The organism is Candidatus Poribacteria bacterium (assembly GCA_028820845.1).
GTDB lineage: Bacteria > Poribacteria > WGA-4E > WGA-4E > WGA-3G > WGA-3G.
Map to the genome: position 1 here is coordinate 57,672 of JAPPII010000015.1, position 57,671 is coordinate 115,342.

At 47.5% G+C, this 57,671-nt stretch carries 50 protein-coding genes (1 of these 50 only partly in view); 27 read left to right on the forward strand and 23 right to left on the reverse strand.

Translation table 11 applies throughout. The annotated features are described in order from the left end of the window. The first annotated feature begins 38 nt into the window (after positions 1 to 38). The 11 genes from OXN25_04095 (at position 39) to OXN25_04145 (ending at position 11,259) form a co-directional block, all read left to right on the forward strand. The gene (locus OXN25_04095; GenBank protein MDE0424036.1) at positions 39 to 497 is read left to right on the forward strand and encodes a hypothetical protein; all 459 of its coding nucleotides are present in this window, start codon (positions 39 to 41) and stop codon (positions 495 to 497) included. A gap of 130 nt (positions 498 to 627) precedes the next feature. Then, positions 628 to 915 (forward strand): transposase, encoded by a 288-nt coding sequence (locus OXN25_04100; GenBank protein MDE0424037.1) that lies wholly within the window; start codon positions 628 to 630, stop codon positions 913 to 915. 300 nt (positions 916 to 1,215) lie between these two features. Further along, complete coding sequence (locus OXN25_04105) at positions 1,216 to 1,821, forward strand: hypothetical protein (protein ID MDE0424038.1); 606 nt, start codon at positions 1,216 to 1,218, stop codon at positions 1,819 to 1,821. 20 nt (positions 1,822 to 1,841) lie between these two features. Next, positions 1,842 to 2,447 (forward strand): hypothetical protein, encoded by a 606-nt coding sequence (locus tag OXN25_04110; GenBank protein ID MDE0424039.1) that lies wholly within the window; start codon positions 1,842 to 1,844, stop codon positions 2,445 to 2,447. Between the two features lie 22 nt (positions 2,448 to 2,469). Further along, positions 2,470 to 3,075: a hypothetical protein gene (locus OXN25_04115; GenBank protein MDE0424040.1), complete on the forward strand. Its 606-nt coding sequence runs from the start codon at positions 2,470 to 2,472 to the stop codon at positions 3,073 to 3,075. 21 nt (positions 3,076 to 3,096) lie between these two features. Beyond that, positions 3,097 to 3,705 (forward strand): hypothetical protein, encoded by a 609-nt coding sequence (locus OXN25_04120; protein ID MDE0424041.1) that lies wholly within the window; start codon positions 3,097 to 3,099, stop codon positions 3,703 to 3,705. Between the two features lie 270 nt (positions 3,706 to 3,975). Continuing rightward, positions 3,976 to 4,524 (forward strand): bifunctional pyr operon transcriptional regulator/uracil phosphoribosyltransferase PyrR, encoded by a 549-nt coding sequence (gene pyrR, locus OXN25_04125; GenBank protein MDE0424042.1) that lies wholly within the window; start codon positions 3,976 to 3,978, stop codon positions 4,522 to 4,524. Next, entirely contained in the window at positions 4,521 to 5,804 is a 1,284-nt protein-coding gene (locus tag OXN25_04130) for a dihydroorotase (GenBank protein MDE0424043.1), read from the forward strand. Before pyrR ends, OXN25_04130 begins: the two co-directional genes overlap by 4 nt. A gap of 111 nt (positions 5,805 to 5,915) precedes the next feature. Then, positions 5,916 to 7,004 (forward strand): glutamine-hydrolyzing carbamoyl-phosphate synthase small subunit, encoded by a 1,089-nt coding sequence (gene carA, locus OXN25_04135; protein MDE0424044.1) that lies wholly within the window; start codon positions 5,916 to 5,918, stop codon positions 7,002 to 7,004. A gap of 14 nt (positions 7,005 to 7,018) precedes the next feature. Then, a complete protein-coding gene (gene carB, locus OXN25_04140; protein ID MDE0424045.1) occupies positions 7,019 to 10,300 on the forward strand; it encodes a carbamoyl-phosphate synthase large subunit in 3,282 nt (1,093 codons plus the stop codon). A 176-nt stretch (positions 10,301 to 10,476) separates the two neighbouring features. Then, the gene (locus OXN25_04145) at positions 10,477 to 11,259 is read left to right on the forward strand and encodes a DNA helicase UvrBC (protein ID MDE0424046.1); all 783 of its coding nucleotides are present in this window, start codon (positions 10,477 to 10,479) and stop codon (positions 11,257 to 11,259) included. A gap of 65 nt (positions 11,260 to 11,324) precedes the next feature. On the opposite strand, the gene OXN25_04150 is transcribed toward OXN25_04145, so the two are convergent. Beyond that, the gene (locus OXN25_04150) at positions 11,325 to 11,966 is read right to left on the reverse strand and encodes a hypothetical protein (GenBank protein MDE0424047.1); all 642 of its coding nucleotides are present in this window, start codon (positions 11,964 to 11,966) and stop codon (positions 11,325 to 11,327) included. A 172-nt stretch (positions 11,967 to 12,138) separates the two neighbouring features. Between OXN25_04150 and OXN25_04155 the strand changes: the two genes are divergently transcribed. Beyond that, positions 12,139 to 13,575: a sigma-54 dependent transcriptional regulator gene (locus OXN25_04155; protein ID MDE0424048.1), complete on the forward strand. Its 1,437-nt coding sequence runs from the start codon at positions 12,139 to 12,141 to the stop codon at positions 13,573 to 13,575. Between the two features lie 11 nt (positions 13,576 to 13,586). Here the strand turns inward: OXN25_04155 and nagB are convergent, their stop codons facing one another. From nagB to OXN25_04175, 4 genes are all read right to left on the reverse strand, one after another. Then, a complete protein-coding gene (nagB, locus tag OXN25_04160; protein MDE0424049.1) occupies positions 13,587 to 14,375 on the reverse strand; it encodes a glucosamine-6-phosphate deaminase in 789 nt (262 codons plus the stop codon). A 44-nt stretch (positions 14,376 to 14,419) separates the two neighbouring features. Then, positions 14,420 to 15,208 (reverse strand): sugar phosphate isomerase/epimerase, encoded by a 789-nt coding sequence (locus OXN25_04165; GenBank protein MDE0424050.1) that lies wholly within the window; start codon positions 15,206 to 15,208, stop codon positions 14,420 to 14,422. A 30-nt stretch (positions 15,209 to 15,238) separates the two neighbouring features. Next, entirely contained in the window at positions 15,239 to 16,609 is a 1,371-nt protein-coding gene (locus OXN25_04170) for a tetratricopeptide repeat protein (protein ID MDE0424051.1), read from the reverse strand. A gap of 63 nt (positions 16,610 to 16,672) precedes the next feature. Continuing rightward, positions 16,673 to 17,458, reverse strand: coding sequence for a LamG domain-containing protein (locus OXN25_04175; protein MDE0424052.1), 786 nt, complete (start codon positions 17,456 to 17,458; stop codon positions 16,673 to 16,675). Positions 17,459 to 17,789: 331 nt separating this feature from the next. Here OXN25_04175 and OXN25_04180 point away from each other — a divergent pair, with 331 nt between their 5' ends. From OXN25_04180 to OXN25_04200, 5 genes are all read left to right on the forward strand, one after another. After that, positions 17,790 to 18,380, forward strand: coding sequence for an NAD(P)H-dependent oxidoreductase (locus OXN25_04180; GenBank protein MDE0424053.1), 591 nt, complete (start codon positions 17,790 to 17,792; stop codon positions 18,378 to 18,380). 227 nt (positions 18,381 to 18,607) lie between these two features. Continuing rightward, positions 18,608 to 19,720, forward strand: coding sequence for an RNA-guided endonuclease TnpB family protein (locus tag OXN25_04185; GenBank protein MDE0424054.1), 1,113 nt, complete (start codon positions 18,608 to 18,610; stop codon positions 19,718 to 19,720). Positions 19,721 to 19,814: 94 nt separating this feature from the next. Beyond that, positions 19,815 to 20,495: a ribonuclease HIII gene (gene rnhC, locus OXN25_04190; protein MDE0424055.1), complete on the forward strand. Its 681-nt coding sequence runs from the start codon at positions 19,815 to 19,817 to the stop codon at positions 20,493 to 20,495. A gap of 23 nt (positions 20,496 to 20,518) precedes the next feature. After that, positions 20,519 to 21,706, forward strand: coding sequence for a tRNA 4-thiouridine(8) synthase ThiI (gene thiI / locus OXN25_04195; GenBank protein MDE0424056.1), 1,188 nt, complete (start codon positions 20,519 to 20,521; stop codon positions 21,704 to 21,706). A gap of 121 nt (positions 21,707 to 21,827) precedes the next feature. After that, the gene (locus tag OXN25_04200) at positions 21,828 to 22,853 is read left to right on the forward strand and encodes a glycosyltransferase family 9 protein (GenBank protein ID MDE0424057.1); all 1,026 of its coding nucleotides are present in this window, start codon (positions 21,828 to 21,830) and stop codon (positions 22,851 to 22,853) included. Positions 22,854 to 22,872: 19 nt separating this feature from the next. On the opposite strand, the gene OXN25_04205 is transcribed toward OXN25_04200, so the two are convergent. From OXN25_04205 to OXN25_04215, 3 genes are read right to left on the reverse strand one after another with little or no spacing between them, the layout of a single operon-like run. Further along, positions 22,873 to 23,946 (reverse strand): dipeptidase, encoded by a 1,074-nt coding sequence (locus tag OXN25_04205; GenBank protein ID MDE0424058.1) that lies wholly within the window; start codon positions 23,944 to 23,946, stop codon positions 22,873 to 22,875. Positions 23,947 to 23,957: 11 nt separating this feature from the next. Further along, complete coding sequence (locus tag OXN25_04210; GenBank protein ID MDE0424059.1) at positions 23,958 to 25,022, reverse strand: iron-containing alcohol dehydrogenase; 1,065 nt, start codon at positions 25,020 to 25,022, stop codon at positions 23,958 to 23,960. 28 nt (positions 25,023 to 25,050) lie between these two features. Continuing rightward, the gene (locus OXN25_04215) at positions 25,051 to 26,208 is read right to left on the reverse strand and encodes a hypothetical protein (GenBank protein MDE0424060.1); all 1,158 of its coding nucleotides are present in this window, start codon (positions 26,206 to 26,208) and stop codon (positions 25,051 to 25,053) included. 229 nt (positions 26,209 to 26,437) lie between these two features. Here OXN25_04215 and OXN25_04220 point away from each other — a divergent pair, with 229 nt between their 5' ends. Continuing rightward, on the forward strand, positions 26,438 to 27,172 hold the full coding sequence (locus OXN25_04220; GenBank protein MDE0424061.1) for a Stp1/IreP family PP2C-type Ser/Thr phosphatase: 735 nt from the start codon (positions 26,438 to 26,440) through the stop codon (positions 27,170 to 27,172). Between the two features lie 32 nt (positions 27,173 to 27,204). On the opposite strand, the gene rsfS is transcribed toward OXN25_04220, so the two are convergent. The 5 genes from rsfS to OXN25_04245 all read right to left on the reverse strand — a co-directional run bounded on the left by rsfS (position 27,205) and on the right by OXN25_04245 (position 30,159). Further along, a complete protein-coding gene (rsfS, locus tag OXN25_04225; GenBank protein MDE0424062.1) occupies positions 27,205 to 27,672 on the reverse strand; it encodes a ribosome silencing factor in 468 nt (155 codons plus the stop codon). A 59-nt stretch (positions 27,673 to 27,731) separates the two neighbouring features. Continuing rightward, entirely contained in the window at positions 27,732 to 28,385 is a 654-nt protein-coding gene (yqeK, locus tag OXN25_04230) for a bis(5'-nucleosyl)-tetraphosphatase (symmetrical) YqeK (GenBank protein MDE0424063.1), read from the reverse strand. Positions 28,386 to 28,406: 21 nt separating this feature from the next. Then, positions 28,407 to 28,640 carry a DNA gyrase inhibitor YacG gene (yacG, locus tag OXN25_04235; protein ID MDE0424064.1) on the reverse strand — a complete coding sequence of 78 codons (234 nt, stop codon included), beginning with the start codon at positions 28,638 to 28,640 and terminating at the stop codon, positions 28,407 to 28,409. 43 nt (positions 28,641 to 28,683) lie between these two features. Then, positions 28,684 to 29,283: a nicotinate-nucleotide adenylyltransferase gene (nadD, locus tag OXN25_04240; protein ID MDE0424065.1), complete on the reverse strand. Its 600-nt coding sequence runs from the start codon at positions 29,281 to 29,283 to the stop codon at positions 28,684 to 28,686. A 108-nt stretch (positions 29,284 to 29,391) separates the two neighbouring features. Continuing rightward, a complete protein-coding gene (locus OXN25_04245) occupies positions 29,392 to 30,159 on the reverse strand; it encodes an SIS domain-containing protein (GenBank protein ID MDE0424066.1) in 768 nt (255 codons plus the stop codon). Positions 30,160 to 30,369: 210 nt separating this feature from the next. Between OXN25_04245 and OXN25_04250 the strand changes: the two genes are divergently transcribed. Continuing rightward, positions 30,370 to 31,980: a sulfatase-like hydrolase/transferase gene (locus OXN25_04250; protein MDE0424067.1), complete on the forward strand. Its 1,611-nt coding sequence runs from the start codon at positions 30,370 to 30,372 to the stop codon at positions 31,978 to 31,980. Between the two features lie 11 nt (positions 31,981 to 31,991). Continuing rightward, entirely contained in the window at positions 31,992 to 33,086 is a 1,095-nt protein-coding gene (locus OXN25_04255) for a lactonase family protein (GenBank protein MDE0424068.1), read from the forward strand. Positions 33,087 to 33,128: 42 nt separating this feature from the next. On the opposite strand, the gene OXN25_04260 is transcribed toward OXN25_04255, so the two are convergent. Then, positions 33,129 to 34,733, reverse strand: a complete 1,605-nt coding sequence (locus OXN25_04260) for an arylsulfatase (protein MDE0424069.1) — start codon at positions 34,731 to 34,733, stop codon at positions 33,129 to 33,131. A 146-nt stretch (positions 34,734 to 34,879) separates the two neighbouring features. On the opposite strand from OXN25_04260, the gene OXN25_04265 reads away from it, so the two are divergent. Continuing rightward, entirely contained in the window at positions 34,880 to 35,482 is a 603-nt protein-coding gene (locus OXN25_04265; protein MDE0424070.1) for a CDP-alcohol phosphatidyltransferase family protein, read from the forward strand. A gap of 23 nt (positions 35,483 to 35,505) precedes the next feature. Here the strand turns inward: OXN25_04265 and OXN25_04270 are convergent, their stop codons facing one another. Together OXN25_04270 and OXN25_04275 are read right to left on the reverse strand one after the other, a co-directional pair. Beyond that, a complete protein-coding gene (locus OXN25_04270; GenBank protein MDE0424071.1) occupies positions 35,506 to 38,319 on the reverse strand; it encodes a DUF3857 domain-containing protein in 2,814 nt (937 codons plus the stop codon). Positions 38,320 to 38,347: 28 nt separating this feature from the next. Next, entirely contained in the window at positions 38,348 to 38,692 is a 345-nt protein-coding gene (locus tag OXN25_04275; GenBank protein ID MDE0424072.1) for a nucleotide pyrophosphohydrolase, read from the reverse strand. Between the two features lie 320 nt (positions 38,693 to 39,012). Between OXN25_04275 and OXN25_04280 the strand changes: the two genes are divergently transcribed. The 5 genes from OXN25_04280 (at position 39,013) to OXN25_04300 (ending at position 42,958) form a co-directional block, all read left to right on the forward strand. Further along, positions 39,013 to 39,753, forward strand: coding sequence for a phytanoyl-CoA dioxygenase family protein (locus tag OXN25_04280; protein MDE0424073.1), 741 nt, complete (start codon positions 39,013 to 39,015; stop codon positions 39,751 to 39,753). A 99-nt stretch (positions 39,754 to 39,852) separates the two neighbouring features. Further along, positions 39,853 to 40,863, forward strand: coding sequence for a hypothetical protein (locus tag OXN25_04285; GenBank protein MDE0424074.1), 1,011 nt, complete (start codon positions 39,853 to 39,855; stop codon positions 40,861 to 40,863). A 9-nt stretch (positions 40,864 to 40,872) separates the two neighbouring features. Continuing rightward, a complete protein-coding gene (locus tag OXN25_04290; GenBank protein ID MDE0424075.1) occupies positions 40,873 to 41,892 on the forward strand; it encodes a methionine synthase in 1,020 nt (339 codons plus the stop codon). Between the two features lie 19 nt (positions 41,893 to 41,911). Beyond that, complete coding sequence (locus OXN25_04295) at positions 41,912 to 42,175, forward strand: hypothetical protein (protein ID MDE0424076.1); 264 nt, start codon at positions 41,912 to 41,914, stop codon at positions 42,173 to 42,175. A 12-nt stretch (positions 42,176 to 42,187) separates the two neighbouring features. After that, on the forward strand, positions 42,188 to 42,958 hold the full coding sequence (locus tag OXN25_04300; protein ID MDE0424077.1) for a sulfite exporter TauE/SafE family protein: 771 nt from the start codon (positions 42,188 to 42,190) through the stop codon (positions 42,956 to 42,958). On the opposite strand, the gene OXN25_04305 is transcribed toward OXN25_04300, so the two are convergent. The 5 genes from OXN25_04305 to OXN25_04325 all read right to left on the reverse strand — a co-directional run bounded on the left by OXN25_04305 (position 42,955) and on the right by OXN25_04325 (position 54,253). Next, positions 42,955 to 43,578 (reverse strand): CDP-alcohol phosphatidyltransferase family protein, encoded by a 624-nt coding sequence (locus tag OXN25_04305; protein MDE0424078.1) that lies wholly within the window; start codon positions 43,576 to 43,578, stop codon positions 42,955 to 42,957. The genes OXN25_04300 and OXN25_04305 overlap by 4 nt on opposite strands. An 11-nt stretch (positions 43,579 to 43,589) precedes the next feature. Continuing rightward, entirely contained in the window at positions 43,590 to 44,237 is a 648-nt protein-coding gene (locus OXN25_04310; GenBank protein MDE0424079.1) for a hypothetical protein, read from the reverse strand. A gap of 96 nt (positions 44,238 to 44,333) precedes the next feature. Beyond that, positions 44,334 to 45,197: a LysM peptidoglycan-binding domain-containing protein gene (locus OXN25_04315; GenBank protein MDE0424080.1), complete on the reverse strand. Its 864-nt coding sequence runs from the start codon at positions 45,195 to 45,197 to the stop codon at positions 44,334 to 44,336. Between the two features lie 12 nt (positions 45,198 to 45,209). Continuing rightward, entirely contained in the window at positions 45,210 to 46,082 is an 873-nt protein-coding gene (locus OXN25_04320) for a hypothetical protein (GenBank protein MDE0424081.1), read from the reverse strand. Between the two features lie 230 nt (positions 46,083 to 46,312). Further along, on the reverse strand, positions 46,313 to 54,253 hold the full coding sequence (locus OXN25_04325; GenBank protein MDE0424082.1) for an Ig-like domain-containing protein: 7,941 nt from the start codon (positions 54,251 to 54,253) through the stop codon (positions 46,313 to 46,315). 607 nt (positions 54,254 to 54,860) lie between these two features. Here OXN25_04325 and OXN25_04330 point away from each other — a divergent pair. Then, positions 54,861 to 55,601, forward strand: a complete 741-nt coding sequence (locus OXN25_04330; GenBank protein MDE0424083.1) for a phytanoyl-CoA dioxygenase family protein — start codon at positions 54,861 to 54,863, stop codon at positions 55,599 to 55,601. 40 nt (positions 55,602 to 55,641) lie between these two features. Here OXN25_04330 and OXN25_04335 read toward each other — a convergent pair whose 3' ends face one another. Further along, complete coding sequence (locus OXN25_04335) at positions 55,642 to 56,661, reverse strand: multiheme c-type cytochrome (GenBank protein ID MDE0424084.1); 1,020 nt, start codon at positions 56,659 to 56,661, stop codon at positions 55,642 to 55,644. A gap of 9 nt (positions 56,662 to 56,670) precedes the next feature. Beyond that, on the reverse strand, positions 56,671 to 57,671 hold the 3' portion of the coding sequence (gene hemG, locus OXN25_04340) for a protoporphyrinogen oxidase (protein MDE0424085.1). Its footprint extends 415 nt past the window's final position; the window shows 1,001 of its 1,416 coding nt (coding positions 416-1,416); its start codon lies beyond the right edge, outside the window; the stop codon is at positions 56,671 to 56,673.

The following is a 57,671-nucleotide window of genomic DNA, read 5'->3' on the forward strand; positions in this document are numbered from 1 at the left end:
ATCCATGGGGAGATCCCATCGCAGAAGGTGTCTAAAAAATGTTACTTGTTCAGGGGACTCTCGCGAAACTTCAGTTTTTATTTTTTCTATTTCTGTGTATCTTGATTTGTGGGTGTGAGACGAAAGAACTTCCACACGCTGACACCCCTGTAGGGGATTCAGAGGTTTCATTGGACGAAAAGAACCGTCTCGATCAGATCATCAAGCTGACTACGACTCTGAACGCCGAGATAGACATGCTTCGGGAAAGATCGGAAAAACATGATACGCAACTCAAGATGTGTCGGCAGGAGATACAACGCCTTCGCGAACACCTTGCCAGACAGACGGATGAAGGCAGAAAAGATTTGAAGGCACGTATCCAGATACTCAAAGATCTTGCCAATCAAGAAAAGAAAGCGAAAAAAAAAGTACGCCTCATGATTCAGGTCCATACCGACCGATCTAAAGCGTTGGCTGCCGATTTTGATGCCCTTTTTAAGGAGACTGCAGAGTGAAAAATCAATGCTATTCAGGGGACGGTATAGGGTAGGACGCGGATATATTGTACTGCCACCGGAAATTTAGACCACTCTCTCATATAAGATCGTGCTACAATGATAATCTGTATTTGAAAGGAGCATTCCGATGGTGAAACGAAGAAAACTCACGCCTAAGTTTAAAGCAGCAGTTGTGCTTGAGGCACTTCGCGGTGAAAGCTCCCAAGCGGAACTGTGTCGGCATCATAACCTCAGCGAAACCCAAGTCTCAACGTGGAAACGCCAACTTCTTGAAAATGCTGAAACCTTCTTTGAATCGGAAGATAGGTTTCCGTCAAGGGAGTCAGCGGAGCGAATCGCTCAACTTGAGCAACTCGTTGGACGGTTGACGCTGGCACTGGAAATCCAAAAAAAAGCATTGACTTTCTTGGATTGACACCTTCTCAACAGCTCTGTCTCGTTGAGGGGACACACTCGCAACCTCCCACTACATACCCATGACCACTATTGGTACGACTTTTGGTTTGAGGGTTAAATGCAAATCTATTCGAGCCCTGAATTCTTTGACAATTATCATACGAGTTTCCCTGCTATCGCGTCGTACACGATGAAGGGCATGAGTCCTCGGAGGTACTCTCAGAATCGTAACTGGAGCATTCACGTGCCCGAAAATAAAAAATTGGACATACCAGATCAGAGTCTATTGTTTTAATGCTTTGAAAGGAGGTTCTAACAAATGGCATACAGCAATTTTACATTAGAATCAGTTCGGAAGACATTTCAACTGGAAACTGATGAAGCCGCAGATATTTCTTCAAAAATAGAGCCTGTGACACCCAGTGAGTACCTCACCACCACCTTGGCACGCAACGTGCCCTTAGCACTTGCTATCGGCACAGAAAAGGCAAAGTCAGAAATGATCGTCACCAATGTACTACTCGAACTCCGCGAGCATTTCACGCAGCGGATTAGTCTCTTTTCAGGCATTGACTTCAGCGTTGATGCGGAAAAGGGTTTGACAGGGGTCTGTGATTTCTTGATAAGTCTTTCACCTACGCAATTTCATTTAGAGGCCCCTATTATCGTCCTCGTTGAGGCAAAGAGAGACGAACCGACGACTGGTTTCGGTCAATGTGTTGCAGAGATGCTTGCAGCGCAACATTTCAATGCTGAAAGAGGAAATGACCTTCCCTGTATTTATGGAACTGCCACTACGGGCACAATGTGGCACTTTCTCAAATTGGAAGCACAGCAGCTCCAGATTGATAGCGCAGTCTATTCCATTGGACAGTGTGATAAGATTCTCGGGATCCTCGCAAGTATGGTAGAGCAGAACGCGTAAGAAGTATGGAGGTTTTAGAAATGGCGTATAGCAATTGGACCTTAGAAGAAGTGCTAACAACGTTTCAATTGGAAGCGACTGAATCTATAGACATCTTTGCAAACATAGAACCCATAGAACCCAGTGCCGAACTCATGGTAGAGTTAAAAAAAAAGGTACCGGTAGCCGCAGCTGTAAATACAGAGAAAGCACGGTCAGAACTGATTGTCGCCAATATTCTCATTGAACTCCGTGAGAAATTCGAGCGTCGCATCAGCCTCTTTTCTGGCATCGATTTTAATGTTGATGCTGAAAATGGATTGACGGGGGTCTGCGACTTCTTAATCAGTTTATCGCCGATGCAATCTTTTTTACGGGCACCCGTTATTGTCCTTGTTGAGGCAAAGAAAGAAGACCCAGCACCTGGGTTAGGGCAGTGTGTTGCTGAGATGATCGCAGCACAACGTTTTAACGCTGAGAAAGGGAATGACCTTTCCCATGTTTATGGTGCCGCCACAACAGGGACAGAGTGGAAATTTCTCAAATTAAAAGGCAACCGTCTGTCTATTGATATAACAGTCTACCAAATCGCGCAGTGCGACAAAATCCTCGGTATCCTCGCAAGTATGGTAGAGCAGAACGCGTAAGAAAGTGTGGAGGTTCTAACAAATGGCTTACAGCAATTTTACATTAGAGACAGTGCGAAAAGAATTTCAGTTAGAAACAACTCAGGCCATAGGTATCTTTTCCAAGATAGAACCAATAAGTCCGAGTGAACTTCTCACAACAGTCTTGGCAAAAAAGGTACCAGTAGCCGCCGCAATAGGCACAGAAAAAGCACGATCAGAACTGATTGTCGCCGATGTCTTGTTTGAACTCCTTGAGCGTTTTAGGGAACATATCAGTCTCTTTTCCGGTATTGAATTCAATGTTGATACCGAAGCAGGGTTGACCGGTGTATGTGATTTCCTAATCAGTAGATCGCCAGACCAGCTGTCTTTAGAGGCACCTGTCATTATCCTTGTTGAAGCAAAGAAGGAAGACTTGACAGCAGGCCTCGGGCAGTGCATTGCTGAAATGATCGCCGCACAACGCTTTAATGCTGAAAAAGGAAATGATATACCTTGTGTTTATGGCGCCACCACTTCGGGAACAGATTGGCGATTTCTCAAATTGGAAGGACAGAAACTGCACATTGATATAACAGTCTACCAAATCGCGCAGTGCGACAAAATCCTCGGCATCCTCGCAAGTATGGTGGAACAAAAAGCGTAACGAAGGATAGGAAGTGTCTCAATGGCATATAGCAACTTTACCTTAAGCGAAGTAAAGAAGGCGTTTCAGATAGTAGAAACAGTTGAATCGGTAAACCTCTTTGCCCACGTAGAGCCAAAAACGCCAAGTTCGGTACTCACAGCCGTATTGGAACGAAATATGCAGGTAGCTCTCGCCGTCAACACGGAAAAGGCGAAATCCGAACTGATTATCGCTAATGTACTCATAGAACTTCGCGAGCAATTTGATAGACAGATCGGCGTTTTTTCCGGGATTGACTTTAACGTTGATGCCGAAAACGGATTGACAGGGGTCTGCGATTTTTTAATAAGTTTGTCTCCGGCACGGTTCGTTTTAGAGACACCTATCATCATTCTTGTTGAGGCAAAGAAGGATGACCTGACAGTAGGACTCGGTCAGTGCGTTGCCGAGATGATCGCCGCACAACGCTTTAACAAGGAAAATGGAAATGATATACCTTGCATCTACGGGGCGACCACTTCTGGAACAGAATGGCTCTTTCTCAAATTGGAAAGGCAAACTCTTTATATTGATACCGAATTCTACTCAATTCACGAGTGCGACAAAATCCTCGGCATCCTCGCAAGTATGGTAGAGCAGAAGGCATAGTATTTCTGGGATAGTATAATCTGACAAGCATACAAAAAATTTTGCAATTAAAATATAAATATGGTATAATATTAAGAACTGGAGCGTCGTTATCAAGGAACCCTTTTTAATCCAATCCAGAGAGGTTGAAAAAAGGATGCATGATTATATTTTGAATCGAAATTGTAAATCGGAATCGACTGGGATGTTGCCTTTCTCGTCACATTAGACGGGAGAGGTTTTTTATTTGTTAAAATAACGCTATAAACCGACACAGGAAAAGAAATAGAAATGCGCGAAAAAGCACAAGTCATGAACGCTGAAGAAATGCGTCGTGCCTTGCTCAGAATCGCTCACGAGATTTTAGAGCAGAATCATAAGCACATTGGAGATCTTGTACTCGTTGGTGTTAAAAGTCGAGGCGATATTATTGCCCACCGCATTGCCGCAAATTTGGAGTACATCGAAAATATTGAAGTGGATGTTGGCGCTATCGATGTCACACTCTATCGCGATGACCTCAATCTCTATGAAACCCAAATCCAAGTTAATAGCACTGAACTGCCATTTGACGTTACAGGCAAGCGGGTTATCTTGGTAGATGAGGTGCTCTATACAGGACGCACGGTTCGTGCCGCAATGGATGCCCTGATGGATTTTGGCAGACCTGCAGCAATCCAACTGGCAACCCTGATTGATAGAGGGCATCGTGAATTGCCGATTGCTGCTGACTACGTTGGCAAAAATGTTCCCACCTCCCAAAAAGAATTCATTCGGGTGCAGCTTGCCGAAGAGCATGGCACAGACGCAGCGACAATATACGAAAAAGAGGATGAATGAGCGACGCATTTATTACTAATGGGCATATCATTGATCCAACGAATAATATTGATGAAGTTGGTGATCTGCTTATCACTGATGGCAGAATCGTTCGAGTCGATGGTAAGGAAAAGATTTCCAAACCTACGACTACGGATGTTTACGACGCAACGGGTTTAATTGTTGCACCCGGCTTGATTGATATGCATGTCCATCTCCGTGAACCCGGATTTGAACATAAAGAGACGATCGCTACCGGGACAGCAGCTGCAGCAGCAGGTGGATTCACGTCAGTTGCTTGTATGGCGAATACATCACCGGTGATAGACACACCTAAAAAGATTGAGCAGATTTACGACATCGCAGAAGAAACCGCAGCAACCAACGTATTTCCTTTCGGTAGTATTACCAAGGACCTCGCCGGTAATGAACTCACTGATATGCGTGGGATGCGTTCCGCCGGTGCAGTTGGTTTCAGCGACGACGGCGTTACCGTTATGAATGCTGCACTTATGCGCGATGCACTCGCCTTGAGCGCAGAACTCGGTTTCCCAATTATGGTTCACTGTGAAGATCACAATCTCAATGCAGGCGCCGTCATGAATCTCGGAGAGACTTCCCGAAAGTTAGGTCTCACCGGCAGCCCAAATGCCGCGGAGGACATCATCGTAGCACGTGACATCATGTTAGCAGAGATGACAGGTGGACATCTCCACGTGCTTCATGTGAGCACAGCCGGTGCCGTCGAGTTAGTCCGCCAAGGCAAAGACCGTGGCGTTCATCTGACCGCCGAGGCCTGTCCACACCACTGGATCCTCACCGATGCAGAGGTGGAGAAACAGGGAACGAATGCAAGGATGCATCCACCCCTACGTACACAGACCGATATTGACGCAGTCCTCGAAGGTTTAGGGGACGGAACAATTGACGCAATCGCGACCGACCACGCGCCGCACGCGCCTTCGGAAAAAGCAGAAGGTATGCTCAATGCGCCTAACGGAATTATCGGCTTGGAAACGTCTCTACCCCTTGTGTTTACATATCTCGTCGAGCCAGGACATCTTACGTTGATGGAGGCAATTGCGAAAATAACCTCAACCCCGGCAAATATCCTCGGCATCGACCGCGGGACACTGTCCCCTGGCGCAGTCGGAGATGTCACCATCATCGATGTTGATTCGGTTAATCGGGTTGACGTAACAAAATCTCGTTCAAAAAGTCAAAACACACCTTTCGATGGATGGGAACTTAAAGGCTGGCAGGCGATGACACTCCGGGCAGGCAGCAGAATAGGAGTGTAACCCAAGTGATAATAAAAAAGCGTGTAGCCTGCAACAACGGCGCAGGCGGATATACGGAGAGGTTGTTCCTCACGCAACCCGCCTGAACGAACCGCAAGGAAAATTAGAAAAATGAAAGCAATTTTGGCATTAGCCGATGGAACAGTTTTTGAGGGCGAACAGTTTGGCGCGACGGGTGAAACCACTGGCGAGGTCGTCTTTAATACCAGTATGACGGGTTATCAGGAAGTTTTGACCGATCCTTCTTACAAAGGGCAAATCGTCACAATGACATACCCGTTGATTGGCAATTACGGATGCAACGAAGCAGATGTTGAATCCATCGGCCCACAAGTAGAGGGATTTGTCGTTCGCGAATACAGTGCTTACCACAGCAATTGGCGTTCAAAATGGAGTTTAGATACCTACCTTGCCGAACACGATATCATTGGTATTCAAGGGATAGACACCCGGGCACTCACCCGTCGTCTCCGGGTACACGGGGTCATGAACGGCTGCCTTTCCACAGAAGATATGAACCCTGAGTCTCTGGTATCAAAAGCCAAAGCGTGGCACGGTTTGGTCGGTTGGGACTTGGTGCAACGCGTGACATGCCCGAATCCCTACGCATGGCAGCATCAAGCGAATAACAACGTCGATCCAAAATACCGGGTTGTAGCTCTCGATTTCGGTATTAAATATAATATCTTGCGTCAACTGACAGAACACGGATGCGAAGTCCAAGTTGTGCCCGCAAAGACAACCGCTGAAGAGATTCTCGCCGCGGCACCAGATGGCGTGTTCTTATCAAACGGTCCGGGTGATCCAATGCCAGTCGACTATGCGATTGAGACAATACAAGGGTTGATGGGCAAAAAACCGCTGTTCGGCATCTGTTTGGGGCATCAACTTTTAGGGCTTGCCCTCGGCGGAAAAACGTTCAAACTCAAGTTTGGACATCGCGGCGCAAATCAACCCGTTAAGCATCTTGAGACCGATCGGGTTGAAATTACTTCACAAAACCACGGATTCTGCGTTGACATCGACTCACTGCCAAACAGCGTTGACATTACACATGTTAACCTAAATGACGACACACTGGAAGGGATACAACATCGGGAGTATCCCATTTTTTCCGTGCAGTATCATCCGGAGGCATCCCCCGGTCCGCACGATGCCAGTTATCTCTTCTCGCGTTTTACAAAAATGATGGATTCTTAACTACAAGTAAAAAAATGCCAAAACGAACAGATATAAAAAAGATCTTAATTATCGGATCCGGTGCGATTATCATTGGTCAAGCGTGCGAGTTTGACTATTCAGGAACGCAGGCATGCAAGGCACTCAAAGAGGAAGGGTATGAAATTACCCTTGTCAATAGTAATCCTGCGACTATCATGACCGACCCGGATTTTGCCGATCAGACCTACATTGAGCCGATTACAGCGGACACCGTGGAACTCGTCATTGCCAAAGAACGTCCACAGGCGTTGCTACCGACGCTTGGTGGACAAACGGCTCTGAACGTGTCTGTCGAACTTGCGGAAAATGGCGTATTAGATAAGTACGAGGTCGAACTTATCGGTGCCAAATTGCCAGCCATCCAAAAAGCAGAAGACCGCGCCCTCTTCAAAGAGGCAATGATAAAAATCGGATTGGATGTCCCTGAGAGCGGCATTGCGCATTCCGTGCAGAAAGCCCTTGATCTCGTTAAAAAGATCGGTTTTCCGGCAATCATCCGTCCTGCATTTACGCTTGGCGGCACAGGGGGCGGGATTGCTTACAATATCGAAGAATACGAAAAAATGGTCGCCGCGGGTCTCGCGCTCAGTCCAATCAGCGAACTGCTTATCGAAGAATCCGTTATAGGTTGGAAGGAATTCGAGTTGGAGGTCATGCGAGATGGCGCAGACAATGTCGTCATAATCTGTTCGATTGAAAATGTCGATCCGATGGGAATCCACACCGGTGATAGCATCACCGTTGCACCTATCCAAACCCTAACAGACAAAGAATATCAATTAATGCGAGATGCGGCGATTAAAATTATCCGCGAGATTGGTGTTGACACTGGCGGCTCGAATATCCAATTCGCTGTTGATCCGAAAACGGGTAAACAGGTGGTCATTGAGATGAACCCTCGCGTCTCTCGGAGCTCCGCGCTCGCCTCAAAAGCCACTGGATTTCCGATCGCTAAGATCGCTGCAAAATTGGCTGTCGGTTATAATTTGGACGAAATACCCAACGACATTACAGCTGAAACACCAGCCTGCTTTGAACCTACGATTGATTATGTCGTTGTTAAAATTCCGCGGTGGGCGTTTGAAAAATTCCAAGGCACCGATGAAACCCTCACGACACAAATGAAATCCGTTGGGGAGGCGATGGCGATCGGTGGGACCTTTAAAGAGGCACTACAGAAAGGATTGCGGTCGTTAGAGACCGGGTGGTCTGGATTGGACAACCATCCACTTGATGAACTTCCACTGTCCGAACTTCCGAGTAAACTCAGCATTCCGAACGTCAAGCGTATTTTTTATATCAAAGCTGCCCTTGCGCGCGGAATGAGTATTGAGGAAATTCATGCCTACACGCACATTGATCCGTTTTTCCTCTACAATTTGAAGGAAATCGTTGACTTTGAACAGACCTTGTCCCAACCGGGGACGCAGCAATACATAAAACAGCATTTACAAGATCCCGTGTTAAATCACACGCCACAAAACGGCGAACCTGATGAGATACACATAAAGAAACTCTTGCAGCAAGCAAAACAATTCGGATTTTCGGACCGACAATTAGCGGACATCTACGACGTATCCGAGGGCACCATTCGTGAATGTCGAGAAGGGCTCGGCATTGAAGCGACTTTCAAAACCGTTGACACCTGCGCCGCAGAATTTGAGGCAGAAACACCCTACTACTATTCTACCTCTTCCAGCGAAGACGAGGTACGTCCATCTGATAAACCGAAAATCATGATCCTTGGCGGCGGTCCAAACCGTATCGGACAAGGCATCGAATTCGACTACTGTTGTGTCCATGCTGCCCTTGCGCTGAAAGATGACGGTTATGAAACCATTATGGTGAACAGCAATCCCGAAACCGTCAGTACAGACTACGATACTTCGGATCGGCTCTACTTTGAACCGTTAACGCGTGAAGACGTTTTAAACATTTATCACAAAGAGAAACCTTTCGGTGTCATTGTTCAGTTTGGCGGACAAACCCCATTAAACCTTGCTATCGCGCTCAAGGATGCAGGCGTTCCGATAATCGGCACCAGCCCTGAAGATATTGCTCGCTCCGAGGACCGGAAACTCTTCAAAGCGGTATTAGATGAAATTGGATTGATGCAATCACCCAACGGTACGGCAACATCAAGCGAGGAAGCTGCGCCTATCGCTGCAGCGCTCGGCTATCCTGTTATTGTTCGTCCATCTTATGTTTTAGGTGGACGTGCGATGCAAATCGTTTACGACGAAGAACTCTTACATGAATATATGCATTCTGCCGTTCAAGCCTCGCCAGAGCACCCAATCCTTATCGACAAATACCTTGAAGAGGCGATCGAAGTAGACGTTGATGCAATCTCCGATGGAGAAAAGACGGTGATTGGTGGTATCATGGAACACATTGAGGAGGCGGGTATCCATTCTGGAGACAGCGACTGCGTTTTACCACCGTATACACTCGTAGATGAACAGATCGAAAACCTCAAAACTTTCACTTATGCTTTAGCAAAAGCACTCCGGGTGCGCGGTCTGATGAATGTCCAGTATGCAATAAAGAATGATGAAATCTACGTGCTTGAGGTAAATCCCCGTGCGTCTCGAACCATCCCGTTTGTTAGCAAAGCGATAGGCGTGCCACTAGCGAAACTTGCAGCGCGCGTAATGGCAGGAAAAACGCTCGCTGAACTTGGATTTACCCGTGAAATCGAACCTACGTATTTCAGTGTCAAGGCACCGGTTTTTCCGTTTAATCGCTTTCCAGGTTCCAATACTCGACTTGGACCCGAAATGAAATCTACTGGAGAGGTAATGGGGATTGATACAGATTTCTCTCGCGCCTTTGCGAAAGCACAAAAGGCTTGCGGTTACACGCTACCGTTGGGGGGTAAAGTCTTTATTAGCGTGAAAAACAAAGACAAGCGCGCGATTATTTTTATCGCCAAGAAACTCATAGATATGGGCTTTGAACTCATCGCCACGCACGGAACTGCGAAAGTGCTTCTTCGCAATGGAATGGAATCAGAACTCGTCTTCAGCATCGGAAAAGGCAGACCGACGATTCACGACTATATCAAAAATCACGCCGTTGCCCTGATTATCAATACGCCGACTGGAGACTTGCACCGTCCGAATGAACTCTTAATTCGGGAGATGGCGATAACACATAATATTCCGATTTTTTCAACTATTCCTGGCGCAGCCGCAGCTGTTAATGCTATTGATGCGCTGCAGCGTGGAGATATTACTGTCACGTCCCTCCAAGATTATTTTCGGACGCTTTAATAGTTATCGATTATTGATTAGCAGAGGCATCAGTTTTCAATATTCAGTTAAGAATCCATTGGGACCGAAGAAAATGTTTGTAGCAGCCGGACATCTTAATTGACAACTATTAACTGATAATTGATAACGCTCAAAATTGACAACTGATAACTGGCAACTATGAAAAGGATAGACAAATGGCAACCAACGACTCTATACAAAGAAACACCCGATGGGTTCAAACCTTCGACCGGATTCTCGAAATGCTGAATCTTGATATCGATCGTCCCGTGAGTGTCCTGAAAATTGAAGATGGTAGGGAGGTTGTCGTTGTACAGCCAAATGCTTTTACTATCTCGCGCATTTACGCGACGGGCCGTCCTGACGGTATGCGTCCACACGGCATGGATTCCTATTACGATTATTTTTTTGCAAAATTACGGACCTATGAAGAACAGCACGGGACTCGTGAAGGATTCCAATTAGAATCAGAGGAATGGCAAACGCTCTTTGAAGAATCTTTTCATCGCTATACACGCTACCTTTTGTTTGCGGGCATCAAGCGGTGGAAAGATGTGCAGCGTGATACCGCTACTAATATTGCCGTAACGAATCTGGCACGCCAATGTGCCCCATCAGATGTCGCTTGGCAGAGCTATCAATATAAGGGTTACATGCTTATGATGCACAGCATCGCCAGCGCAGAATTGAGTTTGCAAGAAGACGATGCAGCGGCAGCATTACAACATATAGACGCTGGAATCCGACAGATCGGTGAGTTTTGTGGTGAATGTTTGCGCGAGGCGCACGGGGAAGCAGAAAATATTACACGCGAACGGTACCTGAGCAATCTCATAGAATTTCGTTCTGATCTGGAAGCACTTGATACAGAAACCACAGCGGCAGAAAGCGATGAAGAGGACATCTTAGCAGAATTGGAAAGATTACTAAACGAAGACGAAGACGAAAATGAAGCGTAATTTCTACTTCTGTTAAATCCTTCGGTCCAAAGGTCGAAGATAGTAAAGTCCCAAGTCTTACTCGGCTATAGTTGTTCTTCCTCCGCGGGGGCTTGTAAGAGGATGCCACCAAGAAACAGAAAGGCAAGGCCTCGGGTGAGTATATGCAACTGTATATCCATGTTCAGGATAACACCCACTGGAAAAGCGATTATCGAAATAAAGAACAGATACATGCCAATCGAATTTCCCCAGGCACCAAGTGCCGAACCATAACAGATTGCCAATAGTGCACACAGAAAGGCACCGGTCATAAAGAGTGCCTCTCCCCATTCTACCCAGAGCGTATAAAGCGATTCTCCAATCGAAGCAGTAGAGGTTTCATTTGCTAACTTGGATAGTTCGTTCAACGGAGCAGTTTGCGAGCAGTGGGCTATTAACTCTATAATCAGCCACGATACGGCAAAAGTCGCGCCCAAAATGCTGCGTGTACCTGCTTCCGAAGAAAGCAAGCCATAACTGGCTAACAAAGTAGGAATCAGCAAAATAAGCGTTAGAACGCCTATACCGTGAAAAACCCCTATTCTCCCTATAAGTTCAAACTGTTTCTCTGATAGAATAGATGATAAACCAAAAATAAACCAAATACTTGACGCGAGCATGAGGAAACCGCTCAAGATACCAGTGAGCCCACCGAGCCTATACAGTGAACTGAGATTTCTATCCATTCATTCCTCCGAAAATTATGAATAAAATTTCTTATAGTGTTCGTTATTAAGTTTATAGTTTATCAAAATTCTCAACTTTAAACAATACTTTTTTGGCGCGATAAGGTATCATAGTCCTATAGATTAAGAAGTGTGATTAGAAATTTGAGATATTGGGAAGGGGCTTCCGACCATGGACACACAGAAAACCGTGCTTATTGTAGATGCTGATCGGACGGAACGCGAACTTGTCTGTGAAACGTTAGCAGGCAAAGGTCTCCGTCTCGTTGCTACAGGCAATATGTATCAGGCATTTTATCATATTGAACACCTGAAGGTAGATATCCTTATTGCACAATTGAAAGCAAGACGGATTGACGGATTAGCACTGTTAGAGGCGGCGATACAGCACCATCCAGATGTCGGCGTAATTTTTATCACAGAACCAAACATCTTAGAAACTGACATCGGTATCAGAGCGATGCTCGCTTACAAAGATACCTATTTTCTGCCAAAGCCAGCCAACCCAGTTCATCTGGCGGCACTGCTACACAGAACCCTCGAAAATCAACGTCTCGCGTTTGAAAATCGGCAGCTGCAATCACAAATAGATGAAAACGAAGGTCTACGTCGTTTGACGGGCAAGTCGCCTGAAATCACCAAAATCCGAGAAATGATTGCCCAAATCGCACCGACCAAAGCGACTGTAATGATTTACGGCGCACGTGGTACAGGAAAGGAATTAGTTGCTCGCGCGATTCACCACCGCAGTTTGCGACACGGTCCCCTGATCGCATTTAATTGTGCAACGCTGAACGAAAACCTTGCTGAGTCTGAACTCTTTGGACATGAACGCGGTGCGTTCAGTGGCGCCTATCATCAACGCAAAGGGAGATTTGAACTCGCGCACGGCGGCACCCTATTTCTCGATGAAATTTCGCAGCTGAGTTTATCCAATCAAGCACGCCTCTTGCGGGTGCTTGAGGAACGCGAATTTGAGCGCGTCGGTGGAGACAAAACGATACAAGTTGATGTCCGAATTGTATGTGCCACAAATCACGATTTAGAAAAGGCATCAAGGAAACGCGAATTTCTACCTGACCTCTACGACCGGCTTAATGTAGTCCCCATTCATCTTCCAACGCTTCAAGAACGCATCGAAGATATCCCACTCCTCGTTAAAGACTTTCTCGAAGAATTTTGTCTACAAAACAACAAATCTCTGGTAAGCCTTTCACCAGAGGCCATCAGAACGCTGATGAAATATAAGTGGCCCGGAAATGTTCGCGAATTGAAAAACTGTATTGAGGGTATCGTTGTGATGTCCACCCAATCCACAATCCAGCAGATTGACTTACCGGAACGAATTCTCAAAGCGACCGGAATAGAGTTTTCAAATTTACCCTCAGTTCCGGATGTCTGGGCATCAACTGCCGTGATCGAAGGGAAGCAGCCTTTAAACGTGGAAGTCGGTATGTCGCTTGATGAAATCAACCGTGAAGCACTCCGTGCTACCCTCGAATCTGTAGACAATAACAAAGCAAAAGCAGCAGAAATACTCAAGGTGAGTCGTCGTACGATTCAGCGAAAAGCAAAAGAGTACGGCTTGCGCCAAGAGCAGGACTCGTAAGCGAATATCCGCTAACTGCTACTCAAGAGTTTCTGCTTATTTGCGTAAACCTGCTTATAGTAATCTACGCGTTTCAATTGCGAAGCCGCCGTCTCGTCAATGACCACAATTGTTCGCGGATGCATCTGTAGCACCGATGCTGGCACTTCCGCTGTAATAGGGCCTTCCACAGCGTGTGCGATCGCCTCCGCTTTTGACTCCCCACTTGCCAATAGCAGACACTGTTTTGCTTCCATAATTGTGCCCACTCCCATTGTAATCGCCATTTTTGGCACCGCGTCAACAGTGCCACCGAAATGCGGCGCGTTCGCCTCCAAGGTACTCTGCGCAAGCGTTTTGATGCGCGTTCGAGAACCTAGGGAAGAACTCGGTTCGTTAAAACCGATATGTCCGTCCTTTCCGATACCGAGCACTTGGATATCAATGCCCCCAGCATTTACGATTGCGGCTTCGTATCTTTCGCAGAATTCCTCATGTGCAACCGCAGTGCTCTGTGGGATATGACAATTCTCTGGCGGAACATTAACAACACTAAAAAAGTGGGTTTCCATGAAAGTGTGGTAACTATACGGATGGCTCGGCGGGATTCCTACGTATTCATCCAAGTTAAAAGTCGTCACCTTCGAGAAATCGAGCCCTTCTGTCTTGTGCATCCGCGCCAAGGCTTCGTAAAGCCCAATAGGGGTGCTACCCGTAGCGAGTCCCAAAACGAGATTCGGCTTTTTTAAGAGGGCATCCCGAATGATCTCCGCTGAAACTGCTACAAGTTGGGCATAAGTAGGTTGAATGATAATTTCCATTGATTCTGTAGATACGCTTTCTAAGGGTGGTAGGCGTTTCTATTTTAGACATTCCCAGCGATAATTCTGTCCATATCATCACTGATGCCATGCACTGTTCCTTCCGGATTGTCTTTATCAACAGGTAGTTCCGCCGTTATATAGTCGTCATAACCGATCTCTTCAAGTGCCGCCATGACAGCGTTCCAATTAATTGTGCAGTCCTCAATGAGATAAGTGAATCTGCGTTCATCTGCGTTAAAACCTTTGACATGTACTTTAGAGATACGATCTCCGAGAGAACGGATCCAGTGTTGCGGATACCCGTATAGGACGATATTGCCGACATCGAAATAGGCAGTTATCGTATCACTCTCAAATTCATCAAGATACTGACAAAATTCTATTGGACTGAGCAGAAATTTATTCCAAACATTCTCAAGGGCAATCGCGATGCCTTTTTCTGCCGCTTCTGGAATTAACTTGTGAATTTCCGCCTGCGAACGCCCATACGCCTCTTCATAACTCGTTCCGTCATTTACAACAGCAGGAACAAGCAACACAGTATCTGCCCCGACAGCCGATGCGGTTGTTATTGAATCAAGCATACCCGCTCGCGATTCGGCGCGAACGCCATCATCTGGATCAGAAAGTGGACACGCCCAATGTTTACTATTCATCACACTGAACACTTCCAATTGGCATTGTGCTGCGATCTGTTTTCTTTCGTGTCGGTCGGCATCATTTTCAAGGGTGCCGATTTCAACACCGTCAAATCCGGCTTCCTTTGCAAGTCTGAAGCGCGCTTCCGTCGAATCACCCGGCAATGAACCGATACATATTCCTTTCTTCATTCCGCTTCCTTTCGATTATGTTTGTAAACTTTATTTTTTCTCATGCTTATTTGCGACTTGTGCTTCCTGAATTTTCAGTAGCAACTTGTTGTATTCATTTGCATCAGGTGCTAACGCGAGTGCCTGATTAATCACCGTTAAAGCTTTAGCATATTCAGCATTGCGATAATAGGTATACGCGAGTGTGTCGTAATGTTTCGCTGTCGGCATCAAAGTGACTGCGTGTTCGGCTAAGTCAATTGCTTGCTGCATCTCTTTACCGAGTCCAGCGTAGAGTCGTGCCAAGTTGTTATACGCTTCCGCTGCGGTGTTATCTGCCGCAATCGCTTGTTTGAATGCCAGAATTGCTGGTTCAAATTGGCGTTGGTTGATATAGATGACCCCCAACTTCCCCCACACTTGTGAATTATTGGGAGCAATTTTTGTAGCCTTCTGGTAGACCCCAATGGCTTCCTCAAGATTGCGCTGTTGAATAAATACCTCACCAAGGCTGAGATATGCTGGTAAGTAAGACGGGTGTACCTGTATTGCAGCTTCGTAGATTTGAGATGCCTCTGTTAAGTTGTCATAAGTTTCATGGAGTTCACCGAGTTTAATGTAGAGCATCGGCAAGTTCGGATTACTGTAGAGGGCTTCTCGGTACTGGTGCATCCTATCTTCGTAAGTTTTTAAGCGACGAAACTGCGTCATCGCCGTCTCAGCGTGTTCGCTATTCCCAAGTCGCCGGTGTGCAAGAGCACGCCGATAGTGCGCCTGGGATAGGTAGCGGTTCCGCGCGAGGGCAGCCTCGTAATACGCAAGAGCCTGTTCCAGTCGATTTTGCATTTCTGCCACTCTTCCCAATCCGTAATAGGATTCAGTCTGGTTCGGATTCAATCGAATGCCTGCATGATACGCTTTCTCAGCATCATCAAATCTACGTTGGCGCGCATAAACATCGCCAAGATGAGTGTGCGCTTCGGCAGTCTCAGCCAGGAGTCCAAGGGCTTGTTTGAGATGACTTTCAGCCAGCAATAACTCGCCTTGCACTTTGTAGACGATGCCTAAATGAAGGTAAGCACTTCCATGAACCTCTGGTTGTCCATCCAGTGCCAATGCAGCCTGATACGCCGTTATCGCCTCACTGAGACTATTGAGTTCCTGGTAGACAATACCGATATAGCATTGGGCGAAACTGCTAATACGCTCGGAGGTGGCGAATTCTTTTCGGATAGTTTGAAATTCAGCGAGTGCCAGATTGTACTGTTCCGTGTCAAGATAACGGATTCCACGTTCAATCCGGCTATTGAGTTCTGCTTCAGTATCGCACCACCCTTGCATCAATACAGGTGGAACGAGCAGAATAAAGGAGAGAAACAAGATTTTCACTGGAACGGACAGACGGGACTGATACGTAAACATTCATGGATGAAGAGATAGATGTGGGACGGAGAAACCCCGTCCCTACACTTTGTGGATGCGTTATTAGTCACGACGTGCTTTGAGCTGTCCCCATGTAGTAGAAAGTTTGTCCTCAGGTTCAACTGGGAGTAGCTTCCCATCCATAACACTGGTGACCTCATCAGCATCAAGTGCTCTATCGTAGACATAGAGGTCATCAATGTAGAATTTCGCAGCATTATAATTCGTTCTACCGATGTAAAGTTTCTCTGCCCCTTGCGCGTGATCCTTGGGAACAGTCTGTTCGTCAACCACTTTACCGTCAATGTAAAATAGGAAATCAGTACCCTCTTTGATCCCAGCAATGTGGTACCACTTATTTTCGTCAAATGTATCACCTTCTCCATCAGGCCCGACACAATGGCTTCCGGCGTTGCCGGGATTGAACCGATAGTGGATGTGCAAGGGGACACGGTTACAGGTCCAGATACCGGGTGAACGATCAGAGCCGGGTGCCTTTTTCGCGATGATTTGATCCCAGCCACCGGAGTTTGGATCCGTAAAGTTGAGCCAGAAGAGAAAGGAGTTGTCTGTATAATCTTCTAATTCCTTGAAGGAATCGACCGTCACACTGTCTGCACCTTTTGCGAATAACATTGAGCCGCCGTAGACACCTTCATTCTTGACGATCTTCGCACCATCAACGATTTCAGCATCATTTCCGCCCCCGGTTTCATCTACAAGTGTTCCACCTTTGGCTTCATCAAAACTAAAATAGAGGATTAACCCGTCGTCTTCGACCGCAGCATAAGTGGAGAGTGCGCTGCCTACTATTAGTGCAGCCGCGAGTACATACATAACTAAACGCATGAGTGAACCTCCTCATGTCTATTTGAAATATAGTTGTTAATGGACAGTGCCAGTCCGTTACACGGGGTTGTTCAATGTCCATAGTTGAGTTGATAAGGAAACTTGTCTTTTAAACCACAAGCGTATCGTACAAGAAACCCAAAAATATGTCAAGAAAAATCTACCTTCAGCCTTTAAGTTTCCATAGAAACCGATGATATCTGATTTTCAGATATGAAATAATTAAGATAGGCGCACGACTACCATCGGTGTTTCAAACCAATAAAATCTTTGACATCCCTTTACGCCTATGCTACGATATGATACAACTTAACAGAAAAGGATACGAAAAATGAAGGATACCGATAACCAGTCCATCTACGTTGTTGCCATCTGCGGGAGTCTGCGACAGGGGAGTACGACACACGCTGCACTCCAAATCGCGCTCTCTGCTGCAGAAGCGGCAGGTGCTAAAGTTGAATTGCTCGACCTGAGTGAATACGAACTCGTTTTTCAAGGCTCTGTTGCGAGCGAGAACGACTACCCACCCGGGGTATTCAAACTTCGGGAAAAGGTCCAACGCGCCGACGGCATACTTCTCGGTTCGCCGGAATACCACGGCAGCTTCAGCGGGGTCCTCAAAAGTGCACTCGATCTGATGGGGTTTGACGAATTCGAGAATAAAGTTATCGGGCTCATCGGTGTGTCCGGTGGACGGATGGGAGCCGTAAACGCTATTTCTATGTTACGAACGGTAGGAACTGCACTGCACGCTTGGGTTGTCCCGAATGACGCGTCAATTCCAAACTCGTCCGATGCGTTTGATACGGATGGCAATTTACGTGATGCTGAACTCAGTGAGCGAGTTAAAGCCGTAGGCAAACAAGTTACTGAATTCGCCGCGTCTCGGCATTTAACGGAAGCGCAGTATCAAGAAAAATAAGGCGAACAGAAAAAAATAAATTAGCATACATAATCTTCGGTGTCAAACCCCCGTCCTTTAGGGCGCGGATGTAGACACCGCCTATAGTTGTGTCAAAAAAACATTTGACTTTGGTGTAAAATTGTGGGATAATTAAGGTATCCGTTGGCAAGCAGAACAAGCGTCATCTCTCGGTGGCGTGCTTGCATCCCACTTGTTCGGGGATAAAGACAGATAACGGATATACTATGAGAATAGCCTACGGGTTCAAACTTCAGTCGCAAAAGAACGTCATCAAACTCGGCAACATGATTGACGATATGTGGGGCATCCATTTGCATATCATGTTGCTGGCACGCCGGTATCGTCGTATGTTTGGAAAAGATGTATCTGCATACAAACTCAAAAGACACGTCACCAAACTCAAAAAGCGGACAAAACCGCACTGGGCAGCCTTGCCGAGTCAAGTTGTTCAAGACGTTGTATTGCGGTATGGCAAATCCCAAGACGCATTTTTTCAGAACAAGAAAGACCGAAAAGCAGGTAAAACGAACCGCAAAGTCGGTAGACCAAAAATCAAGTCTCGCCACAAATACAACTCTATGACGTTCACACAAGCCGGCTATACACTCGAAGAAAATCGTATTAAAATCAACTGTATAGGCACATGGTTCTCTTTCCACAAACACCGTAAAATTGAAGGCATTATCAAGACGATCACCATCAAGCGAGATAGGTGTGGGGACTATTGGATATATTTTTCGTGCAAGAAAGTTGATGATTCTAAACTCAAATCCAAGACGGGTAAGAGCGCAGGATTTGATTACGGAAACAAAACATTTCTCACAAGCGACGCAGGCGATAAGATAGCATCTCCGCAATTTCTCAAGCAATCGCTGAAGACGTTGCGAACTCTGAACAAGGCACTTTCGCGTAAAGTCAAAGGTTCGGGTAACTGGTACCGTGCGGCTCGTGCTTTGGCAAGACTCCATAGAAAGATTACCCGACAAAGAGAAGATTGGCAATGGAAACTTGCGACCGAACTTTGCACCGAGTTTGACGTGCTTTGCTTTGAGACCCTGAATCTTGACGGCATGAAACGCCTCTGGGGACGTAAGGTCTCTGACCACGCCTTCTACCAGTTTCTGCAGATACTGGAACAGAAGTGTGCAAAGCACGGCAAAAAACTCAAGAAAATCAGTCAGTGGACAGCGACAACAAAGCCTTGCAGTGATTGCGGATACCATAATAAAGAACTCTCTCTTTCAGATAGACAGTGGACGTGTCCTGAATGTGATTCCCATCACGACCGAGACGTAAACGCGGCTATCAATATCAAACGGGCAGGCTTGGCTGCCTAAAGTGGAGCAGACATAAGACGACTTTTCTCTGAGAGAAAAACGCTGACTGCGAGGAAGCACAAGCCCTACGCTTTAGCGTGTGGGTACCTATGACATGGACACCATACACAATTGGGATGCCTGGATTGGCACAGATGAAGCCGGAAAAGGCGATTATTTTGGTCCGCTTGTTGTCGCAGCCGTTTATGTAGACGCAGCGTGTCGCGAAACCCTTTCGACTCTCGGTATCACTGATGGGAAAAAGCTATCGAACCGACGCATCCAACGCCTCGCTGAACTGATGCACAATGACTATGAGGCGTATATCGTTGTTGTTGAAAAAATGCCGACCGACTACAATACCCTTTATAACGATCTCCGTAGGCGTGGACAAAACTTAAATCACTTACTCGCCTCCCTTCATAGAGAAGCCATCGAGACATTGGCAACCCGGGTAGGGGCGAAACATGTACTTGTTGACAAATTCTCTAAAAATGACCTTATCAAACAACAAACAGATGATGAACGACACCGAAAAATAAAAATAATCCAGGAGCCAAAAGCGGAACGTGATATCGCTGTTGCTGCAGCCTCTATTATTGCTCGTGACACTTTTCTAAAGCGGATGGAAGTACTGTCTGAAAAATATGAGATACGTCTACCAAGAGGTGCATATCAAGTTATTGATGCGGGTAGAGAATTTATTCGATTGCATGGAAGCAATGCTCTGGGAGATGTCGCGAAACTTCATTTTAGTTTGACAGATGCTGTCCTTCGTAAACAAGTTTTCTTTTAAATTTTTTTCGCGCGAGACAAATTATGGAAGAATTATTTAGCGTTCACTACGCCGAAGTTGGGCTCAAAGGGAAAAACAGGATATTTTTTGAAAAACGACTGGTAAGTAATATCAAGATTGCCCTGCGCGGCACCGGCTATGCAAAGGTAGAACGACTTCACGATAGAATTCTCGTACGACTCGAAAAAAACGCCGATGTCGCTCAAATTAAGAAACGTCTACAACAGGTCATGGGGATCGCCTATTTTGAACTCGCGTGCGCTACGGAGAGAGATATGACGGCTATCAAAGAGACCGCCCTGCAGCAAATTCAGGGAAGAACTTACAAGTCTCTTAAGGTCGAAACAAGACGAACTGACAAAACTTTTCCGCTAACGTCGCCGCAAATTAGTGCTGAGGTTGGCGGACATCTCATTGAAAAGACCGGTGCGAAAGCAGATATGCATAACCCGGACCTCATCTGTTGGATTAAAATAACACAGAAAAATGCCTATATCTCTACAGAAAAGATCCAAGGTATTGGTGGACTGCCTGTTGGTGTGAGCGGTAAGGTGTTGGTAATGTTGTCTGGGGGGATTGATTCTCCTGTTGCTGCATGGCAAATGATAAAGCGCGGTGCGAAAGCCGTTTTTATTCACTTTTATAGCTACCCATATACCGATAAAGCGTCTCTGGAGAAAGTGATTGAACTCGCTCAGATTTTGGCAGTTTCAAACTATCGAAGTCTGGTTTATCTCGTTCCGTTTGCTGAACTCCAGCAGACTATTGTTACACAGACACCGGCACCGTTCCGCGTTTTGTTGTACCGGCGGATGATGACGCGCATCGCAGAACGAGTGGCGACTTTGGTAAACGCCGAGGCACTTGTTACAGGTGAGAGCCTCGCACAGGTCGCTTCGCAGACGCTAACGAATCTTCGGACCATCGAAGCGATTGCTGATATCCCGATTCTGCGACCCCTTATTGGCGAGGATAAGGCTGAAATTATTGAAAAGGCACAACAGATTGGTACTTTTGACATATCCACACGTCCACACCAAGATTGTTGTTCTCTCTTCGTGCCTAAACATCCAGCAACACGTGCTTCACTCGCTGAGTTAGCAGACGTAGAATCAAACTTAGATATAGACGCATTGGTCGAAACAGCATTGAATAATCTCGAAAAAATCGAGGTCTCCAACGAGGAAGCATCGCCCAGACATAATCACTAAAAAACTTCATAACCCAAAGGTGGTCGGACTTAACTGAAAACCCGGGGAATGCCATACGGCATTCATACCGTTGATTTCATGCCACACGGCATGAATACCGTTGATTCTGATTTGTGGAACGGTGACCAGATTTAATAGTTTAAAAACTCCAAAAATATTGCTCATCCGGCTCAGCTCCCTTGGCGACATTGTACTTACAACACCCGCTATCCGGGCTGTACGCGCCAACTTTCCTACTGCTCACATCGCTATGCTCGTAGCGAAACAATCCGCCGATATCCTTCGTGAAAATCCACATCTCAACGAAATAATTACCTTTGACCGCCTCGCCAAAGACAAAGATACTGGTGAGATGTGGCGGATTATTCGTCTTCTACGCGAACGTAAGTTCACCCTGGCTATTGATCTCCAACGGAAGTTTCGGACGGAGATATTCATGTACCTCAGTGGTGCTACCGAACGGGTCGGAAAAGGGAGGTTTTGCACCGTTCGTGTCTCTGAGCAAGGTAACAGACACGCCACAGAACACTACTTCGACCTGTTGCATGCGGCAGGTATTCCAGCAGCAGATCAGAAGTTAGAACTATTTCTCGCTGAATCTGAACGGAGGGACGCCGTGCAGCGGCTCAAGACTGCAGGCACCGCCGACGGTAGACTAAAAATAGGTCTCTTTCCGGGGGCTGGGTGGAAACTACGGGAATGGATGCCCGAACGTTTTGCTGCCATTGGGGATAGATTGGTAGAACATTTCAACGCGGACGTTCTGATTTTTGGCGGCCAGTACGAATCCGAACTTGTGCAGACTGTTGTGAATCTCATGGAGACGCGGGCAATTCCATTTGCAGGGAATCTTCAGATTAGGCAGTTAGCCGCTTGCATTGAACAGTGCGATCTTTTTGTCGCCAACGACACTGGTCCGATGCACATTGCAGCAGGAGTAGGTACCCGCACTGTATCACTGTTTGGTCCCGGCAATCATATCCGTTTTCAGCCCCTTGGAATCGGACACCAAATCATCCGCCATGCCGTGCCGTGCAGCCCTTGTAAGCAGTTCACAGATAAGTGCAAAGATAACATCTGTATGAAGGGCATTGGTGTAGACGAGGTATGGCATTCTATCTCTCGCGCGCTTATGGAAAATCCGTAAGTAGAACTGATTGAGTGTCCTATCCACACGCCGCCTCAAAAGCGCGCAGATGATTTTCGCCGAGCACTTTTCGGATATCCGCATCGGAATAGCCCCGCTCACTCAATCCTTCCGCGATTTTAATGAATTCGCCTGCATCTTTGAGTAAATCGCCACCGCCATCAAAATCAGATCCGATGCCAACATGGTCTATGCCTGCGATGTCAATTGCGTAGGCAAAATGATTAAGGAGTTGCGCTAACGGCGGCATTCTTGTCCAGCCGTCCAAGGTAATAAACCCCGGCACAAAGGTAATACCAATAACACCACCATTAGCTGCCAAGGCTTTTAACTGCTCGTTGGTTAAGTTCCGTGAGTGGCGACATAAGGTCTGACAATTGCTATGAGATGCGATGACAGGACGTTCAGAGATTTCCAGAACATCCCAAAACCCGCGTTCACTGATATGGGAAACATCCACAAGCATTCCCAATTCGTTCATCTCTTTGACCAATGCCATGCCGAATCGGGTCAAGCCGCCGCCGAGATCTTCCTCATCATTTCCTGTTGATGCCCACGTATTGGGATTATGGGTCAATCCGATTGAGCGAACTCCCAATAGATACAGGGAACGGAGGACATTTAGGCTTCGTTCTACGGCTTCGCTGTTTTCAATCGCAAGGATTGCGGCGAGTTTGCCCGCTGCTTTTGCTTTGCGAATATCTTTCGCCTGTCGCGCGATGCAGATATCGGCGGCATTAGCTGTTATCTCTGCATCGAACCACCCGAAAGCATCCATAGCATAAGCGAGGTGGTTTTTCCATGCGCGTGTCACGTCAACAGCAAAAAAAGCGGCATCAATCCCGCCCTTTCGCATTTTCGGGATGTTGAGTTGGATGCCAATCGCTTCTTCCGCTGGTGGGACTGGACCTCGTAAATAAGCAATAGTCCCTTGGGGTTGTGTGGGATTTTGGCAATGTTCGTCAGCAAGGCTGATATTACCGCGGCGGATATGTGCCACGATCGCATCATTGTGCGAATCAATTACGATGGATTGTTCGTGAAGTACCGAGATAGGGGTATCTGATCGTGTCTGACTGTTTTTCTGTTCCATAGTCCTCAGCTTTAATTCAATACAGTTTTTATAGTTCGTTCGGCGATATCAGGCGTAATTCGCAATGTCGTCGCAACGGTGTAGGGTAGTTGATGTTCACTGACATAGTTGGATAAACCAATAAGGGTCTCAGCAATCGCATCAGTAGAGAGACCAGGGAGTCGGTAGTTAATCTGTAAGCACTCCAACGCGTGACGGTACTGCGTCCAAGAGGGTTGAGATTGCAAGGCAGCCATCAACAAGATGCCGAGTCCTACGAGCTCCCCGTGTAAAACAGTCTCTTCATCTCCATGCGTACTTTCCACACTTATCTGTTTATCAGATGTTAGACGGTTCTCAATTGCATAGACAAAATGGTGTTCGCTTCCCTCTTCAACGCGGCTATGTCCGCACAGATAACAGAGTTGAACCTCCATACAAAGTAGGTCAAGCAGAAGTTTCAGACCCGCAGGTGTTCCGCGGCCAATCTCCCGTGCGTTATCCAGAAGCGTTTGAAGGAGGGTAGCACCTATGTCAATAGTTTGCGGTGTAATTTGCTGACCGGGTAGGTTCTCACCCATTTTTTCGGCTTCTTGCCAATCCCACATCGCCGTTGCAATTGAGAGGACATCCGCAGCACCACTCGCACGCATTGACGCAGGCGCGTTGCACAAAAGATCCATGTCTATAATAACAGTATCCGGTGCCTTTGAAGAGAGATAGCGAACACACCCATTTTCTCTAACACCTGTCGCATCAGTGAGAAAAGCATCCGTTGACAGGATAGTAGGAAGCGCAACTAAAGGAAGTTCGTTTGTCGATGCAACGTATTTAGCAGCGTCAATTGCCAGACCTCCGCCGATGCCGTAGATCACTTCGCCTTCACACGCTTCGGCGAGCGTAGCCATATACGCGCTTGTGTTCCCATCAACATAGATAAGTTGTTTCGGGCGTACGGCAATTCCATTGACAACTGCCCATGCGGGTTCCGTTGTCAAAACGACAGCATCGCGTTTTTCGTTAATATCAGCAAACGCGCATTTGACAATGCTCGGTAGCCGTCCAATTTTGTCATAAGAACAATCATCTTGCAACATCAGAATCCTCTAACGAGATTAGGCACCTTCACTCCAGTGACGAGAGATCGACCAGATAGATTTGCCGGGAGCCTTCGTGAACTGAATCAAAAGTAACAGTTGCACCATCAGGTGTCCAACGCGGGTGAAGATCACACCGAATATCTCCAACGAACTGTTCTTCATGATGAAACTCACCTAAAACAATCTTCCGATTTTCCGCAATGTTGTAGACCATTAGTTGTGCCAAACGTTGCGGGCCACTTGGATAACTATCACAAAGCAGCCACTCTCGGTCAGGTGAGTATGAAGCGTGTCCATCGCGTGGTAGGACCCCGCGCCCCAGTGGTGTGAAGTCCCGCAGCCCATCTGTAAATTCAACGAACCCCATCTCACCAGATATATCTGAAGAAACAAGAATCCGCGTCGGTGTCCGCCAATCGAAGTGTGAAACCTTATAGCCGAACGGGATTTGCATTTCTAAATCAGAGCCATCGGGGTTCACTGTCCAGAGTGAAGAATAAAACCGTGTTTCCTGACGGACTCGACAAAAAAACAGAAGTCGCGTGCCATCTGTATTAAACAAAACATGATTGAACCATGTCCGTTTTCCGAGCAAATGTTCGCCCTGACTTGCCCGGATGACATCGGCTATAGAAAGCACGAGTTTTGCGCTGCCATCTTGAAGGTTAAGCTGATACAAACCGTCATCCTCTGGCTGTGCCTCAACATCAGCAGATTTGGTGTGACTTGCATAACCGACAACAGCACGGCAGTGTGCCATTCGTCCATAGTTAAGCCCAATAGCGATTGGAGCCGTAGGGGACACAGCAGCAATTGCCCCACGAATTGTGCGAACAATGCCTGTAATTGGGTTCAAGGCACGTGATACCAGCCGGTCATTCTCCCAATCGTTAAACGTGAATTCCGCAGCGGTCCCATCACCTTCACCCACTTTGCTGCCATTTATCCAATGCATCATACTTCCCTGCTGGAGGTTAAAAGCGGCGGTTTTAGCGTGTGAAATAAATTTATGGGTGTCGCGGTGGATCAGTCCAACCGTGGCGACATCTTCTGGTATCGGGCGATGGGTATGAAAATCCGTTTCCAGCGCAAGGTGATACCTTCCACTACTATCCCATGGATTAATACCGTAATAGCCAAAAAAATGATGTTTTGGACCGGCAGACAGTCTCTTAATTTCCATGTTAACTTTCTTCACCAAACTCAGGAAACCTATGTATTTCACTGTTTTTACTGAAGCAACGCCACATCCTACTAAAATTTTGAAACCATATTCGTATTCTATCGTTTTTACTATCGACTTAAAAAAATAAATGGTTCTACTGAATGAATTGGGTACCTTCCTTGAACACGAAGCACGCGCGACAACCTTTTGTATTATCGATCACACTCCACGCGGACGATAGGAAAAAATGCAATTTGCAGCAAAAACGGACACAGGTAGACTTCGTGACAGAAACGAAGACCTATACTACTTTGATACGCAGCTCCAGTTGTTTGCTATCGCCGACGGTATGAGTGGTCACGAACGAGGTGACCTGGCAAGTAAGCTCGCGCTTGATGTTATCGAACAATGGGGACAAGCACAAGCATCTCCACATAGCGATTTTGGGCCAATGAAACGGCTTGGTGTCTTGAGCGAACTTGCTGAGGAAGCGAATCAACGCATTTATACTGCCGCCAAAAACGGTGGTACAGCCCGCGGTATGGGCACAACTCTCATCGCTGGCTTTGTTACCTTTAGTTACCTTGCTTATGTCCACGTCGGTGATAGTCGACTCTACGTTTTGCGCGATGGAAACCTCACACAGATAACGACAGACGACTCTTTCGTCCAAAAAATGGTCGAACAAGGCGAAATAACGCCCGAAGAGGGCCGCGTCCATGAGAAGCGAAACATTATTACACAGGCGATTGGACTCAGGCCAACAGTCACTGTCAACGCGGATGCCTATCCGCTCGTCCCTGGTGACATCGTTGTCGCTTGTACAGATGGTTTGCACGATTTAATTGTGGACGACCAAGAAATCGCTGACATTATCGTATCTGCCGCCAATCTCGAAGAAGCGTGCGATAACCTTGTCAATACAGCTCTCGACTACGGCGGCACCGACAACGTCACAGTACTTCTTGTAAGCATCGATTAACTTACGATCTGTTAATTGCTTTAAGAAGCGAACTATTCCTCAGACACCCCTTCCTCATGCCCCCCGAAGACCAATGCGCCATCCGGGTCTATACGCCCCTCCGATGCCTCATCTGATAGAGATTCCAAGTGTGCAGGCATCGCTAATTCCGGCAATTCAATTCGTCCTGCTTCAGCCCATAAGCGCTCAAGGTTATAGTAGGCGCGTCTCTCAGCGAGAAAAACATGGACGACGAAATCAACATAGTCCAATAGAATCCAATCCGCTTTACGCTCGCCCTCTTGGTGCCAAGGACGCTGTTCCCAATTCGTTTCAAGTTCTTCAAGAACAGCTTGCGAAATACCTTCGACCTGGATATCGGAAACGCCGCTGAAGATTGCAAAAAAGTCTGTGAAACAATCAAGCTCACGCAGGTCAAGGATAACACCATCTTGTGCACGTCGGCTCATCGCGGCAGAAGCCGCGGCTTTTACTATCTCTAATGTGTTGTGTTCTGCCATTTAATTTTCCTTACCGTTCTCAGCCGTTGTTGAACGAGACACGCGTATCGTCTTTGCCTCTAACTACTAACATTAGCAAACATTTTGTTATATGTCCGAAGCGTGTTCGGATGAATCATTCCTCCTTTTTGCAGGAGACGTTCAATCTGTGCACGCGCGACATGATGCACTGCCCGTTCTAAATTTATGTATGCAAATTTTCTAACAACATGCGCTGCCTTGTATGTGCGCATCGGTTCTGCAAAGTCTGCAACGTATAGCACTTGCGAAATAAGGCACATTGACGGGTTACCGGTTGTATGATTGCGAATCGCCTCAAGGACTTCACACTCGGTTACCTTAAACCTCTCTCTTGCCAGTTCCGCGCCAACAAGCGAATGCAAAAGGGATGGATTCAATTTCTCAATCGGATCAAGGCGAATTCCGTAACGTTCTACTTCCCTATATAACCTCTCGGGGTTCATCCACTTTGCACTGTCGTGTAGCAGTGCAGCAAGGTTGACGTGCCAGACATCCGCTTTGTGCGCCCGTGCTAAGTCAACCGCCATCTCTTGGACAGAGAGAACGTGCTGAAGGCGTTCCACACTCAGTTTTGCTGAGAGGTACTCTTGAATTTCAACCGACTTTGGGTGTGCTCGGAGCATTTCTAATGTAGAAGCTGCCCGATTATTTTGTAGATTTAGAATGTTGTTAGATGTTCCTTGCAAGTCCATATTACATAGACCTTTACCGTTTTAGCCGTCATCATCGTCGGGGTCCATTCCCAATTCGATAAGGAGTTCCCGCTCGGTATTCGACAATATCACACTCGGCAAGGGGGTACGAATGGTGTACTCTTCATTCAGCCATTTAGCCAGATCCGCTGCCTTGCACCGTGCGCTACAGAACGGAAAATTTTTCGGTAGAGGTGTCCCTTCTTTCCACACAAAATCGTAAACTGTTCCGCATATACTGCATGTGTGTTGCATATTCTTACATCCCTATCATCCAACGGGAAAGCGACGACTTCGGTTAATGATACAACTTATGGCGATAAATGTACGATCGAACTGTTTCGGGCACAAGATACCGAATTGAAAGCCGCTTTCTAATCCGTTCACGAATGACTGTGGCAGATATATCAACGCCAGTTACTGGAAAGGTTGTAACCCGATTGCGTATCTCAGACGGCACCCGATTCAGATCGTAACTCGGACGCGTTGTTGCAATCATAACGCATCGCGCCAATACTTCATCAAAGTTTTTCCAGATTTTATACTCAATAAGCGAATCAGCTCCAATAATCCATCCGAGTTCACGGGTGTTTCCGTAAAGTTTCTCAAGGACTTTCAAGGTTTCAATCGTGTATGACGGACCTTCCCGATCCAATTCAATGCGTGACACTTCAAAATTAGGGTTTTCTGCGATCGCCAGAAGCACCATCTGGTACCGGTGTTCGGGTGCGATAATATCAGCATCAGCCACCTTGTGAGGCGGTCTCGCAGAAGGGATAAACAGGATTTTATCGTAGCCCAGCCCTGTCCGAACCTGTTCAGCACTTAGCAGGTGCGCGTAATGGATTGGATTGAACGTTCCACCCATCACAGCAATTCTTTCGGTAGTATTCAGCATCAGAATGTCCTGCGGATCCCAACTCAATTCAGTAAACCCAGCATTCCTTCGTCCTGCTTAAAGTATACAAGTTTGCACGAGAGAAGTCAACGGAAAAATTGTGTAATGTCAACTTCTCTGGGCGCGTGCCTTGTAATCGTCATAAGCCCGTTCAATCTGTTTTGCTGATTCTTCAAGTCCGAGGAAATGCGCACCCGTCAGTACGACCGGTGGTTTCGCACGCGCCGTCAGCAGTTCAGCGACTTGACATTTCATAGCATTCACAATGGTCAGTGTACCGATGCTGGAGGTGGGACCGACAGGATACGCTAAATTTGGAATTTCCACGACAGCATCGCCCGGCGGATTGCAGTTGTCAATCGTCAGATCGGCAATCTCAAACAGACGTTTGCCAGAAGGGTGTTTCGAGGTCGATGAACGACTGTGCGCGATAGAACTGACTGCTATTACGGGCAGATCCTGCGCCTTAGCACCCACCGCCATTTCAATAGGGAGAATATTTGTTCCAGAATTGGAAAACACTATCATACAGTCGTGGGGACCGAAGGTGAAGTTCCGTAAGATTACTTCTGCGTACCCCGAAATGTTTTCCAAAAAGAGAGCCTGGCGTTGACCGTTGCATCCGACAACTTGATTGTGATATGTGACCGCTAATTCGACGATAGGAAAAAATCCGGGAAAACTTCCGTAGCGTGGGAACATCTCTTCAACAGCCATGCGGGAATGCCCAGAACCAAATAGGTAGACGAGCCCATCCGCTGCTATTGTCTCGGCGCACATCTCAGATACTTGTGCGATTGCCTCGGTTTGTGTAGCCTCAATCTGTTTCAGAACCTCTTGTGCAGTGTGTAGATAACGTAGATGAGAATTGCTCATAATATATGTGTTGTAGCCTCAATCGCTTGATTTTGGAATTAAATAAAACGTCATAAGAAATAACTTACAAACCTGTGTTACAGCGCGCGACGGCTATTTTACCACACTCTCAACACACTTGCAATGCTTTTCCAATAATCTGAAACTCAGAGAGTTATGTTGACTTAAATCGCTGCTTGAAGTACAATCATTCGTAAAAAAGGAGCTACAATGAATACATCAGATCGTCCAAATATCCTCTGGATCTCTATAGAGGACACAACGCCTCGCTTCGGTTGTTACGGGGACACACTTGCGCGTACGCCGAATATTGATCGACTCGCTGCGGGCGGATGCCGGTTCCCAAATGCGTTTTCGACTGCTGGAGTCTGCGCTCCGAGCCGTTCTGCAATTATTACGGGTATGTATCAAACCTCAATCGGTACACACCACATGCGAACAGCACATACAAACCAGCACACACCGAACATGCCGACTCCATATTCAGCAGTACCACCGCCTTACGTTAAAACCTTTACCGAATATCTCAGAGGGGCCGGTTACTATTGCACGAATAATAGCAAGACCGACTATCAGTTTACGCCACCAATCACAGCATGGGATGTGTGTGATAACACAGGTCACTGGCGAAATCGTGAAGCGGGACAACCGTTTTTTTCAGTTTTCAATCCGACTGTTACACACGAAAGCGGTATGTGGGAACGGGAAGATCGTCCGCTGACTACAACTACGAATCCTGATGATGTAGAGTTACCGCCGTACCTACCGGATACACCGAAAGCGCGACAGGCACTGGCGCGTCAATACGACAACCTTGCGACTGCCGATGCTCGCGTCGGTGAACTTTTAGATCAATTGGAAGAGGACGGACTTGCGGAGAATACTATCGTTTTCCTCTGGAGTGACCACGGTGAAGGACTCCCACGCGGAAAACGGTGGCCCTATGATGCGGGTATCCGCATACCCTTAATTGTGCGGTGGCCCGATACGCTCACTGCTGGCAGTGTCAGCGAACAATTGGTAAGTCTGATTGATCTCGGTCCAACAGTGCTCTCGCTCTGTGGTGTAGAAGCACCTGAACATCTACAGGGACAGCCCTTCCTTGGAGCAGAAAAGGTTGAACGCGAATACATCTTCGCCACGCGCGACCGGTACGACGAATCTTACGATATGGTGCGCGCTGTGCGTAACAAAGGGTATAAATATATCAGAAATTATTATCCTGAAAAACCGTATCTGCTCTGGATTCCCTATCGCAACCGGCATCCGGTCATGCAAGAGATGTGGCGGTTGTATGCAGCGGGTGAACTTGAAGGGGATCAGGCGGTTATGTTCCGTTACCCGCGCCCTGCTGAAGAGCTTTACAACGTTGAAAACGATCGGTATGAGTTGAACAATCTGGCGGCAGATCCTGAACATCATGCTGTGTTGGAACAGATGCGGGGTGCGCTGTCGCAATGGCAGTCTGATTTTGGCGATATGGGGGATATATCCGAAGAGCAGATGGTGGCGCAGTGGTATCCTGACGGCACACAACCGCAAACAGCGGCTCCTATTTTTATCCCGATTAATGCCGAACAACCCGGGACAACGGTAGCAAACGAGGATGGCGAGTGGTCGGCTCCGCTCGTTTTGCAACTTCACTGCTCTACTCATGGCGCATCAATTGCTTACACGACTGAGCAAGGTGAGGACGCACAGTGGCGATTGTATACCGAACCGCTACGTATACCGGAAGGCGAAACCACCGTGCGAGCGAAAGCAATCCGCATCGGCTACCTTGAAAGCGAAGAAAGAACGATTCATCTTAAAGTTTCATAAGGAGATTATCAATGGCGCAACAGAACAACCAAGACTATTTCGTTTATGTCGGCACTTATACGCATGGAGACAGCGAAGGGATTTACGTCTATCGCTTAGACGGTGCGACGGGTGACCTGGAATATAGCAGCAAACTCACAGGCGTTGAAAATCCGTCATTTTTGGAGATACATCCGAGCGGTCAGTATCTCTTTGCTGTCAATGAAGTCGGTGAGTTTGAGGGTAAGGATAGCGGTGCCGTTACAGCATTTTACATCCATCGAGAGACTGGCGAGATTAGTTACCTCAACCAACGCGCGACGGGGGGTGGCGCGCCTTGCCATTTGAGTGTAGATGCGACGGGCAAGTGTCTACTTGTGGCAAATTATGGCGGCGGAAGCGTCGCTGCTTTTCAGATAGAATCAGATGGACGGCTGAGCGAAGCCTCTGATTTTGTGCAGCACGAAGGGTCGAGTATCAACCCGCAGCGGCAGATGGAACCGCACGCCCACTCAATTATGATTGATGCCAGCAATCGTTATGCCTTCTCACCTGACCTCGGCATTGATAAAGTCCTTATTTACCAATTGGACGCAGAAAACGGCAAACTTACGCCTAATACCCAACCGTGGGCACGCGTGCATCCTGGGGCGGGACCGCGACATTTCGATTTCCATCCAAACGGAGAGTACGCTTATGTAATCAACGAACTGGATTCAACCTTCACCGCATTCCGATATGACGCGAGTGCTGGAACGCTCACGGAATTCCAGACGATCTCTACGCTGCCTGATAATTTTGATGGCAGAAGTCACTGCGCTGATGTGCACGTCCATCCTTCCGGGAAATTCCTGTATGGCTCAAACCGTGGACACGATAGCATAGCCATTTGCGCGATTGACGCAGAAACGGGCACCCTGAGTCCTATTGGTCACGAATCCACACAAGGTGAAACACCACGGAACTTTGGACTGAATCCGGAAGGGACATTCCTTTTTGCTGCGAATCAACAAACAGATACGGTTGTGACATTCGCAATCGACCAAGAAACAGGCGAATTAAATGCGACGGGACACGTAACAGAAGTGCCAACGCCTGTCTGTTTGAAGATGCTTCCCTGTGTTTAGTAGAGAATGGGCGGGTATCAGGTCCCGCCCAAACAAAATACGTTAACGTTGGTCGCGCTCCTGCCTGCGGCGTTCTTGGAGTCTATCCCATGGATAGATAAGACAGCGATCCGCCCAATCTCGGTAAAGTCCGACGAGCTCTTCCAACTTTTGTGGATGCTTAGCGGCAAGATCGTTAATCTCCGTCCGCTCGGCGGCGAGATCGTAGAGCTCCCAATCGCCGGGAAACTTGCAGACCAGTTTCCAATTATCTTGACGCACCGCACAATTGCCCTCGTGTTCCCAATAAAGCACATCCTTACCGTTGTCCTTCCCATCGAAAATCGGCACTAAACTCGTTCCCTCTAACGGCAAAATTGGCTTCCCATCGTGCTCTTCAGGATAGGTCGCACCTGAAACTTCGAGGCATGTCGCCATGATGTCCGGGAGTTGTCCGGGTTGATGGCGTAATTCGCCTGAGGATTCTATGGCATCCGGCCAATGTGCAATCAGTGGCGTAGCGATACCGCCTTCATGTACCCAGTGCTTGTATTCACGGAAAGGGGTATTGGACAGGTTTGCCCACGGAACGCCGTAACTCTGATAGGTGGTTTCGGGACCTGGCATGATGCTTGGGTCGTTGCCGCGATAGACGGGTTGTCCGTCGGAGGTCGTCCCGGTACTAATCAGTGAATTGCTATCACGTATCGCTGGAGGACCCCCGAGTTCTTCCGCACAGCCGCCGTTATCCGCTAAAAAGAGGATGAGCGTGTTGTCGAGTTGTCCTGTCCCCTCCAATGTGTCGATAATTCGCCCGATACCTGCATCCATGCGGGTGATTTGCGCTGCGTAGACTTCCATACGCCGTTGATTCCATTCTTTATATTCCGCTTCACGCCAAGGTAACTGTGAAGGGTCCCTTGCGGTAAGCTGCCACGCTTCATCTAAAATTTTCATTTCCCGCATCCGTGAGAGCCGTTCTTCTCGCAGCTCATCCCATCCGGCGGCGAAACGTCCATTGTAGCGTGCGATGTCTTCTTCGTGTGCGTGCAGGGGCCAGTGTGGTGCTGTGTAAGCGACATAAGTGAAGAATGGACGTTCCGGTGTCTTTTCAGTATGGTTCTGGATAAATGTCACCGCTTCATCGCTGATGGCATCTGTGAAAAAGTAGCCCTCAGGGAGTTCATCGTGTTCAATGCGGGTATTATTGCGCGTCAGGGTATTCGGCTTCCAGAAATTAGCGGCACCTGTGATAATCCCGTAGTATTCGTCAAACCCGCGTTGGCAGGGCCAGCTGTGCTTGGGACCATCTGCACCGGCATGCCGAGAGATATGCCATTTGCCGCTCATATATGTGCCGTAGCCTTCTGAACGGACTGCGTCGGCGATAGTGATACACCGGTCATTCAGATCACCGCGATACCCCTCAAGTCCGTCGTCGCCCATCATGTGTCCCACGCCGGTTTGATGCGGATGTAATCCAGTCAGCATGGATGCACGGGATGGACAGCACCGCGCCGTGTTATAGAATTGTGTAAAGCGCAGCCCACCTGTAGCGAGTCGGTCAAGGTTGGGTGTATGGACTTCGCCGCCGTAGCAGCCCAAGTCGGAAAAACCCATATCATCGTTCAGAATGAGGATAATGTTAGGTTTGTTATTTTGGTTCATAGAGTAAATTTCCTTTCATTCTTGAAATTAGCATTGCTTTTAGTAATTAGGTTACGTTACGATTAAAGAAGTAAAAAAAATAAAGAAAAACACTAAACCTAAATAGAACTGAGACACAGGGACCTCACCCAACAAAGGAGTAGAAAATGATTGCGAATCTGATTACACTTTTCCGACTAATCCTGGTATTCGTTGTTATCTCACTTTTCGGGCAGCATCTCTATTTAGACATTTTACTTGTCGCGCTGATTGGACTGATTCTATTTCTTGACGCGGTCGATGGTTACGTTGCGCGGAAACTCAACCAAACTTCAGACTTCGGGGCACTATTGGATATAGTCGGCGACCGTATTGTTGAATGCATTTTCTGGGTTTACTTCGCTGTTGTTGGACTGATTCCCATCTGGATTCCAGTTATTGTGATTGCGCGTGGTTTCTTTACAGATGGCTTGCGGAGTGCTGCTTTCGCACAAGGGAAAACAGCGTTCGGTGAGAATACGATGATGTCCTCAAAATGGACGCGCGCGCTAACGAGTTCACGTATGAGTCGAAGCATTTATGGCATTGCGAAAACGATTGCCTTTATCTATCTCGGCGGTCTCATAGCCTTCAAAAACTCTGGTGTCTACCCGGAACTGACTGTCGGTTTGGAATTAACAGGTGTAATTTTATCAACTATAACCGTTGCGATGTGCTTAATCCGCGGTCTCCCTGTCTTAATTGATGGCTGGAAATACGTCAAAAACTAACCACCAGAGGTTATCGGAAATTTTCAGAATTTGGTTGGAAGGTTGTAAGACTGGAAGCGTGGGTACCCCTCCTCCCATCCGAGCACCGTCCAGTCTTCCGATCTTCCAATCTCTGCTTCTGCTGACTGCTGCCCCTTATTTAGCAATAACCGACTCCCATCTTCACTTGCGAGCGACACAAAAAACGATTTCGCTGCCGGATAAGCGTCTGCTGGAAGTATCCGGTTTTTAAGAGTAAATACAAGCCGATAGGTGATAACATTTTCAACCTGTCTGTACTGCCGACGCAGTTCTGCTATCTCTATCGTGTGATGGATGTCTTCTGGCAAAACAGCCGTCCATCCATCTGGAATTTGGATGCTAATTATCTTCTCAATTTGCATTGGGTAGCCAAAATCCAGGGAATAGGTGCGATGTTCATTAGCGAAAGTTTCAGCATAAGCAGCGAATTCATCAATCGGCAAGCGGAGTAGCATGCTATTCCCCAAAGACTCAGCGTAATCCTTGACATGAAAACCGAGATTAATTTCTACTGGTACATCATTGAGGTCATCAGGGTCAGACATCCGCCACCACTCTATTTGAATTCCCGGAAATTGCTGACTGAGTTCAGTGGCTAAAGTGGGCTTCATAGCACTCGGATGGATCTGTTGATAGGTCCACCGCGTATTTAGACTGTATTGTCCAGTTGTCTGAATATGAAGCGTGCCTTGCACGTCGCCTTTACTGTCTAACGCCAATTCCGTCGTACTCACAAGTTGGTTGGTTTCTGGTGAAAAAATAGGTGTCTCCACAAAGACTCCCTGCGTATCAGAGATGAGGAATCCAGTGCGTCCCTGCGCGTTATACGGCAAGTCTCCATAACTACAAGTCGCCGCCGTTGTATCCAACCAGATATAGGTACCCGTGCCGGTAGGGACTACAGCAATTATATGGTTGAATTGGCTGAGAAATGGCAGCGTCGTATCAACTCGCGCGTATGGTGCCATGCTAATCAAGCAAGGATAGGCTTTAATGCCTGCGAGATCCAGCATTGAGATTAGGAGGGTTGTTTTGTCTTTGCAATCCCCGTATTGCACCTGAAAAACCTCGGTGGCATACGACGGTTGGTAAGCACTCTGTCCGAGCTCAATACCAACATACCGAATTTTTGAGGCGACGAAATTATAGATAGCGCGGATTTTTGCTTCATTCGTTTCGAGATTCTCGGTTAGAAGTTGGACTTTCCACTCAATGTCAGCATTGGGGATATATCTCCCTTTTGCGAGTTCCTTATACCACGTGTAGACAGCCTGCCAGTCTGCGATGGAGGAATAGTGCAGGCGTGGCACAATGTCATTAATATGTGGCATGCCATCCTCCGCTTCCACCGCCGGAGTCTCCCCATATCTCCATAAGTAGATAACCGTATCATTTTCCGTATAAGAGACCTGTGGCACTAAAGGCTTCGTTTGTGATGTTGTGTTAGCGATCTCCCACTGAAGGTGCCATGCCTTCGGCATCTGAAGGGCGTAACTCGTTTCAAGGGTCGCCTCTGTTGACTGAAAATTATACCCACCCGTAATCCAGGTTTCTCCGCCAGCAACTTTATCTTCAAGTGTTACTTTATACTCAATACAGACCCCCGGTGCAAGACCGACCATAGAGATAACCTTCCACATCGCGTCTGAGTAGAGATTGTAGGACAATAAACCGGGCGGCGTTACATCGTTGTACGCTTCATCAGGTGGTTGAAGCACTGTGCCATCTGCTGTAATTGTTCTTGCTATGTTAACGCCAATATTTTGCGATGCGGGTTGGTAAGGGATGGCGATATCTCCATATTTTTGGATGCCTCTTTCGGTGAGAATCTTAACGATTTGGTGCGTTGTATAACGAGATCGTCCTGTCGGTAACACATCATGACTGAAGTGATTGAACAAAACGAGCGTATCAGCATTGGGATAATCACTGGCATCTGGTGCGTTTGCGATTATCTGCTCAACGTCTGGGTCCAGAAGGGTAACAGGCGGCACATTAACTGCCCGCACTGGGTTGAGATTGAGTTGGGAAAGTGCTTGAAGGCGTGTAATAGCGAGCAGGTTGTCTGGTGCAATCTCTAAAAGTTGCTGGTATTGCAGCTGCGCCTCAAAATAACGTTGTTGATTTTCATAAAGTGCTGCGAGCTGCTGCCGTGCCCAGATATCGTTTGGAAACAACCGAATTGACTCCCGAAACTCCGCGATCGCCTCGCCGACTTTACCTTGCTCCAGATAAATAAGGCCCAAGTAGTTGTGTAAATTCTCGCATTCGGGACGCTCACACCTCGGATCAATCGATAACGCTTTGTGAAGGACGCTTATACCTTCATCGTAGCGTTGTAGTTGCTTATAAGCCAAACCGAGATGATTTAGCGCATATAGGTTATCAACTGAGATGTCCAAAACTCGTTCATAGTACTTCGCAGCAGCAACATAGTTGCTCAGCTTTTCAGAAATGTATCCGACATAATTCAAAGCCGTGATATTGTTCGGTTCCAGCCTCAGAAATACCAGAAATGCGTTTCTCGCGTTTTCATATTCCTCAAGTTGAAGATATATCTCCGCTATTTTGTATTGGACATCCCCGGAATTCGGACGGATTGCGATAGCGGCTTCATAGGCATTAAGGGCAGCTCGGAGGTTTCCACGCTTCAATTCATAATTGCCGGCTTCAATATGCTCGGTCCACTGGCGATTCCGCTCAACAAGCGGGTCAACTACGGACGGTGCGGTTGTTTTTTGCGGAAAGAGCGCGCATCCGCTAACGAGAAAAAGCAGACTTAACAGAAAAAGCACGTAGTTTTTAGGGAATGTCATTGTCGGTTTCCTTGGGGCAGGAGTGAGGCTACACTGTTTCTTTTAGAAGTTTTGGGTTACGCTTGTGTCGTTCTTTGTCTCGGTTCGTCTTCTTCTCCATCGACTTTTTGAATGCATCCTCAAGTTCAACGCCTGTCTGATTCGCAAGACATATAAGCACAAAGAGAATATCTGCCATCTCTTCACCGAGATCAAGATCATGTTCATTCTTCTTGAAACTCTGTTCGCCATATTGGCGCGCCATAATCCGCGCTAATTCTCCGACCTCCTCCATAAGGATCGCGGTATTGGTTAACTCAGAAAAATAGCGCACGCCAAAGGTCCGTATCCAGTCATCTACAAGTTTTTGGCAATTTTCGAGCGTATAGTCCATGTTAATTGCTAACTCCGTTCCGTGGCGTTCTTTACGACTGACAAAGCACAGCAAACCAGCATTATGTTTTCTCAACGTTCTGGTGGATAAATCTCAACTCACTTATATTTTAGCAAGGGTCAGCCGGAAAGTAAACATTTTTCTAAGGTGATGCGTTTAATGGAACAGTTCCACGAAAATCTTTTGATTTTTCCGAAGGTTTGATATATACTTAATTGTATCATTACTTAGGAGGCAAAACCGGTACTATTTAGTTTTAGACATCAAGTTCACGACCAGAAACGAGGCTGATTAGGCTAAATAGGCTAAGGAAAAATCAGATGGGACTTACAAATAAAGAACTGGAATTTTACCAAACAAACGGCTATTTTCTGAAAAAAGGACTTGTTTCTTCAGAAGATATTGCGCGAATCTGTGACGAGATCGAAGATATCCACAATCGTATGGCGGCGCAACCAGCAGAGGGTATTGGAATCTCTTGGGAAGTCTACGATTCAGAGGATCATCCACCGCGTATTAAGCAGTTGATGCACAGTGAGTTGGTGAGTCCGACACTCAATCGTCTGCTTCGTTCTAATGATGTACTGGATATCTTAGAAGCAATGATGGGTGAAAACATTTCACTGTATCACAGTAAATTGCTTCCAAAAGCCGGTGGCGACGGAACAGCGATCCCGTGGCATCAGGATTACGCCTATTGGAAAAATGACAACAATAAGCCGGTGATGATTAATTGCCAATTGGCGATAAGCGCGGCAAATCTTGAGAACGGGTGTATTCAGTTCGTGCCTGGAAGCCATAATTGGGGATTACAGGAGCATGAACGGAAACAGCAAACATTTGGTGTATTTTTACCCGGGCACTATCAAGAACGCGAAGATGCTGTTGCCGTAGAAATGGAACCCGGGGACGGTGTATTCTTCAATGCCCTCATTATCCATGGCTCTGCTCCGAATAACTCGGAAAATGATCGACTGATGAACACTTTTGCCTACAACGTGACAGGTAACGGCGAGACCCAATGCCGAGAAGTCTTACGTGGTATACCCCTTGAGGCATAAGAAGTAAACGTATTGCTTGACCAAAGGTACTTCCCAACGAACCTGCCACCGAAATTTATGGGTATTGTGTGGAAAAGGTTGTATGTGGGAGAAAATGTGATGAAAGTGAAAAACATAACTAACGCTTGGAAGATTCTCTATGTTTTGCTTATTGGTGTTGTAATTGGCTGCGGAGAGGGTGACTTGGATAGCACAAACCTCGCACCGAGCATTCTTATCTTTGAAGCCGAATCAGATATAGTCGCGCCCGGGGCAGCGGTACAGATCCGTTTGAAAGCCACTGACCTCGAAAACGACGTTTTATCATACACCTGGTCCGCCACGGACGGTGAATTAACAGAAACCGACTCGGGGGCAGTCTGGAACGCACCGGAAACTGAACGGAAGTACCAGATTGAGGTTGCAGTCAGCGACGGCGTCCGAATCACAACCAGCACGCTTGACATCCAAGTATGGCGGACCCGACCGGGAGATTATTATCCACTGGCAGTCGGGAACACCTGGCACTACCGAGATCCCAATGGGGACGAAATTACATTTGAAATTGTGGATACCATCCAGATTCAACGAGCAGGTGGAGAAACCATTGAGAGCTTCGTCCTTCAGAAATCCAGTAAGGCTGAAGGCTTGGAAAACATAGTAAACTACTCCTATCTCGGCACAAGCGTTGACGAAGAAGGCGAAGTTGCAGCCATCCTACAACATGCGCAGAACACAACATCTGGTACAAGCGATACAATTCTGTTTGTACCCTATCTACCTCTATATCAATTCCCGCTCATTCCCGGTAATAAATGGGAAACTAAGTTTCAGGCACAATTAGTTCCCGAACTTTTTCCGATTGGTGAAGGGCTTGATGAATTTGAAGTGCTTTCGGAAGAGACTGTGACCGTACCTGCTGGGACTTTTAAACATGTCTTTCAGGTTCAGGAATCATTTCGGTGGGGATTCGACATAGAGAACCAGAATTTTCCACTCGATATTACTGTCGTGAAAAAATGGGTCGCTCCAGATGTTGGCATCATCAAATTCACACAGGCGCAAACCCGCGGGAACGTCACAGTTGAAACCGTTTTTGAACTCGAATCCTTTGAATTGGTACAAAATTGAGTTAAATCCGTGAAAGATATATCTAAAAAACCAGAAATTTTGACCACAACTGTTGGCTCTTACCCCGTACCGACGTGGCTGCTCTCGATACCAACCGAGCAGAGCCTTCTCGATGCAACACGCGTTGTTGTCGATATCCAACGGCAACGCGGCATCGACTTACCAACAGATGGTGAACTCTACCGCTTTGATCCCAACCACCCAGACACCAATGGAATGATCGACTATTTCATCCGTCCACTTTCAGGTATAAGGGCAGAGGTGGGACGGCAGGAATGGCACGAATTCCGGCAGATGCAAACGATGTCGTTTCGAGCAAAACCTGCTGGTGTTGTCGAGAACGCATTAGGCGAAGGCACGCTAAACCTCGTTTCTGACTGTGAACGTGCCGTGAGCGTCGCTGGTAAAGACATCAAATTTACAGTGACAAGTCCTTATATGCTCGCACGGACGCTATTGGATAAACATTATGGAGACTTTGATGCCTTGCTCACTGCTTTGGCAGAGGCATTAGCAGCACAAGTGCGGGAACTCGATTGCGCCTGCCTTCAAATTGACGAAGCGAATATACCGGGCAACCCAGAAGACGGACCCCGCGCTGCTGAGGCGATTAATATTGTACTCGATGCGTTTGACGGAGAGAAGGCAGTCCACTTCTGTTTTGGAAATTATGGAGGGCAGGTTATCCAGAAAGGGAACTGGGCGGCTCTCATTGACTTCCTAAACATGCTCCGATGCGACCATCTTGTGTTGGAACTGGCACATCGTCCTGAAGCAGACTTAGAAGCACTCAAGGCGGTTTCGTCAGATATCGTCCTCGGTATCGGGGTGATTGACGTAAAAGTTAACCCGATTGAGACCGCTGACGACGTAGCAGCCAGTATAGAAAAAGCAGAAAAGATAATGGGTGGAGGACGGATTGGTTGGGTACATCCAGACTGTGGTTTTTGGATGCTCCAACGCTCCGTGGTGGACAGAAAAATAGAGGCTTTAGTGCAAGGACGGGATCGGTACCTCGGTACTGCATAGGCAGATAAAGGAATTCCTAATGTTTGAAATGCAGCTTCCTGGTTTTAGAAAATTCCAGACGATTTCTGCTGTGGCTGCCGGCATCGGTTTTATCATCGGCGTGCTAATTCCCGCCCGTGCCATCTTCATGAATAACTGGGAATGTCCATTCGGAAACGGACTGATTCAGATTTGTGGTTTCTTAGGTATTGTAGGACTGGGAAGCGGAATTGTTGTTGGAAACCTTGTTGCCCTCATTTTGATTGGAATTGCAAAATGGCGGTCAGAAGACAAACGGAGGTAATAAAAACTTAAAGTGGATTTTAACTTTCTTCACGTTGTACTGCTCTTTGGTACAGGTATCGCTGCGGGTTTCTTAAACACGGTTGCCTTCGGCGGTTCGTTGTTAGCCCTACCTATGCTGATTTTTCTTGGACTCCCCACCGCAGTAGCAAACGGGACAAACAGAGTTGCTATTTTCTTCCAAAATTTCAGTGCTATTATGGGATTTCGCCGTAAAGGTGTCTCTGATTTTAAGTATAGCATCTTACTCGCCGTGCCAGCGGTCATCGGTGCCGCGATAGGCGCGCTAATCGCCATCGATATTAGAGATGCGCTATTCAACCTAATTCTCGCAGTTGTGATGATCACCATGCTGATTCTAACACTACTTAATCCAACAGAGCGGTTGAAGGACAGGATTGAAAGTGGGGGCAAGGATTCCAAAATTGTCGCAATGATCGTTTTCTTCTTTATTGGAATCTACGGAGGATTCATCCAAGCCGGTGTGGGTTTGCTCGTTATCACTGCTTTGCGTCTTCTCACTGGTATGGATTTAGTTCGGACGAATGCGATTAAAGTTTTTGTTATCTTCTTTTATACCGTGATCGCACTTGGTATTTTTATTTCCCAAGGCAAAGTCAACTGGTACTTAGGACCAACACTGGCAGTTGGTAACGCCTGTGGCGCATGGCTTGGAAGCCATTGGGCAGTCGAAAAAGGGGACAAATGGATTAAAGTGATGCTAATTGTCGCCGTAATTGCTTTTGCTATCCGTCTGGTTTGGCTGAGTGTGACAGGCAGTTAGCGATTCAATTCTTGATAGGAGAAGATGAGTCGATGGAGCGCAGTAATATGGGTTGTGAGGGTGAGGATCCCAAGTACACAGAGTAGAATCACGGCATTGGTCTGAACGATGGGAAATCTATGCCATAGTACCCCTTGAAGGAGTGTGCCAGCACCGAGCAAGACAATGCGTTCTGGACGCTGCATGAGTCCAACCTTACATGTAACCTGCAGTCCCTCAGCTCTCGCCCTTACATAACTCACTAAGATTGAACCGAACCAAGCACCAAAGGCGAGAATTATTCCAATCAAACTTTCTAAATTATAAAAATAGATGAGGGCACCAAGAAAGAGAAAACCTTCCGAGTAACGATCAATCACAGAATCCAAGAGCGCGCCTGATGCACGTAGATTTGTTTGAGCTCGGGCAACTGCTCCATCTATCATATCAAAACTCCCACCAAACAAAATGAGAATTCCCCCCACAACAAGCCGTCCGGTTGCCAGATAAAAGGTGGCGACGAGGTTAACGAGGAATCCAAAGAGGGTTACCATATCCGCCGTAATGCCGAGCGCGACCATTTTATTTGCCACAGCAGATAGAATAACCTCAAGACGGGGTTTTAATTTTGCTTCAAACATTGGCATACCTCTCACTGAGACGGTAATTTTGCCGAAACCTCAGCTCTGTCCTCAGCAAACATCTGCCGCAAAGAAGCACTCCGATTCTCAATTAATTCTATGGTCGGAACAGCTTCCGCTTGAGAGAGAAGTTCCAAAATTGCAGATGCGATTTCTGTTGGACGCCGCGCTATTTTAACTTTCTCAGATTCAGAAGATTGGATATCCGGAGATCCGATACATACAACACCATCACTCCAGATGAGCTCCCAAGGTGGATAAGCCCTGTCGTAAGTTTCGTCAAAAACCGTAATAATAGGATGAGGTAGTTTCAGGAGTGCCAATTCAACGTTCTGAATCGCCTGCGTATTGGCTAACGACGTTTTCCGCTGCTTTGTAGCAATGTGGATGATAGGCAGGTTCCACAAAACAATGGGCTTTTTAAGGCGACGCGCAAGGCTAATGAGGCGTAGGAGCTGCCGCCAGCCTTGCGGTGTCTTTAGACTTTGCGTGCCACCTTGGACAAAAGTAACTTTCGTGTCATATATCCAAGCGAACCCGGCGAATTGGAAAGCCCCTTTACTCCCGGCTCTATCACCAGAGAGTGCGATCGTTTGAGTGAAGGGGGGTGTTTTTGCTTGCGTGTTTCCCCTAGGATATTCAGAGGTATTTACTGACATATACGCAGCACCTTTACCCGATAGCAAACCGTATAAAAAAAGCAGGGAGGTGGTTTAGACACCTTCCCTGCCTAAAAGGTGATGAGTTAGTTTGATTTATTCGCCGCTACGTCCACCGATGCTACCGATAACAAACAATCCAACACCGGCTGCGACGGTTGTCAGGAACACCAAAGCACGTTTGGATGTGGAAAGTTCCTCGTGGACACCCTTGGCATTTTCGAGTATCATCTTGACTTCACTGATTGCCTTTTGATTCGCTTCAATATGGGTCAAAATTCCCTTCACTTCGGCTTGGGTAGCTTCAATGAGTTCGTGTGTCGCTTTAGCGTTCATTTCACGCTCCTCGAGCATTGAAGCGACCGCTTCAAGATGTTCATCAAGGTGGGCGATTTCGTGAAGGATAGCATCTTTATTGGCTGCAAGGGCTTCTTTGAGGCTCGAAGCGATGGCTTCACCGGACTGACCGACAGCATCCATCAACTTCTCTTGAGATTTCAGGCTATCCTCAAGGGCTTTAAGTTGTCCTTTGAGTTCCGCCATACTCTCGTTGAGTCCGCCAATTTCTGCTTCCAATTTATCCCGCGTCGCTTCGGATTCGGCTAATTCCACTTTCAGCCGTTCCAGTTCCTCTTGGTATCCAGCAAGCTCCTCCTCAGCAACTTCAACGACCTCTTTTGCCATAGCAACTGGAATCCGTAACTGTTCGCCCGGATAGATGAGATGTGGATTCGTGAAGTCGTTGTACTTGCTCAGTTCGCGCCAGCGGAGTGGGTCTGTGAGATGCTCTTGGCAGAGATCCCAGAGCGTATCGCCTTTTTCAATAGTAATGAGCATAGTATCCTCATCACCTTCATGCGGCGTGATCCTCGCCGAGGCGGATAACACATAAACGCCACTGAGTGCTGCGCAGATGTACAGAATCAGTGCTAACTTTAGCGTGCCTCTTATCATTTTCATCAATTTTCTCCTTTAGTAGCTATAAGAGAGGGAAGCAAAGTGAGTTGATCCGACTCCGTTGATTTCACCAGCCATACCGTCTTGAATGGCATAATCAATCTGCAGCCCACCGATGTTCACCCCAAACCCACCGAAGAGGTTCTGGACATCACGTGAGGCTCTAACACCACCGCGGATAGCAAGAGCAGTTGATTTGTAAGTGAGAATCGTATATTCAGCACCGAGTTTCAAACTCGTGGCACTTTGGTCAAGATTTACGAGTTCTTGCTCAATATCTGCGGCGAATGTGACGACATTACCCATATAAAGATTGTAGGCTAAGCCGAGGTTAATAACCATCGGTACGGTGTCTTCACCAAGGGACGCACCGAGGTATTTCGCAACGAGGCCATAGTGAAAAGTTGGGACTTTTTCCTCACCGACATCTATGTGCAGGGCATGTCCCATGATTCCGACATCAACACCACCAAAACCGCTCTGGCTTTCAACGCCTTCTGCCCCGAAGTTATCTGCCAGCATGCGGCCCGTTAGACCGATACCGAAGCTTCCGAGACCAATACCGTAAGAGAGAGAATAGGCGTTGGCACTATAACTGAATTCCCCACCATAGCGTTCATTAGCATCATATTGCTGGATGCCACTGACACCGGCGTTCGTGACAGCAAGTCCAATGGATCCCGCCGAACCGAGAGCTTTTGTCAACGCGATGAAGTTATGGCTTCTATCGAGATCAAGCTGCTGTGTCGAAAAGTTGAGGCTTAAATCCGCTGCGGAGCCGAGTCCTGCTGGGTTCCAAACGGTCGCGGTGGCATCATCAGCGATTGCTGTGAAGGCACCACCTAAGCCGATTGAGCGTGCACCGGCACCAAGCCGCAGATGTGGCATGGCATCCACTCCGGCAAAACTGACCGGCGACACCGCTAGGATAAGAAAGAAAAGGGGTATTAAACCGCATAACAATTTCGGGACCTGTTTGGAAGCCCATTTAGCCTTAGGGCGTAGCTTGCAAGCCCGTCTAAAATTGTGTTCTGTCATTAACATTATATCCTCCAAAAGACTGTCCACATCGGGAACTGGACAGGTGTCCAATTCCCGATATGCAGACTGCCATTTACTTAGCGCGTCAGTGCAAGTTTGAGAATGGCATACTCGGGTTCAAAACCATCTGCCACTATAATTTGACAGAAATAGACACCTCGAGCCAAATCTTCGCCAGAAGAACTGGTGCCGTCCCAACCAATCGCGCCTTTACCAACGTACTCGCCTGCGTCCCATACCTCGTTATCAACCAAGACTCGGACGGGTCGGAGCGTCATGTCGTAAATGACAATGCTCACTGTCGACTGTCGAGTCAATGTGAAGGAAATACGCGTATTATCCTTGAACGGGTTGGGGGCATTAATCGGACGCGATGCCAATACTGGACCAGCCTCACTCTCAACAAAGAACGTAAACTCGTGGACTGCCATGTTCGCCTCACGGGCACCACTGCTATCTTCAGAGACGTTGCCCTCTTTATGCGCCATGTCAGACACCTCAAGTTTGACCGTATGTTGCCCAAAAGCGAGATCGAGATCCGGGGTGTATATCACCTGGGATGCCGATTTCTGGTTCGGTTTGAGGTTAATCAGTTGGTCATCCAAAACGAAACGGATAGAATCCATATCTACACCGGATTCCGCATCAGCGTAACTTATCGAAATTTGCGGACGACGTTCAGTCAGGCGTGCCTCATTTTGTGGCGACGACATCGTGATCACCGGAGCAGCAGTATCGAAGTCGATTGAGAAGGAGCCTTGTGCTGTGGCAGAATTGCCGATTGTATCAGTGGCTCGCACCTGAATCGTGTAAGTCCCTTCATCAAGGGGAGCTTCAGGAATGAAGTCCAAACGCGTGATACCTTCGACATCGTCTTCACCATCATCTTCGGTACCGCCTTCCACCTCTTCACCATCGCTATCCAAGACGACGATATCTATTTCATCAACGCCAGACGCATCGTTGGCACTCGCCGAGATCGTCGGGAGTCCACCGCGGATAGTTCCTGTTGGTGAGATTGAAGTGATAGTCGGTGCGACATTGTCAACTTCCAATGTGAAAGTCCACGAATGTTGCGTCGTACCACCTTCACTGATTGCGACGAGGGTTACCGTATGCGTACCAGATGTGAAACTTTCAGCCGTCTCAATGCGACCTTGAGCAATCTGCGCGAGTGGAATAGACCGGAACGGTTTATCGTCAATAGCGAACTTCGCACTCACAACACTCGACTGTTCATCCGTGACAACCGCTGAGATTGTTACCCAACTATCACCCTTGATGACACCAGAAGGAGCGGCTGCAGAAATAACAGGTGGTGTTGTGTCTTTCGGCACTTGCACCGTGAAAGCCACAGATGTCTGCGCCCTATTGCCATCACCGTCAGTGACTGCAACAACAACGGTATAATCGCCATCAGCCAATGCTGCCTCAGGGGTATAGGAGAATCGATTGCCATCTACCTCTGGTGTAGCATCAACATCGTTGACAGTAAAGGTCGTTACATCAACAGTCCCTGCACCGGAAAATTCACCACTGATTAGCGGTTTTCCGTGATCGAAGGTCTGTCCCGAAGCTGGAGACTGAATCGCAACGGTAGGTAGTGTGCCACCGATAGCGAATTCAACAGAAGCCTCACCAATGTTACCGAGTACATCAGCAGCATGAACGGTTACGCGATATGCTCCACCCGAAAGCTGTTCGGTGCGCATGTAAATCAATGTCGTTTCATCGGTTTCAATCGCGCCCTGGTCAACCATAACATCTTGGTCGCCTTGTTCAGGCAATATCCGCGTCACCATAACAGTGGGTCCATTAGCAAGGTCCGTTGTCGCCCAAGCCAAGACTCCAGTGCCATCAGCGTCAACACCACTGCCCGCACCATCTTCGTATGTTGCGTGAACAGTTGGTAAACTATCCACCGTATGGTCCTCGGAGGGCGTTTCAATCTTAATCATTGGACCGGTGTTATCAAGGTTAACCATCGCCAATGCGAAGGATACCGAACCGTTCCACTGCTTGACCACACCCTCTGGTGTATAAATACCATCAGGCAGTGCTGAAATTTCCATGACCGATAGTGAGAAAGTCATCTCTGGATCTTCGGTACTTTCACTGGCTACTGCAGCACCGTTAATGCTGGCAGTTAGTTCATCATCGTCAGCGGCTAACGAACCGTTGGCAACCACGAAACCTACTCTCAGTGAATCCCGAAGCGAAATCGGTTCAGCGGGAGGTTCCGCTACGTCTACACCATCAACGGCTGTGACCGCCAAGTCGGTGATATCCGAAAGTTGGAAGTTGAGCACATGTACTGTGACTCTTGAACCATCGATTTCAGAGTCATCGGCTTGCTCATTGCCGAAGGCATCAACAATGAGGGCATGGAACATATAGGTTCCATTTTTAAGCATGCCGACATCAACCGTTGCTGCATCCACAACCCCGGGTTCACCATCAGTGATGGTTTGGGTGCCATCTGCATCCGTTCGCACCAACTTCACTGAACCATCTGTGAAGGTTTCTGGAGCGGCTGTGGGTTCAATAGTGAGCATAGCCATCGGGGATGCGACTGTTTCATCAACGATACCACCGACCGTCCAGCTTCCATCTTCATTGGGATCAACCATCTCAACAACTTCGCCGCTTTCATTCACATGGGCGACAGCCGTAATGTTTGTGGGGCCAAGGGGTGCGACATCGTCCACATTGTCGAGTGAAAATTGCGATTTAATACCATCCGCTGCTGCAGATTCGCTTTCGTTTGCTGCGGAAATCGCGATTGCTCGTACAACATACGGATTCGCATCCAAGGACGCATCCCGTGCCGCAGGACTATTGGCATCAATGGTGTCCTCAAGTCCTAATGCTACCGTATCAATCTCAATCGACCATTTTTGATAGGAGGCGTGTTGATAAATCAACGAACTTGCCGCGCCACCTACAACTGTATCAGCTGCGATGTGAACAATGTCAGCAACGAAGTCAGCGTTATTCTGCAATACTTGGACTTCTTCGGCAGTAACAGCAGCACTCTCACTGCCCACACCTACCTCTTGCCATTCAGAATCGTCAGCGTCTTGACGTTTGACTTCAAAGCGCATCGAAGTGATAGGCGGAGAGGTTCTCTCACCAAGAGAGTAACTGTTAAGCGTAACAACTCCCTGTGGTGCACCGCTATCTGGGTTCGTCACTGCTGCAGGATCGGTGGTTACCGCCAATACTTCTGGAGCCGGTCGGTAAGTATTTTCAACAGTTACCGATATTTTCGACCCATCGGTTTCAGAGTCATCGGCTTGCTCATTGCCTGCTGCATCATACACAAGAGCATGGAACATATAAATTCCATTTTCCAAGTATGTTTCACCGTCAGCAAGCGTACCGACATCAACCGTTACCGTGAAAACGCCACTGCCTTCGGCACTTTCAGCAACCTCGCCGATAAGAAGACCTTCAGCATCGGTTACCAACCTGACCGACATGTAAGTATTCCGATCTGCTGTCGGTTCAACAGTAAGCGTCGCAACAGGAGATAGCACTTCCTCGTCATACTTATCAACGAGTCCACCAACAGTGTAACTACCATCATCAGCGGTTTCAAAGACGCTATCAGTCGCTTCAACACTTGTCACATTGATGTTTGTAGGACCAAGCGGGGCAACATCGTCAACGTTATCAACTGAGAATCGTGCCTCAACACCCGGAATAGGTGGCACTTCAGTTTCACTGGTCTTTGCATACCCGGTTACCACATATTGATTTTCATCCTTAGAGGCATCTCGTGCCGCAGGACTCCCCGCAGTGATAGTATCTTCCAGAATTCTGGTATCTATAGAAACCACCCATTTCTGGTAGGTACTATTAATATGAACAATAGGTTTGTCAGGTCCTACAGTGTTGATGAGGTCTCCGAGGAAATCAGCAAGCTCTTGACCACTAATATGCTCAGCAGCTTCACTGCTTTCAATCGTCCACTCTGCCTCTTGAGGTCCCTTAGCAACCAAGCGAACGGCACTCGTAGGTGGAGAAGTCAAAATTGGTGTATAGGCGTTAAGCGTAAGCATTCCCTGAGGTGCACCACTATCCGGGTTCGTCATTGCCGGGGGACCGGTAGTTATTGCCAAAATCTCAGGTGCTGGTCGGAAACTGTATTGAACAGTTACCGAGATTTTCGATCCGTCAGTGCTAGAACTATCAACCTGCTGATTGTTGTGGTCATCAACAGCGAGCGCATGGAACATATAGGTTCCCTCAGCAAGTGGACCGATATCAACGGCCACAGTGAAAACACCACTGTTTCCAATTTCTTCGGTTGGATTTTCGATAGTAAGACCTTGAGCATCGGTTAGTAATCTCACTGAACTGTAGGTACTCCGAGCAGCTGTCGGTTTAATAGCAAAGGTAACTACCGGTGAACTGACAGTATCATCATACTCATCAATGAGACCGCCAACAGTATATTTACCATTTCCATGATCTTCAAGGACACTATCGGTCGCGTCAACCTTCGTTACAGTGACGTATGTGGGACCGAGTGGTGGGGTAGTATCTCGGCGGACAAAGTCTCGAATATCATCAATGTTGTCAACTGAGAATCGTGCCTCAACGCCTGGGATCGGTGGAATTTCGGTTTCACCAACATTTACATATCCCTGTACCACATATTGATTTGTATCTTTAGAAGCATCATGTGCTGCAGGACTACTCGCTGTGATAGTATCCTTTAAATTCGTGGTATTTACGTCAATCGACCACTGCAAGTAGGATCTATCAGTATAAATGGGAACAACAGGATCTGTAAGACTATCAGCCAGCACCTGACCATCAATTAAAACAACATCAGTGGCTTCAATTATCCAATCAGCATCTTGGGGACCTGTGGCAGCCAAGCGAACCGAATCAATAGGCTCATAAGTCCGACCGGGTGTATAGGCATGAAGGGTGAGTATACCTCTTGGTCCACCACTATCCGGACTGGTAGCCCTGGGAGAATCTACCGTAATCGCAACAACTTCAGGACCAATCGGACAGACATCAGGATCTAAATTGATAGTACCTTCCATCGGATCAGGGTCAGCAAGCTGAAGCGCATTACTTGCCACAGCACGAACCGTTACGGTATCGCCTGCCTCTATCAAGGCATCAAAGTCAGCAACATCCCAATCAATTTCAAGTGTTGAACCCATTTCGGTTCCAGCGAGATCAAGTTCGCCGATATTTTGCCAAGCACCATCGGCATCCATGTATTGTACCATAACGGTAGCGGGGTGTGCTGTGCGGTGGTCAACCGTGACAGTTAGAACAACATTTTCTGTCGTATTACTGAAGATCGTCACATCACCGATAGGACCACTTTCAAAGAGGTCATCCATATCGCCATCTAAGTTACAATCGCCAATCACAGCAGCTGTAACGCTTGCTACGTCATGTTCTGGCGCGACAATTCTGAGACGGGTCGGTTCAGTGTAGGATCCAACATTGAAAAGCGTATCAATCCCCATTGCACGGATGCCGTAGTCACCAAGCAGGAGAGACATCTGATCGCCCTGAATCGGCATTGTCAGATGACCAGACGCATCAAAAGTCACTGGAACAAGGTGATCAACAATATCTAAGGACCCACCAAGCGCATCAATTATTAATTGCGCCTGCGGTTCAGTCAACTGAAAGCGACCTATAAAAGGCTCCAAACTCTTCAGGAATGGGTTTGCGAAATCTTGGATGAGACCTGGTGATAGCAATGCCAAGGCTGCCTCAGGCGTTGTCGTGCTTAAGAGTGCAACGATAGACGCATCATCGAGTCCACCAACGAGCTGCGGGACATTCTGCCGCAAGAACGAAGCAAGTTGATTCTCTGGAACCTGGGCAAGGACTGCCGACCAAATCCTGGATGCTAACATCGTCGATTCAATGTTCAGCGGCATCCAAGTACTTATCGGATTGCCATCTGCATCGAGTGCGATCTCTTGGTAAAATAGGTAACCTTCACCTGCGCCGACACCACCGCCTTTGGGCACACCCATTATATTCAGAGCTGCAGCACCCGCGTGAGGGGCAGTAACAACATGAACGCCTTCCGCATTCGTATATCCTGTGGTGTTCCCACCATCCATAATGCGAATATCGGCTTCCGGGGCGGTCGTATCAACAATAATCTCCGTACCCTCAGCACGCTCTAGGAGTATTTGATCAAGAGGTTCCCCATCAGGACCGAGAACAATGGCTTGTAAATCATAACGGCCATCAGGGATATCCGAAATCTCCGCAACCCAGAGGGATTCGGTCTCCATATTCACACGTGGCACCGTGAAAACAGAAGCCAACATCGGATCCTGAGTTGCCTCAAAACGACTCGTAAGTCTGTTCGCATTACGTGTGAGTATACTCGTAAGTCTGTTTTGTTGGCGTGATGTTGCAACACTCAGCAATTCGCCTATGCCAACTTGTTGACCCGCTAAGGCTTTTTGAATGATATTAGTAGCCCGAGGCGATGTCAATATATCAGTAAATACACCTGCTAAATCAGGCGTAAAGAGTTCGCTAACGATACCGCGATCTACTATCTGAAGGTTCTTTGGATCCGGCATCGACCACCCTTGAATCTCAATTGTATGTATGTTGTCAGGATGGAAGACATCGGCAAGGCTCACAGTGGTTGGATCCATAGCAGCGATCGCTTCACGATCCACCGTTGTGAATCCCACAGGTTCAGTGAGGACCACGTCAAAATAGTAATAGGTGCTGCCACTACGTGGAAGACCTATCTCTGCTTCCCAAACGACACCATCTTGTCCAGATGTCGCCACCATTACGTGCTTAGAATAGCCTTCCTCAGGCATCGGATCTTTATGTGAATACCGTAGTGTAACACTCGAGAACAATTGGGTATCTAAACTCGGCCAAGCAGGTAAGTTCGTAGCAGCAAGCGTTTCCTCTAACCGGAAGGTATAGGGAATGGTATCGGCTTGAAATTCATCTGTTGTAACTTCCGTACCTGAAACGGGTTGTCCACCTGAGAGGGCAAACGTAACACCATCAACCTTCGCTGGCACCCGCAGATAGACTTGTAAACTGTCCCGCGTTATATGTTTGTTGCTCGCCTCTAAATAGGCAAAATCAGCAAAGTTCGGTGTTATCGCATTTCCGAAATTCTCGAAATCTAATTGCCTCGCTTCCTGCTCAAAAATCGAGAGACGGTTTGCCAACAAAATCTGGCGAACCTGCTTTTTCGGGAGAAAGCCTCGAGGCACAGCATCAAGGACTGCGTCCACCAAGGTTTCTGCTTCAAGCGGCAGACCAGACGCTCGGATAATCTGCTCTACAAAAAGCCTTCCGGAAGAAGCGTTTAGCGAGAGTCCACCCAGCCGCGACCTACCAATAAGAGACTCATTTGTAGGCATAATGGGATCAAAAGGATCTACCGTTGGAACTTCGACTACGGGCGGCGGCTCCACTACGGGTGGTGGCTCCACTACGGGTGGTGGCTCCACTACGGGTGGTGGCTCCACTACGGGCGGCGGCTCCACTACGGGCGGCGGCTCCACTACGGGCGGCGGCTCCACTACAGGGGGTGGCTCTACCACAGGCGGTTCAGCACCGACATTCAATAGTCCTGCAAGCTCGTCAATCGCCGCTGCATCCTTCAGTAACGTCCGCACATCTGCATCCTCAAAGATTGCTCGGACATCCTGATCCGTTTTAAGAAGATCTACGAATTGCGGGTCGGCCCCTGGTAAAGCCACAAGAAGAAGATCCGGATTCAAAAGAACCAAATCCAAGGCTCCATCCAACCCCCCAAGAGCTATAACTTGAGGATTCTGTTGAAATGCTGGATCCTTGAGGGCATTAAGAACATCCGGTAAAACTGCCAGAATGTCTTCACGTAGAAGCGTCTCGCTGTGCTCCTCAAACACCTGTTGGGCGAGAGAAGCCTCCTGCCCTAAAACAGTGTTCGGAATTGAACTGTAAAAAACACACAAAGTAAAAATCAAAAAACAAACGAGTGTTCGTTTTTTCATTAACTCATCCTCCTCATTAAGTCTACGCGCAAGCGAGACTAAGTACTGAGTTTTTAGATGGGCACGCGCGAATACAACAAAAACGACTGGGGTAGATGTCTGCCCATCCAAATAACATCCTACCAACGAACCCAAAATTTCCCGATACCGATGTAGCCTTAGGATAGCGTTTGTATCACATAAGGCACAGGCCAAAAGCAAGTGGAAAACGACACCTCAACTTCTATATTTGACCTGGCGGGAATTTTTCTATTATTTTAACACAAAGTGGCGAAATTAAGCAAACATTTAATCGTTACGTGGCAGATAATCGTTACGTGATAGAGAGATTTAGTCATTCGGACAAAAACGCTCTGAACGAAATCAACCTACAGTTACGTGATGTTTTTATGCAATCGGTGAATATTTGTTCCCGCCGCATCGGTATATCTATCGATTAAATTGCAGTCTGCTTATATATGATACCACAACCTTTAAAACATGTCAAATCAAAATTTCAATATTGCTCTGAAAATTTCCGAGTGTTTACATAAGAAATCAACAATCTAATTGACATATTATTATAAAACGCTTAAACTGTCAAGAAAAAATGTATCGAGGCAATCTTATGTTGACGCAATCCGAAAAAAACCAACTCGACACCGACGGTCTTTTGCTTCTGGAAAGCCTAATACCCTCTGATACAACTGACCAACTCCGAGAATCTGCTTTATCATTAGCTGCAGCTGAGCAGAAAGCCGGTAAAAGCCATACATATCTTGCTAACGACAGCGCACAACGCGTCTGGAACCTTATTGACAAAGGCGAGATCTTTGAAGAAGCTATCCAACAACCAAAGATGCTCGCAGCAATGGAATATCTACTCGGTCCCGATTGCACCTTGAGCTCATTTACAGTAAATGTGCTTTATCCCGGCGCGCCCGATGCAGGACTCCACATCGACTACCCGTTATCTGCATTACCCACACCGCGTCCGAGTTTTCCCATGGTTGCTAACAGTGTATGGTTTCTGGACGACTGGACACTCGAAAATGGGGCAACCAGTTGTGTGCCGAGAAGTCATCGACGGCTTGAGACATTGCCTGAATCCGGGGTTGAATACGCCGATGAGTTGCAAATTTGTGGACCGCGAGGATCCGTCTTGATTGTCAATGGTGCGATATGGCACGGTTCTTCAGAAAATAAAACGAATGTACCGCGTGTTGGGTTACTCGGTTTCTTCTGTCGTTCTATTTTAAAACCACAACAAGCACACCTGAAATTGGTATCGGACGACGTTATCTCACGTGCAACACCGACACTAAAGCGATTGCTCGGTTTTGACTCCTTACCGAACATGAACACTTAATCGGGATTGGGAAATCCCTTCTACAAAAATTCCCACTGTATCAACGCACAACATGAATCGCCTCTGCCATTAATATCCATTCAGACACCAATGTCTTCGGTGTCAATTGATACATCAACCGGGCTTTGATTGTATCACCGGGGGCAGCAGGTACATTATTAAAAGTATAAGTCCTATTCTCGTCTGGGAGGAGACGGTTACCATTCTCGGCAGCAATTAAGATGCGTTGCTTCTGACTCTCAGTGTCGTCTGAGGCGAAAAGAGCCACCTCAAGTATGATCGTGCGCAAAGTTCCTCCCGGTAAGACGTGTCCGGTCTTACTCAGAAGTTTGACCTCTACCTTTCCAGTTGTGTATTCGAGTTGAAGATTCGCTGCGCGTCTGAGTTGTGCAACACTCCGACTGCCACGCCAAGTATGCTTCCTACCTTTGATACTCTCATAACTCGCCGTGCTTTGTAATCGGGTTACAACCGGCATGTGACATGTGGCACAACCTTGGTTTTTCTCAGCGAATCCACTACCAAGAAAACTGGAAACTTGATCGTGTTCCGGGACAGTCGGTTGACCGTGACAGGTGCTACAGAGAGCAGTTGGATCGGTGTAAACAGGATTGGTTACGTTGGCATGAAAATAGGTTTCCGCGCTTGCTGGAGGTCCATGCATCGCACCTTGTGCATCAAGATGGCAAACAAGACATGAAACCCCAGCTTCCCGGTCCGTATTTCTCAGTTTCGGCATTTTCCCGACACCTGTGACGAGCACCGGCTGCGGGGCATGGCACTGATCGCATTTCGTTTCTCTGTCAGGGACTTGACTTGCAGCGGTTTGATAGATTTCATCGACCCACGCCTTGGCGTGCATGGAATTTTCCCACTCCCTCCAGATTGCCGGATGGCAGCTTTGGCACTTTCCATCTCGAAATCCTTGATACGCCGCTGCCACACCCTCCGTATGGTTGTCAGCACGCAGCGTAAGGACACCAATTAGCGTGACGAAAACACATCCGAAAAGCCCAAAACCGACACTGATCATACCTCGGCGTGTTAGTGTGAAATCCATCGTCTTTTCTCACAACCTATCTAAGAGCGAGATCGCTGCTGTCTCCCCACTGCGAATACAATCTGGGATTCCCACACCGTGATAACCGTTTCCCGCAACGGCAAACCCCGGCAAGCCGCTGGAAAGTCGCTCCACAGTGTTAACGACCTCTTGGTGTCCTACTTGATACTGCGCCATTGCCTGCGGATGCTTACTAACGACAGTAAACTGTGGCGCACTTTTGATCCCGAGGATCGGCGTTAGATCCGCTTGGCACAATCCAATCAGTTCACTTTCAGACTGTTTAGACTTCGGTTCACCAACGAAGGCACGTAACAGGACCTGTTCGGTTGGGGCACGCCCTTCAAATTTAACACTGCTGAACGAACAACCAATGATAGAAAGGTTTTCTGTAGCCGGAACGACAAACCCCATACCATCCAATGGATGTGTAACATCAGCACGACGGAACGCCAAATTAACAGTCGCAGAAGAAGCGTATGGAATCGCATTAATCTGAGTGGCGAGTGGTATGGACACATTTTCGATAAGCGCGCCCGTTTGTAGTGCTGGTAGAGCAATGCAGAGGAGTTCCGAATTAAGCACATTTCCGTTAGCCAGCGAAACGCGCCATCCAGTATCATCGGTATGCTGGATATGTTCCACTCTGGCACCTAACTTAATACAGTCAGATACAGCTTCAGTGAGCGTGTCAACCAAGGTCTGCATGCCAGATTTGAATGAGAGAAACAGACTATAGCGAGGACCACTTGTCCCTTGACTTGTTTCGACTGCCTGCTTTTTTTGTGCGCGGAGTGCCTTGATAATACTGCCGTGTGTATTTTCCATTTCCAAAAATCTTGGAAAGGTCGCCTTTAGACTGAGGTTTTCAGCATCCGAGGTATAGATACCACCTATCATAGGTTGCGCTATCCGTGTGAAAGCCTCGGTCCCAAGCCGCCGTCTGACGAAGTGTGCTACGGCTTCATCCGTATCCCTGCCCCGGCGTGGAATAAAGAGCTCCATTGCCA

Bases quoted from the DNA above. Each gene is read 5' to 3' on its own strand.
- OXN25_04170 (MDE0424051.1), bottom strand. From the start codon at position 16,609: ATGTTTACGTATCAGTCCCGTCTGTCCGTTCCAGTGAAAATCTTGTTT.
- nagB (MDE0424049.1), bottom strand. From the start codon at position 14,375: ATGGAAATTATCATTCAACCTACTTATGCCCAACTTGTAGCAGTTTCA.
- OXN25_04305 (MDE0424078.1), bottom strand. From the start codon at position 43,578: ATGTTTGAAGCAAAATTAAAACCCCGTCTTGAGGTTATTCTATCTGCT.
- OXN25_04265 (MDE0424070.1), top strand. From the start codon at position 34,880: ATGATTGCGAATCTGATTACACTTTTCCGACTAATCCTGGTATTCGTT.
- OXN25_04130 (MDE0424043.1), top strand. From the start codon at position 4,521: ATGAGCGACGCATTTATTACTAATGGGCATATCATTGATCCAACGAAT.
- yqeK (MDE0424063.1), bottom strand. From the start codon at position 28,385: ATGGACTTGCAAGGAACATCTAACAACATTCTAAATCTACAAAATAAT.
- OXN25_04255 (MDE0424068.1), top strand. From the start codon at position 31,992: ATGGCGCAACAGAACAACCAAGACTATTTCGTTTATGTCGGCACTTAT.
- OXN25_04275 (MDE0424072.1), bottom strand. From the start codon at position 38,692: ATGGACTATACGCTCGAAAATTGCCAAAAACTTGTAGATGACTGGATA.
- OXN25_04095 (MDE0424036.1), top strand. From the start codon at position 39: ATGTTACTTGTTCAGGGGACTCTCGCGAAACTTCAGTTTTTATTTTTT.
- OXN25_04330 (MDE0424083.1), top strand. From the start codon at position 54,861: ATGTTGACGCAATCCGAAAAAAACCAACTCGACACCGACGGTCTTTTG.
- OXN25_04280 (MDE0424073.1), top strand. From the start codon at position 39,013: ATGGGACTTACAAATAAAGAACTGGAATTTTACCAAACAAACGGCTAT.
- OXN25_04175 (MDE0424052.1), bottom strand. From the start codon at position 17,458: ATGCGTTTAGTTATGTATGTACTCGCGGCTGCACTAATAGTAGGCAGC.
- OXN25_04260 (MDE0424069.1), bottom strand. From the start codon at position 34,733: ATGAACCAAAATAACAAACCTAACATTATCCTCATTCTGAACGATGAT.
- OXN25_04270 (MDE0424071.1), bottom strand. From the start codon at position 38,319: ATGACATTCCCTAAAAACTACGTGCTTTTTCTGTTAAGTCTGCTTTTT.
- OXN25_04285 (MDE0424074.1), top strand. From the start codon at position 39,853: ATGAAAGTGAAAAACATAACTAACGCTTGGAAGATTCTCTATGTTTTG.
- OXN25_04325 (MDE0424082.1), bottom strand. From the start codon at position 54,253: ATGAAAAAACGAACACTCGTTTGTTTTTTGATTTTTACTTTGTGTGTT.
- OXN25_04120 (MDE0424041.1), top strand. From the start codon at position 3,097: ATGGCATATAGCAACTTTACCTTAAGCGAAGTAAAGAAGGCGTTTCAG.
- OXN25_04150 (MDE0424047.1), bottom strand. From the start codon at position 11,966: ATGGATAGAAATCTCAGTTCACTGTATAGGCTCGGTGGGCTCACTGGT.
- OXN25_04220 (MDE0424061.1), top strand. From the start codon at position 26,438: ATGCAATTTGCAGCAAAAACGGACACAGGTAGACTTCGTGACAGAAAC.
- OXN25_04215 (MDE0424060.1), bottom strand. From the start codon at position 26,208: ATGGAAATTAAGAGACTGTCTGCCGGTCCAAAACATCATTTTTTTGGC.
- OXN25_04185 (MDE0424054.1), top strand. From the start codon at position 18,608: ATGAGAATAGCCTACGGGTTCAAACTTCAGTCGCAAAAGAACGTCATC.
- yacG (MDE0424064.1), bottom strand. From the start codon at position 28,640: ATGCAACACACATGCAGTATATGCGGAACAGTTTACGATTTTGTGTGG.
- OXN25_04110 (MDE0424039.1), top strand. From the start codon at position 1,842: ATGGCGTATAGCAATTGGACCTTAGAAGAAGTGCTAACAACGTTTCAA.
- OXN25_04155 (MDE0424048.1), top strand. From the start codon at position 12,139: ATGGACACACAGAAAACCGTGCTTATTGTAGATGCTGATCGGACGGAA.
- OXN25_04205 (MDE0424058.1), bottom strand. From the start codon at position 23,946: ATGGAACAGAAAAACAGTCAGACACGATCAGATACCCCTATCTCGGTA.
- thiI (MDE0424056.1), top strand. From the start codon at position 20,519: ATGGAAGAATTATTTAGCGTTCACTACGCCGAAGTTGGGCTCAAAGGG.
- OXN25_04250 (MDE0424067.1), top strand. From the start codon at position 30,370: ATGAATACATCAGATCGTCCAAATATCCTCTGGATCTCTATAGAGGAC.
- OXN25_04210 (MDE0424059.1), bottom strand. From the start codon at position 25,022: ATGTTGCAAGATGATTGTTCTTATGACAAAATTGGACGGCTACCGAGC.
- OXN25_04335 (MDE0424084.1), bottom strand. From the start codon at position 56,661: ATGGATTTCACACTAACACGCCGAGGTATGATCAGTGTCGGTTTTGGG.
- OXN25_04105 (MDE0424038.1), top strand. From the start codon at position 1,216: ATGGCATACAGCAATTTTACATTAGAATCAGTTCGGAAGACATTTCAA.
- OXN25_04180 (MDE0424053.1), top strand. From the start codon at position 17,790: ATGAAGGATACCGATAACCAGTCCATCTACGTTGTTGCCATCTGCGGG.
- nadD (MDE0424065.1), bottom strand. From the start codon at position 29,283: ATGCTGAATACTACCGAAAGAATTGCTGTGATGGGTGGAACGTTCAAT.
- OXN25_04315 (MDE0424080.1), bottom strand. From the start codon at position 45,197: ATGAAAATGATAAGAGGCACGCTAAAGTTAGCACTGATTCTGTACATC.
- OXN25_04165 (MDE0424050.1), bottom strand. From the start codon at position 15,208: ATGAAGAAAGGAATATGTATCGGTTCATTGCCGGGTGATTCGACGGAA.
- OXN25_04295 (MDE0424076.1), top strand. From the start codon at position 41,912: ATGTTTGAAATGCAGCTTCCTGGTTTTAGAAAATTCCAGACGATTTCT.
- OXN25_04145 (MDE0424046.1), top strand. From the start codon at position 10,477: ATGGCAACCAACGACTCTATACAAAGAAACACCCGATGGGTTCAAACC.
- OXN25_04310 (MDE0424079.1), bottom strand. From the start codon at position 44,237: ATGTCAGTAAATACCTCTGAATATCCTAGGGGAAACACGCAAGCAAAA.
- OXN25_04320 (MDE0424081.1), bottom strand. From the start codon at position 46,082: ATGCCACATCTGCGGCTTGGTGCCGGTGCACGCTCAATCGGCTTAGGT.
- rsfS (MDE0424062.1), bottom strand. From the start codon at position 27,672: ATGGCAGAACACAACACATTAGAGATAGTAAAAGCCGCGGCTTCTGCC.
- carA (MDE0424044.1), top strand. From the start codon at position 5,916: ATGAAAGCAATTTTGGCATTAGCCGATGGAACAGTTTTTGAGGGCGAA.
- OXN25_04115 (MDE0424040.1), top strand. From the start codon at position 2,470: ATGGCTTACAGCAATTTTACATTAGAGACAGTGCGAAAAGAATTTCAG.
- pyrR (MDE0424042.1), top strand. From the start codon at position 3,976: ATGCGCGAAAAAGCACAAGTCATGAACGCTGAAGAAATGCGTCGTGCC.
- OXN25_04100 (MDE0424037.1), top strand. From the start codon at position 628: ATGGTGAAACGAAGAAAACTCACGCCTAAGTTTAAAGCAGCAGTTGTG.
- carB (MDE0424045.1), top strand. From the start codon at position 7,019: ATGCCAAAACGAACAGATATAAAAAAGATCTTAATTATCGGATCCGGT.
- rnhC (MDE0424055.1), top strand. From the start codon at position 19,815: ATGGACACCATACACAATTGGGATGCCTGGATTGGCACAGATGAAGCC.
- OXN25_04245 (MDE0424066.1), bottom strand. From the start codon at position 30,159: ATGAGCAATTCTCATCTACGTTATCTACACACTGCACAAGAGGTTCTG.